This window comes from Streptomyces sp. NPDC030840, assembly GCF_055572015.1.
This window is the reverse complement of record NZ_JBVIEE010000015.1, coordinates 115343-173013: the sequence shown is the minus strand read 5'-3', so window position 1 is coordinate 173013 and position 57671 is coordinate 115343. Positions and strand designations below refer to the sequence as shown.

43 protein-coding genes and 3 pseudogenes (1 of these 46 cut by a window edge) are annotated in these 57671 nt (G+C 71.5%); 20 read left to right on the top strand and 26 right to left on the bottom strand.

All coding sequences use genetic code 11. The features are described from left to right. Positions 1-96 precede the first annotated feature (96 nt). Positions 97-765 (top strand): annotated as a pseudogene (locus ACZ49J_RS29125) (RICIN domain-containing protein); the annotation flags it as partial. 92 nt (positions 766-857) lie between these two features. Here ACZ49J_RS29125 and ACZ49J_RS29120 read toward each other — a convergent pair. From ACZ49J_RS29120 to ACZ49J_RS29095, 6 genes are all read right to left on the bottom strand, one after another. Then, complete coding sequence (locus tag ACZ49J_RS29120; protein WP_467452948.1) at positions 858-3734, bottom strand: glycosyl hydrolase family 95 catalytic domain-containing protein; 2877 nt, start codon at positions 3732-3734, stop codon at positions 858-860. Positions 3735-3926: 192 nt separating this feature from the next. Further along, entirely contained in the window at positions 3927-4994 is a 1068-nt protein-coding gene (locus tag ACZ49J_RS29115) for an ABC transporter permease (protein ID WP_467452947.1), read from the bottom strand. After that, positions 4987-6549 carry a sugar ABC transporter ATP-binding protein gene (locus tag ACZ49J_RS29110; RefSeq protein WP_467452946.1) on the bottom strand — a complete coding sequence of 521 codons (1563 nt, stop codon included), beginning with the start codon at positions 6547-6549 and terminating at the stop codon, positions 4987-4989. Before ACZ49J_RS29110 ends, ACZ49J_RS29115 begins: the two co-directional genes overlap by 8 nt. Positions 6550-6596: 47 nt before the next feature. Next, positions 6597-7682, bottom strand: coding sequence for a sugar ABC transporter substrate-binding protein (locus ACZ49J_RS29105; protein WP_467452945.1), 1086 nt, complete (start codon positions 7680-7682; stop codon positions 6597-6599). 44 nt (positions 7683-7726) lie between these two features. After that, positions 7727-8491: an SDR family NAD(P)-dependent oxidoreductase gene (locus ACZ49J_RS29100; protein ID WP_467452944.1), complete on the bottom strand. Its 765-nt coding sequence runs from the start codon at positions 8489-8491 to the stop codon at positions 7727-7729. Beyond that, positions 8488-9795, bottom strand: a complete 1308-nt coding sequence (locus tag ACZ49J_RS29095) for an enolase C-terminal domain-like protein (protein ID WP_467452943.1) — start codon at positions 9793-9795, stop codon at positions 8488-8490. Before ACZ49J_RS29095 ends, ACZ49J_RS29100 begins: the two co-directional genes overlap by 4 nt. 308 nt (positions 9796-10103) lie before the next feature. On the opposite strand from ACZ49J_RS29095, the gene ACZ49J_RS29090 reads away from it, so the two are divergent. The 7 genes from ACZ49J_RS29090 to larE all read left to right on the top strand — a co-directional run bounded on the left by ACZ49J_RS29090 (position 10104) and on the right by larE (position 16410). Continuing rightward, positions 10104-10826 (top strand): FadR/GntR family transcriptional regulator, encoded by a 723-nt coding sequence (locus tag ACZ49J_RS29090; protein ID WP_467452942.1) that lies wholly within the window; start codon positions 10104-10106, stop codon positions 10824-10826. A gap of 87 nt (positions 10827-10913) precedes the next feature. Next, positions 10914-11765: a fumarylacetoacetate hydrolase family protein gene (locus ACZ49J_RS29085; protein WP_467452941.1), complete on the top strand. Its 852-nt coding sequence runs from the start codon at positions 10914-10916 to the stop codon at positions 11763-11765. After that, positions 11765-12418: an amidohydrolase family protein gene (locus tag ACZ49J_RS29080; protein ID WP_467452940.1), complete on the top strand. Its 654-nt coding sequence runs from the start codon at positions 11765-11767 to the stop codon at positions 12416-12418. Before ACZ49J_RS29085 ends, ACZ49J_RS29080 begins: the two co-directional genes overlap by 1 nt. Further along, positions 12415-13704 carry a nickel-dependent lactate racemase gene (gene larA / locus ACZ49J_RS29075; protein WP_467452939.1) on the top strand — a complete coding sequence of 430 codons (1290 nt, stop codon included), beginning with the start codon at positions 12415-12417 and terminating at the stop codon, positions 13702-13704. The genes ACZ49J_RS29080 and larA overlap by 4 nt, the downstream gene beginning before the upstream one ends. Further along, positions 13701-14375 carry a nickel pincer cofactor biosynthesis protein LarB gene (larB, locus tag ACZ49J_RS29070; RefSeq protein ID WP_467452938.1) on the top strand — a complete coding sequence of 225 codons (675 nt, stop codon included), beginning with the start codon at positions 13701-13703 and terminating at the stop codon, positions 14373-14375. Before larA ends, larB begins: the two co-directional genes overlap by 4 nt. Further along, entirely contained in the window at positions 14372-15553 is a 1182-nt protein-coding gene (gene larC / locus ACZ49J_RS29065; RefSeq protein WP_467452937.1) for a nickel pincer cofactor biosynthesis protein LarC, read from the top strand. Before larB ends, larC begins: the two co-directional genes overlap by 4 nt. Then, the gene (gene larE / locus ACZ49J_RS29060) at positions 15550-16410 is read left to right on the top strand and encodes an ATP-dependent sacrificial sulfur transferase LarE (protein ID WP_467452936.1); all 861 of its coding nucleotides are present in this window, start codon (positions 15550-15552) and stop codon (positions 16408-16410) included. The genes larC and larE overlap by 4 nt, the downstream gene beginning before the upstream one ends. Positions 16411-16431: 21 nt before the next feature. Here the strand turns inward: larE and ACZ49J_RS29055 are convergent, their stop codons facing one another. Next, complete coding sequence (locus ACZ49J_RS29055; RefSeq protein ID WP_467452934.1) at positions 16432-18858, bottom strand: SpoIIE family protein phosphatase; 2427 nt, start codon at positions 18856-18858, stop codon at positions 16432-16434. Between the two features lie 624 nt (positions 18859-19482). Then, positions 19483-21930 carry a SpoIIE family protein phosphatase gene (locus tag ACZ49J_RS29050; RefSeq protein ID WP_467452933.1) on the bottom strand — a complete coding sequence of 816 codons (2448 nt, stop codon included), beginning with the start codon at positions 21928-21930 and terminating at the stop codon, positions 19483-19485. Between the two features lie 608 nt (positions 21931-22538). Here ACZ49J_RS29050 and ACZ49J_RS29045 point away from each other — a divergent pair. Then, positions 22539-24590 (top strand): phosphocholine-specific phospholipase C, encoded by a 2052-nt coding sequence (locus ACZ49J_RS29045; protein ID WP_467452932.1) that lies wholly within the window; start codon positions 22539-22541, stop codon positions 24588-24590. Between the two features lie 106 nt (positions 24591-24696). Continuing rightward, positions 24697-25359 (top strand): annotated as a pseudogene (locus ACZ49J_RS29040) (LURP-one-related/scramblase family protein); the annotation flags it as partial. Between the two features lie 85 nt (positions 25360-25444). Here ACZ49J_RS29040 and ACZ49J_RS29035 read toward each other — a convergent pair. Then, positions 25445-26410, bottom strand: coding sequence for a DMT family protein (locus ACZ49J_RS29035; protein ID WP_467452931.1), 966 nt, complete (start codon positions 26408-26410; stop codon positions 25445-25447). Continuing rightward, entirely contained in the window at positions 26407-27234 is an 828-nt protein-coding gene (locus tag ACZ49J_RS29030; RefSeq protein WP_467452930.1) for a phosphatase PAP2 family protein, read from the bottom strand. Before ACZ49J_RS29030 ends, ACZ49J_RS29035 begins: the two co-directional genes overlap by 4 nt. A gap of 234 nt (positions 27235-27468) precedes the next feature. Between ACZ49J_RS29030 and ACZ49J_RS29025 the strand changes: the two genes are divergently transcribed. After that, complete coding sequence (locus ACZ49J_RS29025) at positions 27469-28116, top strand: TetR/AcrR family transcriptional regulator (protein WP_467452929.1); 648 nt, start codon at positions 27469-27471, stop codon at positions 28114-28116. A gap of 302 nt (positions 28117-28418) precedes the next feature. On the opposite strand, the gene ACZ49J_RS29020 is transcribed toward ACZ49J_RS29025, so the two are convergent. Together ACZ49J_RS29020 and ACZ49J_RS29015 are read right to left on the bottom strand one after the other, a co-directional pair. Then, positions 28419-29402, bottom strand: a complete 984-nt coding sequence (locus ACZ49J_RS29020; protein ID WP_467452928.1) for a DUF2510 domain-containing protein — start codon at positions 29400-29402, stop codon at positions 28419-28421. A gap of 194 nt (positions 29403-29596) precedes the next feature. Continuing rightward, positions 29597-29971: pseudogene (locus tag ACZ49J_RS29015) on the bottom strand (MFS transporter); the annotation flags it as partial. Positions 29972-30124: 153 nt separating this feature from the next. Between ACZ49J_RS29015 and ACZ49J_RS29010 the strand changes: the two are divergent. Continuing rightward, positions 30125-32824 (top strand): ATP-binding protein, encoded by a 2700-nt coding sequence (locus ACZ49J_RS29010; protein ID WP_467452927.1) that lies wholly within the window; start codon positions 30125-30127, stop codon positions 32822-32824. 93 nt (positions 32825-32917) lie between these two features. On the opposite strand, the gene ACZ49J_RS29005 is transcribed toward ACZ49J_RS29010, so the two are convergent. The 5 genes from ACZ49J_RS29005 to pcaH all read right to left on the bottom strand — a co-directional run bounded on the left by ACZ49J_RS29005 (position 32918) and on the right by pcaH (position 37738). Beyond that, positions 32918-33712 (bottom strand): SDR family NAD(P)-dependent oxidoreductase, encoded by a 795-nt coding sequence (locus tag ACZ49J_RS29005; RefSeq protein ID WP_467452926.1) that lies wholly within the window; start codon positions 33710-33712, stop codon positions 32918-32920. 146 nt (positions 33713-33858) lie between these two features. Further along, complete coding sequence (pcaDC, locus tag ACZ49J_RS29000) at positions 33859-34992, bottom strand: bifunctional 3-oxoadipate enol-lactonase/4-carboxymuconolactone decarboxylase PcaDC (RefSeq protein ID WP_467452925.1); 1134 nt, start codon at positions 34990-34992, stop codon at positions 33859-33861. Beyond that, the gene (pcaB, locus tag ACZ49J_RS28995) at positions 34989-36356 is read right to left on the bottom strand and encodes a 3-carboxy-cis,cis-muconate cycloisomerase (RefSeq protein ID WP_467452924.1); all 1368 of its coding nucleotides are present in this window, start codon (positions 36354-36356) and stop codon (positions 34989-34991) included. The genes pcaDC and pcaB overlap by 4 nt, the downstream gene beginning before the upstream one ends. Then, entirely contained in the window at positions 36353-36958 is a 606-nt protein-coding gene (gene pcaG, locus ACZ49J_RS28990; RefSeq protein ID WP_467452923.1) for a protocatechuate 3,4-dioxygenase subunit alpha, read from the bottom strand. The genes pcaB and pcaG overlap by 4 nt, the downstream gene beginning before the upstream one ends. A 6-nt stretch (positions 36959-36964) precedes the next feature. Continuing rightward, complete coding sequence (gene pcaH, locus ACZ49J_RS28985; RefSeq protein ID WP_467452921.1) at positions 36965-37738, bottom strand: protocatechuate 3,4-dioxygenase subunit beta; 774 nt, start codon at positions 37736-37738, stop codon at positions 36965-36967. 431 nt (positions 37739-38169) lie between these two features. On the opposite strand from pcaH, the gene ACZ49J_RS28980 reads away from it, so the two are divergent. After that, a complete protein-coding gene (locus tag ACZ49J_RS28980; RefSeq protein ID WP_467452920.1) occupies positions 38170-38634 on the top strand; it encodes a MarR family winged helix-turn-helix transcriptional regulator in 465 nt (154 codons plus the stop codon). 33 nt (positions 38635-38667) lie between these two features. On the opposite strand, the gene ACZ49J_RS28975 is transcribed toward ACZ49J_RS28980, so the two are convergent. Beyond that, positions 38668-39648, bottom strand: a complete 981-nt coding sequence (locus ACZ49J_RS28975) for a DUF3048 domain-containing protein (RefSeq protein WP_467452919.1) — start codon at positions 39646-39648, stop codon at positions 38668-38670. Between the two features lie 203 nt (positions 39649-39851). On the opposite strand from ACZ49J_RS28975, the gene ACZ49J_RS28970 reads away from it, so the two are divergent. Beyond that, complete coding sequence (locus tag ACZ49J_RS28970; RefSeq protein WP_467452918.1) at positions 39852-41042, top strand: zinc-dependent alcohol dehydrogenase; 1191 nt, start codon at positions 39852-39854, stop codon at positions 41040-41042. A gap of 123 nt (positions 41043-41165) precedes the next feature. Here the strand turns inward: ACZ49J_RS28970 and ACZ49J_RS28965 are convergent, their stop codons facing one another. Further along, the gene (locus ACZ49J_RS28965) at positions 41166-42230 is read right to left on the bottom strand and encodes an ATP-dependent DNA ligase (protein WP_467452916.1); all 1065 of its coding nucleotides are present in this window, start codon (positions 42228-42230) and stop codon (positions 41166-41168) included. Positions 42231-42304: 74 nt separating this feature from the next. Between ACZ49J_RS28965 and ligD the strand changes: the two genes are divergently transcribed. Next, entirely contained in the window at positions 42305-43345 is a 1041-nt protein-coding gene (ligD, locus tag ACZ49J_RS28960; RefSeq protein ID WP_467452915.1) for a non-homologous end-joining DNA ligase, read from the top strand. Here ligD and ACZ49J_RS28955 read toward each other — a convergent pair. Further along, positions 43332-45578: an OmpL47-type beta-barrel domain-containing protein gene (locus ACZ49J_RS28955; protein ID WP_467452914.1), complete on the bottom strand. Its 2247-nt coding sequence runs from the start codon at positions 45576-45578 to the stop codon at positions 43332-43334. The two genes, ligD and ACZ49J_RS28955, sit on opposite strands and share 14 nt — an antisense overlap. Then, positions 45578-48055: a ThuA domain-containing protein gene (locus ACZ49J_RS28950; RefSeq protein WP_467452913.1), complete on the bottom strand. Its 2478-nt coding sequence runs from the start codon at positions 48053-48055 to the stop codon at positions 45578-45580. Before ACZ49J_RS28950 ends, ACZ49J_RS28955 begins: the two co-directional genes overlap by 1 nt. Positions 48056-48245: 190 nt before the next feature. Here ACZ49J_RS28950 and ACZ49J_RS28945 point away from each other — a divergent pair, with 190 nt between their 5' ends. Both ACZ49J_RS28945 and ACZ49J_RS28940 read left to right on the top strand, forming a co-directional pair. Next, positions 48246-49199, top strand: a complete 954-nt coding sequence (locus tag ACZ49J_RS28945; RefSeq protein WP_467452912.1) for a multicopper oxidase domain-containing protein — start codon at positions 48246-48248, stop codon at positions 49197-49199. Between the two features lie 65 nt (positions 49200-49264). Next, a complete protein-coding gene (locus ACZ49J_RS28940; protein WP_467452911.1) occupies positions 49265-50308 on the top strand; it encodes a LacI family DNA-binding transcriptional regulator in 1044 nt (347 codons plus the stop codon). A gap of 191 nt (positions 50309-50499) precedes the next feature. Here the strand turns inward: ACZ49J_RS28940 and ACZ49J_RS28935 are convergent, their stop codons facing one another. Beyond that, entirely contained in the window at positions 50500-51288 is a 789-nt protein-coding gene (locus ACZ49J_RS28935; RefSeq protein WP_467452909.1) for a VOC family protein, read from the bottom strand. 252 nt (positions 51289-51540) lie between these two features. On the opposite strand from ACZ49J_RS28935, the gene ACZ49J_RS28930 reads away from it, so the two are divergent. Beyond that, a complete protein-coding gene (locus tag ACZ49J_RS28930; RefSeq protein WP_467452907.1) occupies positions 51541-51789 on the top strand; it encodes a WhiB family transcriptional regulator in 249 nt (82 codons plus the stop codon). A 257-nt stretch (positions 51790-52046) separates the two neighbouring features. Here the strand turns inward: ACZ49J_RS28930 and ACZ49J_RS28925 are convergent, their stop codons facing one another. The 3 genes from ACZ49J_RS28925 to ACZ49J_RS28915 all read right to left on the bottom strand — a co-directional run bounded on the left by ACZ49J_RS28925 (position 52047) and on the right by ACZ49J_RS28915 (position 55858). Beyond that, the gene (locus ACZ49J_RS28925; RefSeq protein WP_467452905.1) at positions 52047-53021 is read right to left on the bottom strand and encodes an acyl-ACP desaturase; all 975 of its coding nucleotides are present in this window, start codon (positions 53019-53021) and stop codon (positions 52047-52049) included. 223 nt (positions 53022-53244) lie between these two features. Further along, positions 53245-54021 (bottom strand): dimethylargininase, encoded by a 777-nt coding sequence (gene ddaH / locus ACZ49J_RS28920; protein WP_467452904.1) that lies wholly within the window; start codon positions 54019-54021, stop codon positions 53245-53247. Positions 54022-54232: 211 nt separating this feature from the next. Beyond that, complete coding sequence (locus tag ACZ49J_RS28915; RefSeq protein ID WP_467452902.1) at positions 54233-55858, bottom strand: ABC-F family ATP-binding cassette domain-containing protein; 1626 nt, start codon at positions 55856-55858, stop codon at positions 54233-54235. 339 nt (positions 55859-56197) lie between these two features. Here ACZ49J_RS28915 and ACZ49J_RS28910 point away from each other — a divergent pair, with 339 nt between their 5' ends. Continuing rightward, on the top strand, positions 56198-56854 hold the full coding sequence (locus tag ACZ49J_RS28910; RefSeq protein ID WP_467452901.1) for a GOLPH3/VPS74 family protein: 657 nt from the start codon (positions 56198-56200) through the stop codon (positions 56852-56854). 11 nt (positions 56855-56865) lie between these two features. Here the strand turns inward: ACZ49J_RS28910 and ssgD are convergent, their stop codons facing one another. After that, positions 56866-57279 carry a spore wall synthesis regulator SsgD gene (gene ssgD / locus ACZ49J_RS28905; protein WP_467452900.1) on the bottom strand — a complete coding sequence of 138 codons (414 nt, stop codon included), beginning with the start codon at positions 57277-57279 and terminating at the stop codon, positions 56866-56868. A 259-nt stretch (positions 57280-57538) separates the two neighbouring features. On the opposite strand from ssgD, the gene ACZ49J_RS28900 reads away from it, so the two are divergent. Next, on the top strand, positions 57539-57671 hold the start of the coding sequence (locus ACZ49J_RS28900; RefSeq protein WP_467452899.1) for a WD40/YVTN/BNR-like repeat-containing protein. It continues 968 nt past the right edge of the window; 133 of the gene's 1101 nt are visible here — the first part of the coding sequence; the start codon lies at positions 57539-57541; its stop codon lies beyond the right edge, outside the window.

Genomic DNA, 57671 nt, shown 5'->3' with positions numbered 1-57671 from the left:
ACGAGCTGAGCGAGTCCGGCCATGCGCGCGGCAGGGTGCTCCTGCGCCCGTGGAGAAGCTCCGGCACTCATACCCCGACGGCTCGCCGTACAGCCCCCGGTCCTCATCCGGTTCCCCGACGGGCGCCTCGTCTACAACGCGGCGAACAGCGGCGACGTGTGGGTCAACGAGACCGGACGCGGCGACGGCGTGTGGACCGAGTACCAGACGACCTCGCCGGTCGGCTACAGCCGCAACCTCCAGTACGTCGACGGCAGCGGCCGCATCGCGATCCTCAACAACCAGGGCACGTCCACGATCGCCTACGCCGAGGTCGACCTCGGCGACTCGGCCGGCCCCTACTACCGGCTGGTCAACCGCAAGACCGGCCAGGTGATCGGCACCGGCAACAAGACCGACGACGCGAACCTCGGCAACGGGGACACGCCGGACGTGGTCCTGGAGGACGCCGGAGCGGCGGCCGACCCGGACACCCAGCAGTGGCACGTGGTGACCAGGCCGAACGGCCACACGACCCTGCTGAACAGGTCGGGCGGCCGTGCGGCGGCCATCTGGACGGGCAACGCCACGGTCGGCCGGCGCATCGGCCAGTGGGTCGACAACAGTTCCACGGGAAGCTGGAACCTCGTCAGGACGTCCGACGGCTACTACAGGCTCCAGACCGTCAAGAACACGAGCCTCTACCTGACCGGGGCGTCCGCGGGAGCGCCGCTGACCCTTCAGAACGCGGCCGACGACGGCTCGCAGGAGTGGAAGCTCGTCCGCCAGGCCCTCTGCCTTCCAGAACCTGACGGTGCGCCGGTTCACCTCTCACCGGAACACGCGTCTGCTGACGCGTGTTCCGGATCGTCATGTCGTCACACGCCGACGATCTGCCACTGCTGGCTCGTGCCGTTGCCGACGGGCCACTGGATGACGTGGGCGCCGTCGGCGGTCGAGCCGCCCTCGACGTCGGCGCACCAGGTGGCCTTGTGGACGTTGACGAGCCGGTAGTAGCCGCCGCCCGCGTCGACCAGCCTCCACCACTGGTTGTCGCCACCCGTGTCCTGCCACTGGATGAGCTGGGCGCCCTGGCCGGCCCCGCCCGGGCTGCCGAGGTTCCTGCCGCTGTGGCGGGCCCGCAGCCGGAAGGAGCCGTCGGCGTTGGGCAGGAACTGCCACTGTTGGTTGATCGCGCTGGACGAGGTGTACTGGATGATCTCCGCGCCGTTGGCGGTGTCGGCGCCGGCGACGTCGAGGGCCTTGCCGCTGAGCCGGTTGACCAGCTTGAACCAGCCGGTGAGCAGGGAGACGGTGATGTCGGTGCGCTGCCCGGCGGCCAGGGACACCCTGCGGGCGTGGGTGCCGAGGGGTGAGACGGCGACGGCCGCGGTCGTGGTCACCGCTGTCATGCCGCGTCGGCTGATGAGGGTGACGGTCTGGTTGACGGCGGAGGTGACGGAGAGGGTGGCGGTGCGGGCGGACAGGTCCCAGGTGAGGGTGTGGATCCGGATGCGGCCGCGTGCCCGTACGCCGGTGATGGAGCCCTTGGCGAGCTGGTCGGGCAGGGCGGGAAGGATTTCCAGGACGCCGGGACGGGAGTAGATCAGGGCCTCGGCCAGTACGCCGGGGAGGGCGTTGGCTGCGTCGGCGTTGTAGATGTCGAGGTTGGGGTTGTGGGAGGTCATCAGTGACTTGAAGACCATGTTGTTGCCGATGATCTTCTTCAGGTTGTCGTAGACCTTGGCGCCGTCCTTGAGCCGGGCACCGGCCAGGGCGCGGTGGAGGCTGCCGTGGGCGGAGATGTTCTGGTCGCCGCGCTTCTCGAGGGCTGTGAGGGCGGGGCGGACGAGGGCCGGTTCGTCCTCGGGGTTGATCTCGTGCAGCGGCCAGGCGCCGTACAGGTGCTGGATGTGCCGGTGGTTGTAGCGGTCGGTCAGGGTGGGCCAGGACCATTCGGCGAGCGCGCCGTCGCCGTTGATCCGGTAGTCGGGGATCTTCCGCAGCAGCGCGGTCCAGCGGGCCACGCCCTGGCCGCCGCCCTGCTCGACGCCCAGGGTGTTGGCGGCGTCGATGGCCGCCTGCAGGGCGTGCTTGCCGGCCATGATGTCGCCGGTGGCGTTGATCGACAGGCACACGCCGGTGTTGCCGGGGGAGTTCTCCATGGAGAAGGACGGCACGAAGACGGCCTTGCCGTTCGCGTCGGTGCGGGTGAGGAAGTCCTCGTAGAACAGGGCGAGTTCCATCAGGGCCGGGGCCAGCTTGGTGCGGTAGAAGTCGCTGTCCCCGGTGACCTCGTAGTACTCCAGCATGGGGTAGAGCAGCCAGTCGGCGCCGCCGGTCCAGGTGTGGCCCGGGAAGGGGCCGTTGTCGAAGTGGAGCATGTGGCCGTACTCGCCGTCGGTGCGGGACGGGGCGAGGAAGCCGCGGGCGCCGTAGAGGTTGGCGGCGTTGGTGCGCCAGTCGTCGAGCTGGTCGAGGATCAGGTCGAAGTAACCCCGCATGACGTCGGTGAGGTCGAGGATGTTGCTGCCCGCGACCTGGAGGTTGATGTTGGCGTCGGTGGTGAAGTCGTCGGCCCAGGCGCCGTTCCAGGAGCCCGTCCAGATACCGGTGAGCCTGGGCGGCAGGACGCCGCTGGAGCTGATGAGGAAGTAGCGGCCGGAGTCGTAGAGGCGCTCCAGCAGGGCGACGTCGATGACGCCGCGGTTCGCGTTCTGGCGGGCGATGAGCTCGCTGACGGAGAGCCCGCGGTCGGCGTCGGAGACGTTCAGGTCCAGGCGGGAGCGGTCGTACAGCTCGGTGTGGAGGGCGGTATGGGCCGAGCGCAGCGTGGCGTAGTCGGTCCCGAGCGTGGCCAGTTCGGCGTGCAGCGGCTCGGAGTTCCAGGCGGTGGAGGACTCGTAGCGGTCCAGCTTGGTCAGCAGGATCACCCTGGTCGCCCTGGCCACCACGACGGTGGAGCCGCTGACGCTGACGGAGGACCCCGTTCCCGTCGCGACGACACGGGTGACGCCCTCGTAGCCGAAGGCGCCCTGGCCGGAGGGGTAGGTTCCGCGCAGGTTCAGGTAGCCGTCGCCGTGGCTCGTGGTGGCGCGGGTGGTGAAGCTCAGGCCGGTGGGAAGTCCCTCGAGAGCGGTGTTGACGCTGAGGGTCGTGTCGACCGTGCGGCCGGTGGCGGGGATCAGCTCGTGGACGATCACGTGGTCGGCGCGGGAGACGAACGCCCGGCGCGTCCACGTGCCGTACTGGTCGGTCCAGCTGGAGCTGACCTCGCCGGTACGGAAGTCGGTGACCCGGCCGTAGTCGTTGACCGTGGTCATGCCGGGGGTGCTGATGCGCAGCTCGTACGCGGGGTGGTAGGTCTGCGTCCAGCGCAGCGACCATCCGGCGGCGAAGTCCCTGTTGGCGCCCGCGTAGTCCCCGGCGAGGGCCTTGTCACGCGCCCCCTCCAGGCGGCCCGAGATCACGGGCGGCTTCATGGCGCGGGTGCCGTTCGGCAGCACCAGACGGTGGTAGTTGAAGACCACCTTCTCCAGCGTGGCCGCCCCGTGGAGGACGGCGCCGTACTCGCCGTTGCCGGTGAGGAAGCCGTCGGTCCAGGACGAGGCGGGGGTGGTGTCGTGGATACCGCGGTCGGGGAGGGTGATCTGCGGCGGGACGGCCGCCGCGGCCTTCCCGGAGAGGAAACCGCCGGGGAGGGCGGCCGCCCCGGCGGTCAGTGCGGCGGCGGTCAGCAAGTGTCTGCGATCCATGGAGTGATCCATCACGCAAACTCCTTTGTCTGCTTGGGCCATGCGGGGCTGTGCGGGCGTGGACGAGCAGGCCCCGCCGTCGGCCGGACCGGCGTGAGACCAGGACGGGCGGCGGCGGGATCCAGGGGGAGGTGGGGGAGCGGGAGAAGCCAGGAGCCAGCGAGGCAGGGAGTTCTGAGCACCTGCCGCCGCCTATTCCTGGACCTTGCCTCCCGTGACCCGGGAGAGCGCCAGGGCGATGAGGATGATGGCGCCGTTGAGGGCGCCGATCCACTGCGCGGGGACGCCTCCGAGGGTGAGGACGTTCTGGATCATGAAGAGCAGCAGGATGCCGGTGAAGGCGCCGAACATGGTGCCCTTGCCGCCGTTGAGGCTGATGCCGCCGATGACGGCCGCGGCGAACACCGTGAAGATGTAGCCGTTGCCCTGCGCGGAGGCGACCGAGGCGAGCCGCCCGGAGAGCAGCAGGCCGCTGAGCGCCGCGAGCAGGCTCGCGCTGGTGATGACGATCCACAGCACCCGGTCGGTGCGGATGCCGGCCGCTTTCGCCGCGTCGACGTTGCCGCCGATCGCGTAGAGGGAACGGCCGAAGCTGGTGAAGCCGAGCACCACGATCCCGACGGCGAACAGCAGCAGGCAGATCCACACCGAGGCGGGCATGCCCAGCCACTGGGCCGTGCCCAGGTAGAGCATCGACTCGGGGAGCTGGAAGAACGTCTGGCCGCCGGAGATGCCGGTCAGGATGCCGCGGAGCACGATCAGCATGCCGAGCGTCACGATGAAGCCGTTGAGGCCGAACCGGATGATGAACAGGGCGTTCACCACGCCGATCAGCACTCCGACGGCCAGCGTGACGGGGACGGACCAGCCGCCCGGGAGCAGCCCGAGCCCGTGCGCCGCGCCCGCCGGGACCGTGAGCCAGGCGGCGACCCCGGGGGCGAGGCCGACGGTGGACTCCAGGGAGAGGTCCATCTTCTTGACGATCAGCACCAGGGTCTGCGCAAGGACCAGGACCGCGATCTCGGACATGGTCTGCAGCACGTTGATGAGGTTGTCCGCGCGCAGGAACACCGGGTTGACGATCTGGCCGACGACGGCGATCACCACGATCGCCGGGATGAGGGCCAGGTCGCGCAGCCGGGCGAAGGCGATACGGCGTTCGCCCGCCGCCTTTGGGGCCGCGTCCTTGCCTGTCGGGTCCGGCTGCCCGTCCGTGGGGTTGTTCGAGGCGGCCGAGGCCGCGGTCGCGGTCTCAGTCATCGAGGTCCACTCCTTCCATCGCGGCGACGAGTTCGTGGTCGTGCCAGCCGCTGGGCTTCTCGGCGACGATGCGGCCCTGGAACATCACCAGGACGCGGTCGCACCTGCGCAGGTCGTCGAGTTCGTCGGAGGCGATGAGGACGCCGGTTCCGGACTCGGCGGTCTCCTCGACCTTGCCGAGGAGGAACTCCTTGGACCGCACGTCGACGCCGGCGGTCGGGTTGATGAGCACCAGCAGCTTGGGGTCGTTGGCCAGCGCTCGGGCCATGACGACCTTCTGCTGGTTGCCCCCGGAGAGCCCGGAGACGGGCAGTTCGGGACCCGGTGTCTTGATCGCCAGGTTCTCGATCATGGACTTGGCGAAGGTGTCGCGGCGGCGGCCGTCGATGAACCCGGGCGGGCCGAGCCGTTCCGGGATGGTCAGGGTTCCGTTGTCCGCGATCGACATCTCCGGGACGAAGCCCTGGTGGTGGCGGTCCTGCGGGACGAACCCGGCGCCGGCCTTCAGTGCCGCGGGAACACTGCCCGGACGGGGCCGGGCGCCCGCGATCTCCACCGCGCCCGCTTCGGCGGCCCGCAGCCCTACGACGGTCTCGGCGACCTCGGTGCGCCCGCTGCCGGCGGCCCCCGCGAGGCCGACGATCTCACCGGCACCGACCTGGAAGCTGACGTCGCCGTACACGTCGCCGTGCAGATCGCGGACGCTCAGTGCGGCCGTGGCGCCGGAATCCAGGGTGGTCGTGCGGTCTTCGCGCCGGTCGGCGGCCGCCTCGCCCGTCATGGCGGCGACAAGGTCGGTGCGGGGGAGTTCCGTGACGGGCGCCGTGATGATGTGCCGGGCGTCGCGGAACACCGTCACCATGTCGCAGATCTCGTACACCTCCTGGAGGTGGTGGCTGATGAACAGGAACGTCACGCCCTGCTGCTGCAGATCGCGGATGCGACCGAAGAGCCGGTTGATCGCCGCCGCGTCGAGCTGCGCGGTCGGCTCGTCGAGGATGATGAACCGCGCCCCGAAGGACAGTGCCCGGGCGATCTCCACGAACTGCCGCTGCTCCACGCCGAGGTCGCCGGCCAGGGTCTGCGGGTCGACATCCACCGACCACGTGGACAGCAGGTCTCCGGCGCGGCGCCGCACACCCCGCCAACTGATCAGCCGGCCGCGGCCGTGACCGAGCCGGTTCAGGAAGAGGTTCTCGGCGACTGTCAGCGTGGGAATGATCGTCGACTTCTGGTAGACGCAGGCCACGTGTTCCCGCCAGCCGTCGCGGTCGGCGAGCCGGGGCGCCGGACGGCCACCGAAGGTGACCGTCCCCTCGTCCGGGGCCTGCAGCCCGGTGAGGACGGAGACCAGGGTCGACTTGCCCGCCCCGTTGCGGCCGACGAGCGCATGGGTCTCCCCGGGCCTGATGGTGATCCGGGCGCCGTCCAGCGCGACCGTCTGACCGAATCGTTTGACAATGCCCGTCGCCTCGACGACGGGCGGGTCCGCCGGGACCCGTCCGTCGTCCGCCGGGGCGGGCGCGGGGGTGACTGCTCGCTCCCCGTCGCTCATCTCCACCGCCTTGTACTCGATAGCCGTTGGGTTCCTGGCAGCGGCGTTCAGCCGAGGTTGTTGCCCCAGAGGGACGTGTCGTCGCTCTTGAGGCTGGGAACCCCGCCGTAGGTGCCGCCGTCCGCGGTCACCAGCGGTGCGGAGAGCTGGTCCTCCAGCAGACCGTCGCGGACCTGGATGATCGTGCTGTCGTGGTCGGTCCTGCCGGGCTTGAACGTCTTGCCCTCGATCGCCGCCTTCAGGTAGTAGAGGGCGTACTTGGCGTAGAGGTCGGCCGGCTGGGAGACGGTGGCGTCGATCTTGCCAGCGGCGATGTCCTTGAGCTCCTCGGGGATGCCGTCGTTGGAGACGATGAACACGTGCTTCTTGTCCTTGGGGCCGACGAGCAGGCCCTTCTGCTTGAGCACCTGGAGGGTGCCGGACAGGGCGAAGCTGGACTGCATGTAGACGCCCTTGATGTCCGGGTGGGCGGTCAGGTCGGTCTGCAGCTTCTGCGCGGCGACGGCCCCGTCCCAGTTGGTGGCCTCACCGAAGACCTTGATCCCCGGGTAGTTCTTCTTCATGCACTCGTTGAACGCCTCGGTGCGGTCGCGGCCGTTGATGGAGGCCAGGTCGCCCTGGAGCATGACGACCTTGCCCTTGCCGCCGAGCTTGGTGCCGAGGAACTGGCAGGCCTTCTCGCCGTACGCGCGGTTGTCGGCCCGTACGACCATGTAGACCTTGCCGGTGTCGGGGCGGGTGTCCACCGTCACGACGGGGATCTTCTTCGCCTCCATCTGCGCCAGCGTGGGCGCGATGGCGGCGGTGTCCTGCGGTGCCATCGCGACGCCCTTGACGCCCTGGCTGATGAACGTCTGCGCGTTCGCGGTGAGCTTGGCGACGTCGTTCTGCGAGTTGGTGGTCTTCAGGTCGAGGCCCAGCTCCTTGGCGAACCGGGGGGTGTACTTGATGTACGAGTTCCAGAAGTCGGTGTCGGAGCGGGGGTAGTCGACGCCCACCACCGGGGTGCCGCCGTCACCGGCCACGGCGCCAGAACCGCTCGACGAGCCGGAGCCTGAGCACGCGGTGAGGGCGGAGACGGCGAGAGCGGTGAGGGCAGCGAAGCAGGCGTGTCTGGTGTGTCTGAGCTTCATTGCTCATTACTCCTTGTCGGGGTGGGTCGAACGAACAGGGGTGTTCAGCCGCGCGGGCGGATCCGCAGGCCGTGCATGCCGCCGTCGACGGCGAGGTCGGTGCCGGTGGTGGAGCCGGAGAGCGGGCTCGCGAGGTGGGCGATGGCCGCCGCGACCTCCTCGGCGGTGACCAGACGTCCCATGGGCTGGCGGGCGTTGAGGGCGGCGCGTTCGGCCTCGGGGTCGGCGGCGCGGTCCAGCAGCCGCCCGACCCAGGGGGTGTCCACCGTGCCCGGGTTGACGCAGTTGACGCGGATCCCCGCGTGCACGAGGTCGGCGGCGGTCGCCCGGGTGAGGGAGAGGACGGCGCCCTTGGTCGCCGAGTACAGCGCGCGGTCGGGCAGCCCGGCGGTCGCGGCGATGGAACAGGTGTTGACGATGGCCGCACTGCCCGAGCGCCGCAGATGGGGCAGCGCGGCCCGGGTCACCCGGACGATGCCGAAGACGTTGACGTCGAAGACGGCGCGCCACTCGTCGTCGGGGTTGTCCTCGATGGTGCCCTGGGCGCCGATCCCGGCGTTGTTGACCAGGATGTCGATCCCGCCGAGCCGTCGCGCGGCCTCCTCGACGGCCGACCGTACGCTCGCGTCGTCGGTCACGTCCGCCGGGATGCCGGCGAGCGGTTCGGGTACGGCGTCCGGCTTCAGGTCGAGGCAGGCGACACGAGCTCCTCTGGCGGCGAGCAGCCGCGCCGTGGCCAGGCCGATGCCGGAGGCGCCACCGGTGACGACCGCCCTGAGGCCGGCCATCTCGGGTGTGTGCGTGCTCATGCGGTGACCGCTCCCTGCCACACGGGCCCGTCCGGGTAGCGGTGGGCGGCGATGGACTCCGGGCGCAGTTCGGCGCTGATACCGGGTGCGGTCGGCGCGAGGTAGTGGCCGTCCCGGATCCGCACGGGATCGGCGAAGTGCTCGTGCAGATGGTCGACGTACTCGATGACGCGGTCCTCGGTGCTGCCGCTGACGGCGACATAGTCGAACATCGCCAGGTGCTGGACCATCTCGCACAGGCCGACCCCGCCGGCGTGCGGGCAGACCGGGACGCCGAACCTGGCGGCCAGCAGCAGGATGGCGACGTTCTCGGTGACGCCCGCGGTGCGGCTGGCGTCCATCTGCAGGACGTCGAGCGCCCGGGCCTGGAGGAGTTGCTTGAACATCACCTGGTTGTGGGTGTGTTCGCCGGTGGCCACCTTGACCGGTGCCAGCGCCTCGCGGACGGCGGCATGGCCGAGGATGTCGTCGGGCGAGGTGGGCTCCTCGATCCAGTAAGGGTCGTAGGGGACCAGCGAGCGCATCCAGTCGATCGCCTGCCGAACTCCCCACGCCTGGTTGGCGTCGACGGCGATCCGGATGTCCGGACCGACCGCCTCACGGGCCAGCTTCAGGCGGCGGACGTCGTCGTCGCGGTCGGCACCCACCTTCAGCTTGATCTGTGAGAACCCGTCGGCGACCGCCTCCTTGGACAGCCGCACCAGCTTCTCGTCGTCGTAGCCGAGCCAGCCGGGTGTCGTGGTGTACGCCGGATAGCCGTGCTCCAGCAGGTGCGCGGTGCGTTCGGCGCGGCCGGGCTCGGCGCGGCGCAGGATGTCCAGGGCCTCGTCGCGGGTCAGCGCGTCCTCGAGGTAGCGGAAGTCGACCAGGTCGACGAGCTGTTCCGGGGACAGCTCGGACAGCAGGCGCCAGACCGGCTTTCCCGTGCGGCGCCCGTACAGGTCCCACACGGCGTTGACGATCGCCGCGGCGGCCATGTGGATGGCGCCCTTCTCCGGGCCCAGCCAGCGCAGTTGGCTGTCACCGGTCAACCGCCGGGAGAAGCCGCCGAGATCACCCAGTACCTCCTCCACCGGCAGCCCGACCACCAGGGGAGCCAGGGCCCGCACGGCGGCGACCTCGACGTCGTTGCCGCGTCCCACCGTGAAGGCCAGCCCGTGGCCCTCGCCACCGCCGCTCGTACGGATCGTCACATAGGCGGCCGAGTAGTCGGGTTCCGGGTTCATGGCATCGGAGCCGTCGAGTTCGAGCGAGGTCGGGAACCGTACGTCCACCGCTTCGAGTGAGCTGATCAGTTCAGTCATGGTGCCCGGCCAACCGGGCCCGGGGGCCGCGATGTCTGTTCGGGGTCATGGCAACCACCTGTCGTCATGTGTCAATGGCATGTCCCCTGTACGTCAACAGGTCTCGGACATGGGATGGATTTAAGAGCGGACTCGGCGGCCGTGTCCAGAGCTGATGCCGGACAAACTTCTTGATCTTTGTATCTGGGCTGGTCCTGGGGGGATCTCTGATGATGTTGACTGTGGGGCCAGCCATCCCATGTCTTCCGCATGCATGGGATGTATTGCTACGGTGCCGCTGCGCCCGCACTGGGAGGGGAAGGCGACGCATGTCACTGACCGACAAGGCCATCGACCGCATCCGGGAGCTGATCCAGTCCGGTGAGCTCCCGCCGGGAACCAAGCTGCCGCCCGAGCAGCAGCTCGCCGCTGAGCTGGGCCTGTCCCGCAACCTCACTCGGGAGGCCGTGAAGGCGCTGGTCGTCTCCCGGGTGCTGGAGATCCGGCGCGGCGACGGCACCTACGTGACGAGTCTGGAACCGGAGCTGCTGCTGAGCGGCGTCGGAACCGCGGTGGAACTCCTGCGCGGGGACACCCTGCTGGAGCTCACCGAGGTGCGCCGGCTCTTCGAGCCCGTCGCCACGGCGCTGGCCGCCACCCGCATCTCGGCCGCCGAGCTCGCCGAGGTGGAGCGGCACCTGGACGCGATGCGGGCGGCCCGTGACGACGTGGAACGGCTCAACGAGCACGACGCCGCCTTCCACCGGGCGGTCGTCGCGGCCACCGGCAACGCCACCCTCGCCACCCTGCTGGAGGGCATCTCCAGCCGCACCGTGCGTGCCCGCATCTGGCGCGGGCTGGTCGACGACAACGCGGCAGCCGGCACCGTCGCCGAACACGAGGCCATCTACCAGGCGCTGGTCGACGGGGACGCCGTACTGGCGCAGGCCACCGCACTCATGCACGTCACGACCACGGAGCGGTGGCTGCGCGAGCACTGGGACCGTGAGGGCGACGGCGCCCCGCACGGCCTCGCCGAGAGCGACGTCTGACCGCGCGGCGCCCCCCTACGTCTTGGGCCTCCCCTCTTGCTTGATCGATCCCCTTTTCTCCGCGTGCAAGCCGTTCAGGAGTACCCGATGAGATTTCTGCGCGTGGGCCCGCCGGGCCACGAACGCCCCGCCGTCCTGGACGCCGACGGCGCCGCCTACGACCTGACGCCCCTCACCGGCGACATCGACGGCGACTTCCTCGCGACCGGTGGCCTCGACCACGTCCGGAACGCCCTGGCACAGGGCGATCTGCCGCGCACCGAGACGTCCGGACAGAGGATCGGCGCACCCGTCGCGCGCCCCGGCAAGGTCGTCTGCGTCGGCCTCAACTACGTCGACCACGCCGCCGAGACCGCCACACCGCCCCCGTCCGAACCGGTGGTCTTCATGAAGGCCGCCAACACGGTGGTCGGCCCCGACGACACCGTGCTCATACCGCGCACCAGCGTCAAGACGGACTACGAGATCGAACTGGCGGTGGTCATCGGCCGCACCGCCCGCTATCTGGACTCGCCGGACGACGCCGACCAGGTCATCGCGGGCTATGCCATCGCCGACGACATCAGTGAGCGGGCCTTCCAGCACGAGCGGGGCGGTCAGTGGGACAAGGGCAAGTCCTGTGAGACGTTCAACCCGCTGGGCCCCTGGCTGGTGACCCCGGACGAGGTCGGGGACCCGCAGGGACTGGCGATGCGGCTGTGGGTCAACGGGGAGCCGCGTCAGAACGGCCACACCAAGAACATGATCTTCGGGGTGCACCACATCGTCTGGTACCTGAGCCAGTTCATGGTGCTGGACCCCGGTGACGTCATCAACACCGGCACCCCGGCCGGGGTCGCCTTCGGCGCCAACGACTTCCCGTATCTGCGCGCCGGTGACGTGGTCGAGGTGGAGATCGACCGGCTCGGCCGCCAGCGGCACGTCCTCGGACAGGCCTGATGACCACCGCGGGCATGCCCGGGTTCACCGAGCGCGTCCCGCTCGGCCGCTCCGGCGTCACCGTGAGCCGCCTCGGCCTGGGCACCGCCCCGCTGGCCGGTCTGTTCTCGGCGGTCGGCGCCGGGCAGGCCGCCGCCACGCTGGACCGGCCGGACGTCAGGCGGGGACTGGGAACCGTCGCGCGGGCGGGTCTGGCCTACGACCTGCTCACCCTCCCCCACCAGCTGCCCGCCGCCATCGCCACCGTACGGGCACTGCCCGAGCTGACCTTCGTGCTCGACCGCCTGTCCAAACCGCCCATCGCCAGGGGCGAGCGGGAGCCGTGGGCCACGCTGATCCGTGAACTGGCCGCCGAACCCAACGTGTTCTGCAAGCTGTCCGGCATGGTCACCGAGGCCCGCCGGGGCGACTGGACCGTGGCCGGCCCGCGTCCGTACGCCGACACCGTGCTGGACGCCTTCGGCCCGTCCCGGGTGACGTTCGGCTCCGACTGGCCGGTGTGCCTGCTGGCCTCCTCCTACCAGGACGTCGTCCGCACCGCCGAGGAACTGACTGCCGCGCTGAGTGCCGACGAGCGTGCCGAGGCGTTCGGCGGTACGGCGGCCCGCGCCTACCGACTGCCCGCCCACCGACTGCTGAAGGAAACCCTGTGAAAGTACGTCTGGCCTACGGGCAGTCCGGCCTCGACATCGATGTGGACCCGCGTGCGGCGACCGTCGTCGAGCCCGTCCACCACGAGGCCGCCGCGGACCAGTCGGCCGTCCTGCGCGCGGCCCTGCGTACCCCGGTCGCCGGGCCGCCCCTGCGCGAGCGGGTGCGCCCGGGGCAGACGGTCGCGATCTCGGCCTGCGACGGCACGCGCCCCCAGCCGCGCCATCTGATGATCCCGGCCGTTCTCGACGAGCTGGACGGGATCGTCCGCCCGGAGGACGTCGTCATCCTCGTCGCCACCGGCACGCACCGCGGCAACAGCGAGGCCGAACTGCGGCAGATGTTCGGCGACGAGGTCGTGGACCGTGTGCGGATCGTCAACCACGACGCCCGCGACCCCGGGCAACTGACCTGGATGGGGACCTACGGCAACGGCGTACCGGTGTGGCTGAACCACGAGTGGGCGGAGGCGGACGTCCGGATCACGACCGGCTTCGTGGAGCCGCATTTCTTCGCCGGCTTCTCCGGCGGCCCCAAACTCGTCGCCCCCGGCCTCGCCGCCCTGGAGACGGTGCTCGTCCTGCACGACGCGGCCCGCATCGGCGACCCGCGCGCCACCTGGGGCGTCACCCACGGCAACCCCGTCCACGACGACGTACGCGCCATCGCCGAAGCCACCGGCGTGACCTTCGCGCTGGACGTGGTGCTCAACCGGGACAAGGACATCGTGGCCGCCTTCGGCGGTGATCTGCTGCCCATGCACGCCGCCGCCACCGCGGCGGCCAAGCGCATGGCGATGCGACCGGTCGAGGCGCCGTTCGACGTCGTCGTCACCACCAACTCCGGCTTCCCCCTGGACCAGAACCTCTACCAGGCCGTCAAGGGCATGTCCGCCGCCTACCAGGTGGTACGCCCCGGCGGGACCATCGTGTGCGCGGCCGAGTGCCGCGACGGCTTCCCCGATCACGGTTCCTACCGGGAGGTCCTGGCCTCCGCCCCCTCGCCACGGGCACTGTTCGACGACATCAGCGCCCGTACCGAGACCGTGCCGGACCAGTGGCAGGTGCAGATCCAGGCGCGGATCCAGTCCGGCAGCCGGGTCGTCATGCACACCGGCTTCCTGAGCGACGCCGACCTGGCCACCGCCCACCTGGAACAGACGCGGGACATCTCGGCCACCGTCGCCGAGGCACTGGCCGCCGCGGGACCCGGCGCCCGGGTCTGCGTCCTGCCCGAAGGGCCCCAGACCATCCCCTACATCGACTCCAAGGACGGGGGCCGGTCATGAGCGGGGTGCTCAACCTGGGCTTCGCCCGGCTGGACCTGGCCCGCGAGGCACGGCAGGGACTGCCCGAGGTCGTCTACGGGCCAGGCAAGACGGTCGAGCAGGTCTGCGGCATCGTCACCGGGCTGCTCGAGCACAACACCGGGCCGGTCCTGGTCACGCGCATCGGGCCGGAAGCCGCCGAGGCCGTCCTCGCGCAGGTGGACGCCGGGACGTACGACGCCGAGGCACGGTTGCTGCTGTGGCGGCCCGCTGCCACGGGGGACTTCGCCGTCACGGTCGTGGCCGCCGGTACGTCGGACCGCCCGGTCGCCGCCGAGGCCGTCGCCGTGGCTTCGGCGGCTGGACTGCACACCACGGCCGTCCACGACGTCGGCGTGGCCGGCCTCGACCGCATCCTCCAGGTACGTGACCGACTCCAGTCCGCCGACGCAGTCGTCGTCGTGGCCGGCATGGAAGGCGCCCTCGCGAGTGTCGTCGGCGGACTCGTCCGCGCACCGGTCGTCGCCGTACCCGTCTCCACGGGCTACGGCGCCTCACTGGAGGGCGTCACCGCGCTGCTCGCCATGCACGCCTCCTGTGCCGCCGGGATCACCGTGGTCAACATCGACTCCGGGTTCTCCGCCGCCATGGCGGTCCACCGGATCGCCCAGATCCGGGGAGATGCCCGGTGATCTGCTGGATCAACCCCTTCACCGGGCTGGCCGGAGACATGCTGCTGGCCGCGCTCATCGACGCCGGAGCACCCCTCGACGAGATCCGCAGCGCGATCGCCGCCACCGGCCTGACCGGCTGGGAGCTGACCGCCGAGCGCGTCACCGACCACGGACTGGCCGCCACCCGGGTCCTTGTGCACGTCACCGACCCCTGCACGGAGCGGTCGGCCGCCGAAGTGACCGACCTGGCCTCCCGGGCCACTCCCGAACCCGTCGCGGCCCTCGCGGTGGCGGCCGTGACCGCGGTGGCCGAGGCGGAGGGCCGGCTGCACGACGCCGACGCCGCCACCGTCCACCTGCACGAACTGGGCGGCCACGACACCCTCGTCGACATCGTCGGCACCGCGGCCGCCTTGCACGCCCTCGGCGTCACCGAGGTCGTCAGCTCCCCCCTGCCCCTCGGCCGCGGCCGGGTGGACTCGGCGCACGGCGTACTGCCCTGTCCGGCACCGGCCACCCTCGCCCTGCTGGCCGGAGCGGCGGTCACCGGCAGCGATCTGCCGGGGGAGACGGTGACACCGACGGGCGCCGCGCTGCTGCGAGCCTGCGGGGCCCGGTACGGTCCGCCGCCCCCGATGACCCTGGGGCCCACCGGTTACGGCGCGGGCACCCGCCGACTGCCCGACCGGCCCAACGTCACCGCCGTCACTCTCGGGCACACCCTGAAGGCCGACACGGAGGAGGAGGTCGTCGTCCTGGAGACCAACCTCGACGACGTCACCGGGGAAACCCTCGGACACACCATCGCCCGGGCGATGGAGTCCGGAGCGCTCGACGCCTGGACCACCCCCGCGGTGATGAAGAAGGGCCGGCCCGCGCATGTCCTGCATGTGCTCACCACCCCCCACCACGAACAGCGGCTGCGGGACCTCGTCCTGGCCGAGACCGGCAGCCTCGGCGTCCGCCGTGTCGCCGCCACCCGCACCACGCTGCCGCGCACCTTCGTCACCGTCGACGTCGACGGACACCCCGTACGCGTCAAACACGGCCCCCACGGCGCCAAGCCCGAGCACGACGACGTGGCATCCGCCGCCGCGAGCCTCGGCCTGCCCCTGCGGGCCGTCGCCGCCCGCGCCCTGCGTGAGCGCCTGAGCGGAGACCACCGCCCCCACCGGCAGGAGGAGGAGACAGGGTGAAACCTGAGGAAACCGCGGAGCAGCGTCTCCTGGACCGGGTGCGCGCCATCGGCCCGGTCGCCGTGGCCTATTCGGGCGGCGTGGACTCCGCCCTCGTCCTCGCCGCCGCCGTACGCGCCCTCGGCCCGGACCGGGTCCTCGCCGTCACCGCCGTGTCGGAGAGCCTGGCCACAGGCGAACTCCCGCGCGCCCGCCGGCTCGCCCACGACCTCCGGGTCACGCATCTGACCCCCCGCACCAGCGAGCTGACCCGCCCCGGCTACCGGGCCAACGGCCCCGACCGCTGCTACTTCTGCAAGTCCGACGTCCTGGACACCATCGCGGCGCTCGCCCGGGACAACGGCTTCGACCACGTGGCCACCGGAACCAACGCGGACGACGCGCGGGACCCCCATCGCCCGGGCATCCGGGCGGGCCGGGAACGCGGCATCCACACCCCGCTCCTCGACACCGGCCTCGACAAGGCCGACGTACGCCACCTCAGCAGGACCTGGTCACTGCCGACGTGGGACAAGCCGGCGACTCCCTGCCTGGCCAGCCGGATCCGCTACGGCATCGAGGTCACCCCGCGCCGCCTGGCCCGCGTCGACCGCGCGGAGACCGCCGTACGCGCACTCCTGGCCGACGCCGGGGTGCACGTGACCGACCTCCGGGTCCGCGACCTCGGAGACGCCGCCCGGCTCGAAGTGGACCCTCCGCTCGTCGGCCGGATCGCGGCACTGCCGGAGATCGCCCGGGCACTGGCGGACGCGGGTTTCGCCGAACTGCCCCACAGCGTCGAGCCGTTCCGCTCGGGACGGCTCAACTCCGAGACAGCGTCCGCGAATTCCAGTGCAAGCAAGTCCGACACGCGTTGACCGGCGCACCCGCTGAGACGCTCAGCCCGGCAGGGACTGTTCCGCCCAGATCGTCTTGCCCACGGGGTTCTGGCGGCTGCCCCAACGCTCCGCCACCTGGGCGACGAGCAGCAGCCCGCGCCCGCCCTCGTCGAAGGTGCGGGCCCGCCGCAGGTGCGGGGCGGTACTGCTGCCGTCGGAAACCTCGCAGATGAGCGCGTCGCCGCGGACGAGGCGCAGCTGGATGGGCGCGTTGCCGTAACGGATGGCGTTGGTGACCAGTTCGCTGACGATCAGCTCGGTGGAGAAGGCCATGTCGGCCAGCCCCCAGGCCGCCAACTGGTCGTCCGCCATCCGGCGGGCCCCGGCGACGGCCACGGGATCCGAGGGCAGCTGCCACGTACGTACCTGGTCGGGGCCGAGCACGCGGGTGCGGGCCAGGACGAGGACGATGTCGTCGGCGGGGGCGCCTGGCACCACCTTGCGCACCACCCGGTCGCAGGTCTCCTCCAGGCCGGCGGCCGGGCTGCTCAGCGCGTCACGCAGCAGTCCGAGCCCGACGTCGATGTCCCGGTCGGCGCCCTCGATCAGGCCGTCGGTGTAGAGGGCGAGCACGCTGCCCTCGGCGACGTCCACCCCGACGGACTCGAACGGCAGGCCGCCCAGACCGAGCGGTGGCCCGGCGGGCAGCTCAAGGAACCGCACGGTGCCGTCCGGGGACACCAGGGCCGGCGGCGGATGCCCGGCCCGGGCCAGGTGACACACGCGGGAAACCGGGTCGTAGACGGCGTACAGGCACGTGGCGCCGACCTCCCCCGACGCCTCGTCAGCCTGGCTCCGTGCCTCCGGGCCCTCCTCGCGGTCCAGGCGGATGACGAGGTCGTCCAACTGGGTGAGGAGCTCGTCGGGGGCGAGATCGACGTCGGCGAGGGTGTGGACGGCCGCGCGCAGGCGGCCCATGGTGGCCGACGCGTGGATGCCATGGCCCACCACGTCACCCACCACCAGGGCGACCCGCCCACCGGACAGCGGGATGGCGTCGAACCAGTCCCCGCCGACGCCGGTCGCCGATCCGGCCGGCAGATACCGGTGTGCGAGGTCCGCTGCGGCCAGGACCGGCAGTCGCCCGGGCAGCAGGCTGCGCTGGAGGGCGAGCGCGGTCCGGCGCTCGTGGGTGTAGCGGCGGGCGTTGTCGACGCTCACGGCCGCCCTGGCGACGATCTCCTCGGCGAGCAGCAGATCGTCGTCGCCGAAGGCCTCCGGCGTTCGATGCCGCACCAGGTGCACCAGTCCCAGGGTGACCCCCCGAGCGCGCAGCGGCACCAGCAGCATCGAATGCATTCCGTGGCGCCGCGTGCTCTCGGCGCGGGCCGGGGAAGCCGTCAGCCACTGCCGCAGCAGCGGGTCGCCCATACGGTGCCGGGTGCCCCGCCCGGTGAGCAGCGCCCGAGCCGGCGGTGAGTTCGACGGATAGATGTCCGTTTCGCCCACAGAGATCACCGCCTCCGGGCAGCCAGGGAGCACCGAGTCCTGGGCGGAGCGGCGGAAGACGACCGGCCTGGTGGGCGATATCGGCTCCGGCTCGTCCCCTCGCACGACGGATTCCAGCAGGTCGACGGTGACGAAGTCGGCGAAGCCCGCCACCGCCACCTCGGCCAGTTCCTCCGTGGTGCGGGTCACGTCGAGGGTGCTGCCGATGCGCAGGCTGGCGTCGTTGAGCACCTCCAGGCGGCGCCGGGCCCAGTACTGCTCGGTCGTGTCGATCACCAGCGCCGAGAGCCCCTGCACCGTGCCGGCGCGGTCCTTCAACGGGGTGAGAAAGAGCGACCAGGCATGGTCGTGGATCTCACCGAGTGCCCGGCCAGGTCGCTCCTCGCGGTGGATCATCTCACCGGTGTGCAGAACCTGCCGCTGGAGGCGATCGATCTCCTCATGCGCCGGCTGGATCTCCCGCAGTGTCAGGCCTCTCATCTCCTCCTGCGTCAGGCCCATGGCCCGGCTCATCGTCTGGTTGCAGGTCACGAACCGCGCCTCGCGGTCGTAGACGGCGACAGGCAGCGGGAGCTGCGCGAGCGTCCGGTTCCACAGCTCCACCTCTTCGGCAGCGGTCGGCCCGGAGGGGTACGCCACCGCCGCGCTGGTGACGAGCCAGAGGGGCCCGACGTCCGCGTCCGCCAGCGGCGTACCCCGAAGCAGCGCGATGACACGGTCCCCGTGCCGGTGCCACAGCGCGACATCGCTCGTCCACGGTTCACCGGCGGACAGGTGACTCCGGGCGGAGAAGGGCAGGTCCGCGGCGAGCAGGTCGGCCGCGGGCCGGCCCACGACCTCCTTGGCCTCGTATCCCAGCAGGTCCCGGGCCCCGGCGCTCCACACCATGATCCTCGCCCGGGCGTCGATGACGACCGCGAAGCCCTCGGGCACTCTGGCGTCCTGTGCTGCTCCGGTGATGACGGACTCGTTGTTCATGGGGTCCCATCCCAGTCCCTGCTGTGATCCCGCACGCGCTTCGGCACACATCACGGGCACTGCCTCCAGCATCCCGCCCCAGTGCACCCGGCTCAACCGATCAGGAATCCCCGTGGCGCGGGGCTCACCGCGGGCTCCACCTCCGCGAGGCCGCCGTGACCGCCGACACCCCGTGCCCGCGTCGGCGGCGTCGCAGGGGCGCCGCCCCGCACGGGGTGGTACCCAGCGGTCGTCCGCACCACGGAGGCGGCGGCGCACGCCCCACTCCGCCGCCTCCTCGATCGGTGTCCGGGGTCAGGCGGACAGGCCCTGCCGGTCCAGCCCGAGCAGGCGCTCGTACTCCTCGCGCTGCGGGCGCTTGTGGAATCGGCCGCCCTCATGGCCGGCGTCGTGATCACAGGAGGCGGACATCCGCTGGTCATGGATTCGCCGCCGTGTTCGAGCGCATCAGGCGCGGCGTATATCAACCAAGATCGTCCCGCATGGGCGATTCTCCGCTCCTTGTGCGGGGAATTTCGGGCACCGCGGCCGGCGGCGCCCGGCACCTCGCCCTGGGAGAGGGCGGGTGGACCAAGCGTGGCCGGGGCCGCGCCGGATCATCGCCTCCGGCCGTGTCGCGCCGCGTCAGGGGTGTGCGGAGGCCTCGTCGGGCAGGGGCTGTTCGGCCCAGATGGTCTTTCCGGTGGGGGTCTGGCGGCTTCCCCAGCGCTCGGAGACCTGGGCGACGAGCAGGAGCCCTCGCCCGCCCTCGTCGAAGACGCGGGCCCGGCGCAGATGCGGGGCGGTACCGCTGCCGTCGGACACCTCGCAGATGAGCGCGGAGTCGCGGATCAGCCGCAGCTCGATGGGGGCGTCACCGTACCGGACGGCGTTGGTGACCAGTTCGCTGACGATCAGCTCGGTGGTGAACACCGCCTCCGGCAGCCCCCAGGCGGCCAGCTGTTCGCCCGCCGCCCTGCGGGCCCCGGCCACGGCCGCCGGATCCCTCGGCAGCCGCCAGGTCCGTACCCTCGCGGCGTCGAGCACGAAGGTGCGGGCGAGCATCAGGACGATGTCGTCGGCGGGACGGCCGGCCAGCACGGTGCGCAGTACCCGGTCGCAGGTGTCCTCCAGCGGCTCGGCCGGGTCGCTCAGCGCCTGGCCCAGCAGAGTGAGCCCGGCCTCGACGTCTCGGCCGGCGGTTCCGATCAGACCGTCGGTGTAGAGCGCGAGCAGGCTGCCCTCCTCCAGCTCGACCTCGGCGGCCTCGAACGGCAGGCCCCCGAGACCGAGCGGCGGCCCGGCCGGCAGGTCCAGGAACCGCACCCTGCCGTCGGGGGTGACCAGGGCGGGCGGCGGATGTCCGGCGCGGGCGATGACGCAGCGGCGGGACACCGGGTCGTACACGGCGTACAAACAGGTGGCCCCGACCTGCCCGGACGCCTCCTCCCGCCCGCGCACCTCCGGGCCCTCCTCACGGTCGAGCCTGATGACGAGGTCGTCCAGCTGGGTCAGCAGCTCGTCGGGGGCGAGGTCGACGTCGGCGAGGGTCCGTACGGCGGTCCGCAGGCGGCCCATGGTGGCCGACGCGTGGATGCCGTGGCCGACCACGTCGCCCACGACCAGGGCGACCCGGGCGCTGGACAGGGGGATCGCGTCGAACCAGTCCCCGCCGACGTCCGCACCGGAGCCGGCCGGCAGGTAGCGGTAGGCGACCTCCAGCGCCGCCAGGGCCGGCGGTCGCTCGGGAAGCAGGCTGCGCTGGAGCGCCAGCGCCGTGCGCCGCTCACGGGTGTAGCGGCGGGCGTTGTCCACACTGACCGCCGCCCTGGCGACGATCTCCTCCGCCAGCAGCAGATCGTCCTCGTCGAAGGAATCCTGCGTCCGGTGCCGCAGGAAGTGCACCAGCCCCAGGGTCACCCCACGGGCCCGCAGCGGCACCATCATCACCGAATGGATCATGTGCGTGGCCACGGACTCGGCACGGGCCGGTGACGCGCTGACCCACTCCCGCAGCTCCGGATCCCCCGGCCTGTGCCGTGCGCCCCGGCCGGTGAGCAGCGTCCGCACCGGCAGCGTGCCCACGGGGTAGACCGTCGGGGCGCCGGAGGCGACCACCGACTCCGGGCAGCCCTCCAGCACCGACCGCTGCGCCGTGCGGCGTGCGGTGACCGGCTCACCCGGCCGTACCGGTTCCGGCTCGTCACCCAGGACGACGGACTCCAGCAGGTCCACGGCGACGAAGTCGGCGAATCCGGTCACGGCCACCTCGGCCAGTTCCTCCGCCGTCCGGGTCACGTCCAGGGTGCTGCCGATACGGAGCCCGGCGTCGTTGAGCACCGCGAGCCGGCGGCGGGCCCAGTACTGCTCCGTGGTGTCGAACACGGCCGCCGACAGACCGTGGACGGTACCGGCCTCGTCCTTCAACGGCGAGAAGAACATCGACCAGGCGTGCGCCCGGGTCTCACCCGGGGCCTGGCCGTGCTCCTCGTGGAAGACCATCTCGCCGGTGCGCAGGACCTGGCGCTGGAGGCGGTCGAACTCGTCGACGGGCCGACGGGGCTCGATCTCCCACAGGGTCAGGCCACGCATCTCCTCCTCGGGCCTGCCCATGATCCGGGTCATGCTGTCGTTGGCGGCCACGAACCGGTTCTCGCGGTCGTAGACCGCCACCGGTACGGGCAGCTGCGCCAGTGTGAGGTCCCACAGGGCCGCCGCGCCCGCGTCCGTTCGTGGACCGGCCGTGCTCGCCGGTACGGCACGGGTGACGAGCCAGAACCTGTCGCTGCCCGCGTCCAGCAGCGGTGTCCCCTGCAGGTGCACCACGACACGGCCACCGTCCCGGTGCCGCAGCGCCATCTCGCCGGCCCACCGCCGGCCGTCGGCCAGGCGGCGCCGGACCGAGCTGGGCAGCTGGGCCGTGAGCAGTTCGGAGGCGGTCCGGCCCGCGACGTCGGCGGCCTCGTATCCGAGCAGCTGCCGAGCCCCGGCGCTCCACATCCTGATCGCCCCACCGGCGTCGACGACGACCGCGAAGTCCTCCGGTACGCGTCCCTCCACGGTGCCTCCGGATGTGACGTCCTTGCTGTTCATGGGCTCTCGCTTCCACGGTGCCGCTCCGGCCGGAGCCAGGCCGGAGCAGCCCGGGCCCGGTGGAGGTCCGGGTACCCACCTCCAGCGTCCCGCCGCGCCGTTTCCCCTTCAACCGAAGGTGCGCGAGGGTGCGCGAGGGTGCGCCACGAAGCGCCCGCGGTGCCTGCCCGGTGGTGCCCCTGCCGCGAGGCCGCGACGCCGCCGGCTCGCTGCCCGCGAGTCCGGCGCCCGCGAGTCCGGCACCGGCGAGTCCGGCGCCCGCGCCGTGCCCCGCCGCGGGAGGTGGGCGGTCGGGGCGGCCGCGGGTCCGTCGTGGCTGGTCGCGCAGTCCCCGCGCCCCTGCAAACCCGGGCGTGCGCCTGCTCGGGGTCCAGTGCCGCCGGTGCGCGCACGCGCGTGGACGGGCGCCCCCGCCGCGCGCCGGGAACGGGGACGCGGCCCGCGGCTTCCGCGTCCAGTAAGCCGCCCGAGTCGCGCTGTTCGCGTCGCGGACGACCAGCCGTCACATGTGCGCCACGCGCACTTCCCCGGCGTTCGCTGCGCTTGGCACACTCCCTGCGCGCAGGTCACATCCATCGCATCACGTCAGGACAAGAGGTCACCCACCCATGCCTGAGGTCAACCGGCGCCGATTCCTCCAACTCGCGGGCGCCACCACGGCGTTCACCGCGCTGTCCAGCAGTATCGAGCGGGCCGCGGCACTGCCCGCGCACCACCGGTCCGGCACCATCGAGGACGTCGAGCACATCGTCGTCCTGATGCAGGAGAACCGTTCCTTCGACCACTACTTCGGCTCGCTCAGAGGTGTCCGCGGGTTCGGCGATCCGCATCCGGTGACGCTCGACAACGGCAAGCCGGTGTGGCACCAGTCGGACGGCACGAAGGACGTGCTGCCCTTCCACCCGGACGCCGACGACCTCGGCATGCAGTTCCTGGAGGGCCTGCCCCACGGCTGGCCCGACGGGCACGCCGCCTACAACGGGGGCAAGTACGACAAGTGGGTCCCCGCCAAGGGCACAACGACCATGGCGTACCTGACGCGCGAGGACATCCCGTTCCACTACGCGCTCGCAGACACGTTCACCGTCTGCGACGCCTACCACTGCTCGTTCATCGGCTCGACCGACCCGAACCGCTACTACATGTGGACGGGTTACACGGGCAACGACGGCACCGGCGGCGGCCCGGTCCTCGGCAACGACGAGCTCGGGTACGGCTGGACGACGTACCCCGAGCGGCTCGAAGCGGCCGGCATCTCCTGGAAGATCTACCAGGACATCGGCGACGGCCTGGACGCGGCCGGCTCCTGGGGCTGGATCCAGGACGCCTACCGCGGCAACTACGGCGACAACTCGCTGCTGTACTTCAACAAGTACCGCAACGCCAAGCCCGGCGACCCGTGGTACGACAAGGCCCGCACCGGCACCGACGTCAGACACGGCGACGGCTACTTCGACGCGCTGAAGGCCGACGTCAAGGCGGGCAGGCTGCCGCAGATCTCCTGGATCGCGGCCCCCGAGGCCTTCTCCGAACACTCCAACTGGCCCTCGAACTACGGCGCCTGGTACATCGCCCAGGTCCTCGACGCCCTCACCGCCAATCCCGGGGTCTGGTCGAAGACCGCGCTGTTCATCACGTACGACGAGAACGACGGCTTCTTCGACCACCTCGTGCCGCCGCTGCCGCCGCGGTCCGCCGCGCAGGGCAAGTCCACCGTCGACGTCGGGCCCGACCTCTTCGCGGGCAGCTCCACCCATGTCGCCGGCCCGTACGGACTCGGCCCGCGCGTGCCCATGCTGGTCGTCTCGCCCTGGAGCAAGGGCGGTTTCGTCTGCTCCGAGACCTTCGACCACACCTCGATCCTCCGGTTCATGGAACGCCGGTTCGGGGTGCACGAGCCCAACATCTCGCCGTGGCGGCGGGCCATCTGCGGTGACCTCACCTCCGCCTTCGACTTCTCCCGCAAGGACAGCCGGCCGGCCGAACTGCCGGACACCGACGACTACGAGCCGGCGGACCGCGAACGCCACCCCGACTACAAGCCGACGGTTCCCGCCGATCCCAGCATGCCGAAGCAGGAGCGCGGCCTGCGCCCCGCCCGCGCCCTCAAGTACACGCCGTACGCGGACGGTTCGGTGGACGCGGCGGCCGGGAAGCTCACGCTGACCTTCGCCTCCGGCCCCAGGGCGGGCGCCGCCTTCCTCGTCACCTCCGGCAACCGCGCCGACGGCCCGTGGACGTACACCACCGAGGCGGGCAAGAAGATCTCGGACACCTGGAACACCTCCGCGTCCAACGGCTCGTACGACCTGACCGTGCACGGCCCGAACGGCTTCCTGCGCGTCTTCAAGGGCCCGGGCAAGGCGGCGGGCCCCGAGGTGACCGTCCGGCACGTCGGCGACGACGTGGAGCTGACCCTCACCAACAAGGGCTCCCGCACGGCCGACCTGACGCTCACGGACGGCTACGGCGGCCGGCCCCGCACGTTCCGGGTGCGGGCGGGGGCCACTGTGAAGCACAGGGTGGACCTGAGCCGCAGCAGGCGCTGGTACGACCTGACCGTCGTCTCCGGTACCGAGCCCGGCTTCCTGCGCCGGTTCGCGGGCCACGTCGAGAACGGGCGGGCGGGCGTGAGCGATCCGGCGATGGCCACGTCTTAGGAGAAGCAGGCAAACCCGCGGAGAAAAGCGGGGTCGATTCTCGGCCACCTCGCGGTAGGGTGCCGCGGTGACCACAGAATCGAACATTTCTGCAGGTGGATCGTCTGATCCGCGCGTGCAGCGACAGGTGCGGCAACAGGCCGGGGTCGCCCCGAGCGGCCCCGGCGGCGGCACCCTCTTCACCGAGCCCGTCCTGGTGGTGAACCAGAAGGCCAAGCTGATCGAGCTGACCAATGAGTACAAGGTCATGGACCAGCAGGGCAACCAACTCGGATCGGTCGTCCAGGTCGGGCAGAGCGCGCTGAAGAAGATCCTGCGCTTCGTCGCCAGCCTCGACCAGTACATGACCCACAAGCTGGAGATCCGCGACGCGCACGGGCAGCCGCAGTTGATGCTCACGCGGCCGCGGAAGATATTCAAGTCCCGGGTGATCGTGCGGCGCCCGGACGGCAGCCAGGTCGGCGAGATCGTCCAGCAGAACATGATCGGGAAGATCAACTTCGCGATCAACGCGGATGGTCAGCAGGTCGGCGCCGTCAAGGCGGAGAACTGGCGCGCCTGGAACTTCGCGATCGTCGACCACGCCGGCAACGAGGTCGCCCGGATCACCAAGACCTGGGAGGGCCTGGCCAAGACGATGTTCACGACCGCGGACAACTACGTCCTGCAGATCCACCACCAGCTGCCCGAGCCGCTGCTCAGCCTCGTCGTGGCGACGGCGCTGACGGTGGACACGGCGCTGAAGCAGGACGCGCGCGGGCTCGGCTGAACCCGGCCACGAGCAAGGGGTGGGTGGCACGCGCGACGCGTGCCACCCACCCCTCGCTCATGTTGTTCGTCCTGTTAGCCGGGGGTCACAACGGAGTCAGGTGCTCCGGCGAGGGAGGAGCCGGCCGGCGGGGCACAAGGGCGGGCTCGTACGGTGCCTGCCCGGGCTCCAGCGCGAGGACCGCCGCCACCGGGTGGTCGTCGTCCGGGGCCGGCAGGTCCACCGGGTGCGGTCCGGGCGCCGCCCGCGACAGCAGCACCACCCCCCAGGACGCCAGCGCCGCTCCCACCAGGGCCAGGGGCACGCCCACGAGGCCGGAGCGCACCTGCTCGCCCAGCAGGGACAGGCCGATCACCGAGGCGGCGACCGGATTGGCCAGGGTCACCACGGCGAGCGGGGCGCCGAGGCCGCCCTTGTAGGCGGTCTGGGAGAGCAGCAGCCCGCCCGCGGCGAAAGCCGCGACCAGCAGGGCCACCCCGATCACCTGGACGCTGAGCGGCGAGCCCGAGCGGTCCGTCGCGGCGACCGTCACGGTCTGCGTGAGCGCCGACGCGACGCCCGAGGTGATGCCGGACGCGGTCGCGTGCCGCAGTCCCGGCCGCGCTCCCGGCCGGGCCAGCAGGCCGATCAGGGCCGCCGTCACCCCGGACACCGCGAGGGCCTCCGGCACGCTCAGCACGTCGTCGGGCGCGGGGCCGGACGCGGCGACCAGGATCGCGGCGAGCCCGACGAGCGTGAACGCGGTGCCCCGCCACTCCACCGCGCTGACCCGCCGCCCGGCCATCCGCGCGCCCAGCGGCACGGCGGCCACCAGGGTGAGCGCGCCGAGCGGCTGCACCACGGTCAGCGGACCGTACTTGAGGGCCACGACGTGCAGCAGCGCGGCGGACGCGTTGAGCAGGACGGAGCCCCACCAGGCGCCACTGGCGAGCAGCCGGCCCACACCCGCGTCACCGCTCCGGGACGCGAGCCGCTCCTGGGCGACGGCCGCGGCGGCGTAGGCGACGGCCGAGAACAGGGAGAGGGCGACGGCGACGAGGGTGGCGCTCATCGGCCCGCTCCCACCAGGACGGGCTCGTCGGCCGTGACGAGCTGCGGGGCGCGCAGGGCGGTGGCCGTCGTGCGGTGCGGCAGGTGGATCGCGGCGAGGGCGAGGCCGAGCAGTCCGGCGGCACCGATCGCGTCGAGCCAGTAGTGGTTCGCCGTGCCGACGATCACCAGCAGGGTCACCAGCGGGTGCAGCAGCCACAGCCACCGCCGGCGGGAACGGGTGGCGGCGATCAGGCCGATGGCGACCATCAGCGCCCAGCCGAAGTGCAGGGAGGGCATCGCCGCGAACTGGTTCGCCAGCGAGTCGGTCGCCGGGGTCGCCGAGTACACCGAGGGCCCGTACACCTGGGCGGTGTCGACGAGGCCCGTGCCGTCGAGCATGCGCGGCGGAGCCAGCGGGAACGCCAGGTGCAGCAGCAGGGCGGCGGCGGTGACGGCGGCCAGGACCCGGCGGGCCCACACGTAGTGCGCCGGCCGTCGCAGATAGAGCCAGACCAGGAAGGCCGCGGTGGCCGGGAAGTGGACGACCGCGTAGTAGCTGTTCGCCAGCTGGGCGAGCCCGTCGCCGTGGAGGAGCACGGACTGCACGGTGGCCTCGTCGGGCAGGCGCAGCGCCCGCTCCCAGTCCCACACACGGTGGGCGTTGCGGAAGGCCTCGCCGGTGTGGTCGTTCGCCAGCAGCCGGCCGAACTTGTAGACGAGGAAGAGTCCCGCGACGAGCAGGAGTTCACGGACGAGGGGCGGCCGTGCGGCGCTGTCGGGCGCCGCCCGGCGCCGTATGGCCGCGTCGGACTCGGATCCTGCCGGCTCGGTTCGGGCTGTCATCCCCCGGCCCCTTTGCTGACGACTGCTGACGACTTCTGATGACTGCTGACGACGTGCGGATGACCGGTACGCGTGCGTACCGATACGGTGGTGTACCGATACGTCACTGTACCGATACGAAGGCGTTTCGGTACAGTGGCGTATCGCTATACACTGTGTGAGACAGCCCACCGATCAAGACCGCGGATCGCGGCCCCGAGTTGACAGGCCCCGAGTCGAGAAGAGGGAGAGTCCATGACGTCGCAGGCAGCGGACGGACCGGAGACGGTCGCAGCCTCGCGCCGCTCCAAGATCACGCCTGAGCGTGAGCGGGAGTTCTTCGACGCCGTGCTCGACCAGATCCGTGAGTGCGGTTACGACGCGGTGAGCATGGAGGGCGTCGCCGCGAGCACGCGGTGCAGCAAGTCGACGCTGTACCGGCAGTGGAAGACGAAGCCCCAGTTCGTTGCGGCCGCGCTGCGGGCCAGCCGCTGCCGGCGGTTCGCCGACATCGACACCGGCTCGCTCGCCGGGGACCTGCGGGAGGTGGCGGCACGGGCCGGCGCCGACTGGTTCGGCCCCGACGCCCGGCTGCTCCATGGGCTCGCCCACGCCATCACACAGGACGCGGACCTGCAGCGGGCTATGCGCGACGCGTTCGTCGAGCCGGAGATCGCAGGTCTGCGGGGGCTCCTCGACCGTGCGGTCGCCCGGGGCGAGATCGCCGCGGACAACCCGGCGCTGGAGTACGTGCCCGCGCAGATCCTCGGTGTGCTGCGGGCCCGCCCGCTCCTGGAGGGACGGGACGCCGACGAGGCGTATCTGGCCCGCTTCGTGGAGGCGGCCGTCCTCCCGGCGCTCGGGCTGGGTGAGAAGCGGCCGGGGGGCACGACGTTACGTTAGAACGCGGGTCGTCGTCAGAGCGCGGGCCGTCGTCCGGGGCATGACCCGTACGCCGGCCCGGCCGCGCCACTCCGTGGGGACGGGGGCGGCGCGCATCACCGGCCGGGTGGGGTTCCTCTTGAGCGGAGGGGAGCTCCACCCGGCCGACTTGTTCGCGGGCACGGTGTTCCGGATGCGCCGGACCGCGCCTTCCGCGTTCTGCGCGTTCTGCCCGACTCCGTGTTCTCCGCGTCTCCCGTGCCTTCCGGCCCGGCCTGTGCCTTCCGGTCCGGCCTGTGTCTTCCGGCCGGGATGCCCATGTGTCAGGCGTTCTGTCCGTTGCCGCCGCCCGACATCTCCTTGATGCCCTTGGTGATGTCGTCGATGACGGACTGTTCGGGCGCCTTGGAGCCGACGTCGATGCCGAAGCGGATCACGACGAGCCGGTCGGGGTCGGCGGGGGCCGGGAACGCGAGCGACTCCACGTAACCGTCGGCGCCCTCGCTCGTGACGACCTTCCAGCGGACCATGTAGCCCTTCTCGCCGGCCACCGTCACCGCCTTCGAGGCCAGTTCGTCGTGCGAGGTGATCTTCCCGTACGTGGTGCCGCCGTACGCCTCCTCGGCGTTCTTCTCGATGTCGGCCTTCGCGGCGGCCTCGGCCGTGGTGGCGTCCAGCTTCAGCACCTCGGAGGGCGCCGAGTACGCGCCGCCGCGGGTGCAGGTCTTGGACGGGTCGCCGGGGCATTCGTACGAATCCTTGCTCGTGACCTGCACGCCCACCGTGAGCGACTGGGCGCTCCAGTCGTCCGGCACCGGGATGCCGATGCCGTTGACCGGGTCGACGGCGTAACCGTCCACGATCCGCGGCTGTGCGGACTCGCCCGGTTCCGGGGTCCGGCCACCCGAGCCGCCGCCGGGCCCGCCCTGTCCTCCGCCGGGGCCGCCCTGGCCGTTCTGCCCGCCCGGGCCACGCGAACTGGCTTCCGATGCTCCTCCGTCGTCCTTGGTGAGGGCGTACACGCCCACGCCGATGCTCGCCAGAACGGCTGCGGCCACGGCGACGGCGATGCCGGTGCGCAGGCCGCGCCGCGGGGGTGCGGGCGGGTACGCCGGGTAGGGTCCCATGGCCGCCGGATACGCCGCCCCCGCGGGCGGCGACTGCGCAGGGGGACCCCATGCGGCGGCCGGTTCCGCGGGCCGGATCCGGTCCGTCCATGCCGTGCCGTCCCACCAGCGTTCGGTGGCGGGGCCGTCAGTTGTCTGCCCGGGGTCGGGGTACCAGCCGGGGGGAGTCTCCTGGGTCATGGGGCCACGGTATGAGGTGAGCGTGAAAGATGGATGAGAGGGGGCTTTCCGCCCCCGCCGCCCCTACCCGTCCCGTCCTCCGGGGGATCCGCCCCTTCGACCCCGCTCGGGGCTCGGCGGCGGGGCGAAAATCCCCGGCGCCCCGCACCCCGGTCACCCGGCCCCCTTCACACACCAACCGCTCCGGCCCCCGCTCAGCACTCCCCACCGACGGCAACCCGCCCTGCCCCGGCGTCACCGACCCCAGCACGCTCGCGTGCCGTGCCCCCGTACTCGCCGGACACGTCCCCGGCAGCCCGTGCTCGGTCAATGTCGGCGCTTCCCGTCCTCTCGATCGTCTCCGTGATGATCAGCCCCGCGCAGCCCGAGAAGACGGCGTTGGACAGGGCGTAGGCGAGCCCCAGGCCCGTGCAGCGGACGTTCGCCGGGAAGAGCTCGGCCGGCATCGCCGGGCCGGGGCCCGCCATCAGGCCCACCACCGCTCCCGCCGCGAACACCGCCGTGCCCTTCAGCACGTGTGACGTCCCCGGGCTCTGCAGGAGGTCGAGCAGCGGCAGAGCCAGCATCAGTTTCACCGGTGTGGTGACGGGGGTGGCGTGTCGACCTCGCGCACCGGCTGTCACTCGTGTCAGCTCCTCCTGCCCGGACCGCCCTCCCTCTGGCTCCCGGACGACTACGCTCGATCCCCGTACGTCGTTTGGGCCACCTGGGGAGGTACCGGGATGACGGAGGAACGGCCGGGAGCGGCCGCCTCGGCCTCCCTGTGGGAGCGCGACGCGGAACTCGCCGCCATCGAGGAGGCGATCGACGACCTGCGCGAGGACCGGACGTCACGGGGCGCCCTCCTCGTGTTCGAGGGCGAGGCGGGCATCGGCAAGACCGCGCTCCTCGCCGAGGCCCGTCGCCTGGCGGAGGAGCGCGGCTGCACGGTGTGGTCTGCGCGCGGCGGCGAGACCGTCACCTCCGTCCCCTTCAACGTCGTACGGCAGCTGATGCAGCCCGCGTTCTGGTCGCTGATGCCGGACGAGGCGCGGGAGTACCTCGGTGACTGGTACGACGTCGCCGCCCCCGCGCTCGGGATAGCGGCCCCCGGAGACCGGCTCGCCGATCCGCGGGGCGTGTGCGACGGTCTGATCGCGGCCGCCGGCCGGCTCGCCCGGCGGGACCGGCCGCTCGTCCTGCTGATCGACGACGCCCACTGGGCCGACCAGGAGACCCTGCACTGGCTCGCCGCGCTGGCCCAGCGCCTCGACGAACTGGCCGTCCTCGTCGTGGTCGCCCGCCGCCCGGGCGACGTCACCGGGGAGCGCGCCGGCCTCCTCGACGTGGTCGCCGCCACGGCCCGCCCCACCGCCCCACTGAGCGCGCTGACCCCCGAGGCGACCGCGGGCCTCACCCGGACCACGGTCGGCGAGCACGCCGACGCGCCGTTCTGCCGCGAGGTCTGGGCGGTCACCGGCGGCAACCCCTACGAGACCGTGGAACTCCTCGCCAAGGTCCAGGACAGCCAGCTGGAACCGGTCGAGTCGTCGGCCGCCGAACTGCGCGCCCTGAACCGCACGGCCCGCGGCCGCGGCCTGGTCGCCCGCCTCGAAGGGCTCGGCACCGACGCCACCCGTTTCGCGTGGGCCGCAGCCGTCCTCGGCACCGGCATCACCGTGGAACTCGTCGCCACGCTCGCCACCATGCGCCCCGAGGAGGCCATGAGCTGCGCCCGGCTGCTCAGCGCGGCCCGCATCCTCACCGAGACCGACCGGACGTCCCGTCAGGTCGGCGACGGCGACCTGGAGTTCGTGCACCCGCTGATCGCCACCGCCGTGTACCACTCCATCCCGCCCGCCATGCGCACCGCCCTGCACGGTGTGGCCGCCGAGGTCGTCACCGCCTCCGGGCTCGGAGCCGCCGCGGCCTCGCGCCACCTGCTCAAGGTCCACCCGGACGACGACCCCGAGGTGGTCGAGCAGCTGCGTGAGGCCGCGCGCGAGCACCTCGCCATCGGGGCACCCGACGCGGCCCGCCGCTGCCTGGAGCGCGCCCTGCTGGAACCGCCCGAGCCCGGCGTCCACGCCGAGGTGCTCTACGAGCTGGGCTGTGCCACGCTCCTGACCTCGCCGTCCACGACCATCGACTACCTCCGGTCGGCCCTCGCCACGCCGGGTCTCGACGGTGACACCCGTGTGGACGCCGTGGTCCGGCTCTCCCAGGCGCTCCTCCACAACGACCAGCTGGAGGACGCCGTCCGCACGGTCGACACGGAGGCCGCCCGGCTCGGCCCCGGCCCCGCCCGGCTGCGGCTGAAGGCGGTGAGCTCCATGTGGCAGTGCCTGCACCCGGGCGAGGAGCACTTACCGGAGCGCTCCGAGGAGCTCGCCGCCCTCGCGGCCACCTGCACGGGCCGCGACAACTCGGAGCGCGCACTGCTCATCCTCCGCGGCTTCGACCTGATGACGCGCGGGGACAACGCCGAGGAGGTCGTCGAGCACTGCGACCGCGCCCTCGTCGACGGCCGCCTCGCCCCCGGACTCGGCTGGACGGACACCGAGTGGGGCATCGAACCACTGCTGATGCTGGCGACCGCGTACGCCTACGCGGATCGGCTCGACCAGGCCCAGAGACTGTACGCCGAAGCCCTGCGCGCCTACGAGTCGGCCGGCTGGAGCGGGGGCCACCTCGCCCTGGCCCACGCCTATGTCGGTCTCGGACAGCGCAGGAGGGGCCGCCTGAAGGACGCGGAGGCCTCCCTGCGCGAGTCGCTGCGCATCGCCGAACGGGTGGGCCGAGGGCTGCCGCTGTACTGGACGGCGACCTGCAACCTCGTCGACACCCTGCTCGCCCGCGGACATGTCGACGCGGCCTGGGAGATCGCGGAGCGGTACGGCTTCGCCCCGCCGTACCCCTCCACCATCGTCCTGCCCGACACCCGCTCCTTACGCGGCCGGCTTCTCCTCGCCACCGGCCGCAGGGACGAGGGCATCAACGAACTTCAGGCCGCGGAGAAGGCCGCCGACGCCCGCGGCCACCACAACCCCGTGGCGGCGCCCTGGGCCGGCGACCTCGCCCGTGCCCTCGCCCACGAGGACCCGCGCCGCGCGGCCGAACTCGCGCTCACCGTCCGCCGCCGGGCCGAACGCTTCGGCACCGCCACGGCCCTGGGAGAGGCCCTGCGCCTGGCCGCGGCCCTGGAGACCGGCCGGCGCGCCACCGATCTGTACGCCCGGGCCGTCACCCACCTGGAGGCGTCCCCCTGCGCCTACGAACACGCCGTCGCGCGCGTGGAGTACGGCATCGCCTGCCGCTCCACCACGGAACTCCACAAGGGCCTGGCCCTGGCGCGCTCCTGCGGCGCGGACGGACTGGCGGCCCGGGCACGGCGGGCGCTGGACGTGGGCGGGGACTTCGGTAGCCGGGGCCGGTCCGGGTGACCGCGCCGCTCTCACCCTGCGGACGCCTCCCAGACGCCGCGCGGACGCCTCCCAGACGCATCTCAGATGCCCCGCGGACGCCCCGCGGAGTCTCTAGAGAGCGAGCAACTGCTCCGTGATCGCCTCCAGGCGCTTGCGAACGTCAGGGTCGTACGCCTGCTCGTGGGCCCGGGACGGCGACGTGCCGTCGAAGTAGCCCCCCGACCCCACGTCATCCCGGGTGATCAGCGCGAGCACGGCCTGTGCTCCCTCGGCGACCGTGGACCACGGGGAGACACCGGCCTCGCGGACCATCGCGGTGTCCATGAAGGTGGCCGGATGCAGCACGTTCACCGAGACACCGGTCGCCGCCGGCTCGTCGGCCAGCGTGAACGTGTGGGCGGCGAGCGCGAACTTGGCGCGGCAGTACGCCGACATGCCGTGGTAGCCGCGGGTGAACTCGGGATCACCGAAGTCGACGGGCTCCTGACCGGCGGAACCGACGTTCACGACACGGGCGGGCGCGTTCGCGCGGAGCACGGGCAGCAGGGCGCGGGTGAGGGCCACCGGCGCCAGGTAGTTCACGGCGAGCCGCAGTTCGTGGCCGTCGTGGCTCAGCTCCCTGACCGCGTCGCGCGGGCCGCTGCCCACGCCCGCGTTGTTGACGAGCACGTCGAGCCCGGGGTGGTCGGCGGCGACCCGGGCGCCCAGGTCGCGGACCTGCGCCAGGGAGGCCAGATCGGCGACGTACGCGTGCGCCTCGCCCAGGGCGCGCAGGTCCTCGGCGAGCCGCTCCGTACGGCCGGGGTCGCGGCCGTGAGCGAGGACGACGTGCCCCGCCCGGACCAGCTCGAAGGCGACGTGGCGGCCGAGTCCGGAGGTGGCACCGGTGAGCAGAACAGTGGACATGCCTCCACCGTAGGCGGACGGGGAGGCACGGAAGAGGCGCGGAGGAGGTGGTGCTGGGGCTACGACCAGCGGGATCACCCAGCAGGATCACCCAGCGGGGGTTCAGGCCCGGGAGTCGTTCCCCTCCGGCGGAGACCGTCCGCCGGCTACCCCTCCGCCGGCTGCCCGTCCGCCGGATCCTCCTCCGCGAGCACCCGCTGGGCCGTCGCGAACGCCGAGTTCGCCGCCGGGACACCGCAGTACACCGCCGTCTGCAGCAGCACCGCCCCGATCTCCTCCGGCGTGAGCCCGTTGCGGCGGGCCGCGCGCACGTGCATCGCCAGCTCGTCGTAGTGGCCGTGCGCCACCAGCGCGGTCAGCGTGATCATGCTGCGCTCGCGGCGCGTGAGCGTCGGGTCCGTCCAGATCTCGCCCCAGGCATAGCGGGAGATGAAGTCCTGGAAGCGGGCGGTGAACGGGGTCTGCCGGGACTGTGCGCGGTCCACGTGCGCGTCGCCGAGGACCTCGCGGCGCACCTCCATGCCGCGCTTCGGACTTCCCAGGAGATGGGACCGCAGCGCGGTCAGGACCGCCTCAGGGCACTGCGCCGGCGCCAGGTGCGAGGCACCGGGGAGCTCGACGAGGGCCGCGCCCGGCACCGCGTCCGCGATCTCGCGCAGATGCGCCGGAGGCGTCGCCGGGTCCTGGCGTCCCGCGACGAGCAGGGTGGGCACGGTGATCTCCTGAAGCCGGTCCCGCAGGTCGAACGCGGCCAGCGCGTCACAGCAGGCGGCATACGCCTCCGGGTCCGCGTTCCGGTGGTCGGCCACCAGCTCGGGCACCGTGAAACCGGGCGTGAACCAGCGGGAGTCGGCCGACTCCGCGAGCCGCGCCAGGCCCTCGCGGCGCACCGAAGCGGCCCGCTCCTCCCAGGCCGTGGAGCCGCCGAAGTGCGCGGAGGAACAGATCACGGCGAGCGCCGACACCCGCTCCGGGTGGTGGACCGCCAGATGCAGGCCCACCGCTCCGCCCAGCGAGACACCCGCGTACGCGAACCGCTCGATGCCGAGGGAGTCGGCGAGCGCGAGCACCAGGCCTGCCAGGTCGGCGACGGTGGCCCCCGGCCCTATGAGCGCGGCCGGCGAGCCTCCATGCCCCGGCAGGTCCCAGCGCACCACCCGGTGCGTGGCGGACAGTTCGGGCGCCACCTTGTCCCAGAGCGCGGTGGACGTGCCGAGCGAGGGGCCCAGCAGCAGCGGGGGAGCGGTGGATGGGCCCTCGGCACGGTGGTTGAGTGTCAACGTCGCTCCAGAGCACGGTCGGTGAGGGCTCCGGCGGAGCCGGTGTAACGGGTGGGGTCAGTGAGCTCGGCGAGGTCGATGTCCTTCAACTCCGGTTCCTCGGCGAGCAGTTCGGCGAGAGAGCGGCCCTCGGTGTAGGTGCGCTTCGCCGTCTCGGTCAGCAGTTCCTTGGCGCGGGCACGCCCCAGTACGGGCGCCAGCTCGGCGGCCAGCCGCTCCGAGACGATCAGTCCGTGGGTGAGGTCGAGGTGCCGTCGCATCGTGCCGGTGTGCACCCGGAGCCCCTCCGTCAGCTCCACGGCGTTCCCGGCCGCTCCCGCGACCAGCCGCAGCAGATCCCGCAGCGGCTCCCACTCGGCGTGCCAGGCCCCGGCGGGCCGCTCGTCCTCGGCCGACAGCGAGCCGTACAGCGTGGCCGCGAGCTGCGGTGCGCGCCGGGCGGCCGCGGCGATCAGCGTGGACCGCACGGGATTCGCCTTGTGCGGCATGGCGGACGAGCCACCGCCGCTGCCCTCGGAGACCTCCGCGATCTCCGTGCGGGCGAGGGTGAGCACGTCGACGGCCATCTTGCCGAGGGCCCCCGCGGCGAAGGCGAGTGCGCCGGCGAGGTCGGCGACCGGAGTGCGCAGGGTGTGCCAGGGCAACAGCGGCTCCGCCAGCCCGAGTTCGCGAGCGTACGCGGCGGTCAGCGCCCGCGCGTCCGAGGCGCCGAACACGCCGAACGCGGCCAACGTGCCCGCCGCACCGCCCAGTTGCACGGGAAGACCGTCCCGTACGGCCCTGAGGCGGTCCCTCGCGTCCAGCACCAGCGACCGCCACCCCGCCGCCTTCAGCCCGAACGTCGTCGGCACCGCGTGCTGGGCGAGCGTCCGCCCGGGCATGGGCGTGTCACGGTGCGCGGAGGCCAGCCGGGCGAGCGCCCCCTGGGCCCGCTCCAGATCGGCCAGCACCGGGTCCAGCGTCCGCACCGCGACCAGCATCGTCGCCGTGTCCATGATGTCCTGGCTGGTCGCGCCCCGATGGACGTACGGGCCGTACTCCGCGCCGACCGCCTTCGTCAGATCCGCGACGAGGGGGATGACGGGGTTCCCGCCGGCCCGCGCACGGGCCGCGAGGTCCCGCGGGTCGAAACCCTCGGGCACGGCCGCCGAGGCCACCGCCGTCACCGCTTGCTCCGGGGCGAGCCCCAGCGAGGCCTGGGCGCGGGTCAGCGCCACCTCCGCGTCGAGCAGCGCCCGCAGATACGCGGTGTCGCTCGTCGAGACGGACGCGGGCGAGCCGGCCGACCCCGGGGCGAGCAGACCGGCAGGGGAACCTTCGAAGCTGTCCGAGCCGCCGAAGCCGTCGGAACCGGCAGAAGTCACTGGAACTCCAGGAAGACCGTCTCGCCCTCGCCCTGAAGGCGGATGTCGAAACGGTACGTGCCGTTGCCCTCGTCCCCGGCGATCAGCGTGCCGCGCCGCTCCTCGTCGAGCCGGGCGAGCAACGGGTCCGTGGCGTGCGCCGCCTCGTCACCCGGCAGGTAGATCCGCGTGAACAGGTGCACCAGCAGCCCGCGCGCGAAGACGCACACGCTGATGTACGGAGCGCTCCGCCCCCGGACACCCGGTCGCAGCGTCCGCGCGTACCAGTGCCCGTTGGCGTCGGTCTGGATGCGACCCCAGCCGGTGAACTCCACACCGTTGCGGCCCAGATAGTCACCGGACGCCGGGTCGCGCCGGAGTGATCCGTCGGTGGTGGACACGTTCCCGTCGGGGTCCGCCCCCCACAGCTCCACGAACGCGTCGGGCAGCGGCTCGCCCGCGCCGTCGAGGATGTACCCGTGGACGGTGATCGTGTCCGGGTGCCGGAGGGGCGCGATGTCCTCGCCGCCGCGGAACGGCAGCGCGTAGCCGTAGAAGGGACCCACCGTGTGCGAGGGGGTGGGCAGCACGCTCTCGGGGCTGCTCGTGTCGATCTTCGTCATGGCAGGTCAGCGCCCTTCTTCGATCCAGGTGGCGTTCGGGCCGTCCAGCACGATGTCCCAGTGGTAACCCATCGAGAACTCCGGCACGGACAGGCTGTGGTCATAGGTGGCGACCAGCCGCTGCCGCGCCGCGTCGTCGGTCACCGACTGGATGATCGGGTCGTACGGGAACAGCGGGTCGCTCGGGAAGTACATCTGCGTCACCAGCCGCTGCGTGAACGCCGTGCCGAACATCGAGAAGTGGATGTGGGCCGGCCGCCAGGCGTTGAGGTGGTTGCGCCAGGGGTAGGGGCCCGGCTGGATGGTCGTGAAGTGGTAGCGGCCCTCCGCGTCGGTGAGCGTGCGGCCGACGCCGGTGAAGTTGGGGTCCAGCGGCGCGTCGTGCTGCTCCCGCTGGTGCGCGTACCGGCCCGCCGAGTTCGCCTGCCAGATCTCGACGAGCTGACCGCGGACCGGCCGCCCGTCACGGTCCAGCAGCCGCCCGGAGACGGTGATGCGCTCGCCGATCGGCTCGCCGTTGTGCTGGCGGGTGAGGTCGTTGTCGATCTCGGTGATGTCACGCTCGCCGAAGGCGGGGGAGGACAGCTCCACCAGCTCCGGGTCCTTGGTGACGTCGATGGCGACCGGCGGCTGCTTCGGGTGACGGAGCATCGAGGAACGGTACGGCGCGTAGTCGCGGCGCGGCTGGTGCTCGACGGGGGCGCCGTCGGCGATCCGCTTCTCGTACGCGGCGTGCTCGGCCGCGATCTCCTGGTCGATGTCGTGCTGGGTGAGAGTCATGGGAGTTCCTGGAAGGAAGGTCGGTTGGGGGCAGGCGCCCCTTCAGGGGCGCGGGGAACGGCGCGACCAGCCACAGACGGCCCGCGGTGGCGAACGGCGCCGCCCGGCGGAGCGTCCGGCGTTCGAGGACGAGCGCGAGCCCCCGGCGGACGCCGACGCCGACGCACAAAGCGGCGACGCCGACGCCGCCGCCTCCAGGGCTGTGGCGACCACCTTGTCCATCCGTGAAGCCCCTCCGTCCGAGTACCCGGGCCAGCAATTAGTCAGGGCACTGATTATTTCAGCGAGGTGTCCCTCACGCTGCCACTGGTGCGGCGGGGCGTCAAGACCTCGAAGAACACCGAGGTCATGTGTATGCGCCAGCCGGGGACAGGGGCGGTGCTCTGCCGGTATTGTTCAGTGCACCAACGAATACGACCTGGGGAGTGCACATGGCCGCGGTGGATCTGACCACCCACCCCGGGCACCTGGCCCGGAGGCTCCAGCAGGCCCACTACCTGCTGTGGAACGCGATGGTCTCGGAGGAGATCACCTCGCCGCAGTTCGCGGTCCTCAACACGCTCGTCGCCGAGCCGGGACTGGACCAGCGCACGGTGGGGGAGCGGGTCGGTCTCGATCGCTCCACCGTCGCCGAGGTGATCAGCCGGCTGACGCGGCGCGCGCTCCTCGACAAGGTGCGCGATCCGCAGGACGGCCGCCGCTTCCTGCTGCGCCTCACCGAGGAGGGCGACCGTACCCACCGCAAGCTCACCGTGCGCGCGGCCCGGATGAACCAGGTCTTCCTGGCCCCGCTGTCCGCCGAGGAGCAGACCGTCTTCTTCGACCTCCTCCGACGGGTCTCGGACGCCGCCGAAGGGCTCCGCAACCCGGGGGAACCCCTCGCGACCCGCACCTGACCGGGCAGGCCCCATCCTGGTCGGCGATCCCGCTCAGCGGGCCTTCGCGAACACCACCCACACCGGCCCCTCGGCGAAGTTCACCTGCTCGCCGTCCGCCGTGGTGAAGTCCGTACCGTCCGTGGCCTTCTCCCGCTCCCAGTTCACGTCGTACGCCCGCCCGTCCCGCAGTACCTCGGCCTTGCCCGATCCCACGGTCTCGGTGAACGGCGTGTTGTTGCCGAGGAAGTCCTTGAACTGCGACGGCCGCACCTTCACGTACTGCACGACCACGGTCGCGGCGGTCACCCGCTTGCCGTCGGTCGTCACCGTCGGCGTGCCGTCCATGGTCACCAGCCAGTGCTGCCGGCTCCCGGACCAGGTGAAGGTGAAGCGGGCCGCCGCGTAGCTCACCGTGCGCGACTCCTTGGGAGTGCCGCCGTCGGGGGCCTCGCCGTAGTGGTAGCCCGTCGTGAGGGCGTCGGCGCCGGGCGCGGAGTCCAACAGCTTCCCGGGGCGCAGATAGAGGTTGTGCGGCGCGGGCTTGCCGGAGCCGCGGAAGAACGCGTCGGCCGCGTTCCCGGGGGTCTTCGCGTGCAGCGGTGCCTGGTCGATCAGGGGCAGCAGCCTGCTCTGGGCCCCCGAGAAGGCCAGCGTCGGCTCGTCGAACTGGCGCAACAGCTCCAGGTCGGACTCCCGTGCGCTGCGCACGGGCCCCACGGTGCCCGGCAGCTTGGTCGCGTACACCGCCATCAGCCGGCTCAGACCGCCCTCGACCTCCTCCGCGTACACGACGTCCGCCGCGTCGAGCCCGGTGTGAGGACGGGCCGTCGCGCTGTTGTCGATCTTGACGGTGAGTACGGAGCCCGGGGGCGCCGTGCTCGTCCGGTCGTCGCCCAGCCGGCCCTGGCCCTTTCCCTGCCCGTCGTCGCTCCCCGAGCCGTTGCCGCAGCCCGCCATGAGGGAACCCGCCACCGCCGCGGCCAGCAGCGCCGCCGTCATCCTGCCGCGTCGCGCCTGCGTTCTCTGTCTCATGCCCACTGTGGCCACCTTGTCCGTTTGTCGTCGATTGTGCGCTTATAGGGCCACGGATGGCCATACCCGCCGTCTTCTGCCCGGGTTTGCTCCGGTAGGCCAGTCGGCCCACCGGCCCGCCCGGCGGTTCGCGGGAGGGCCCCCGGGTACCCGGGCGTGACCCGAGACCCCGTGTCAGAACCCGAGGGACGGAGCGCGACGCGATGAAGGCAGTGACATGGCAGGGCAGGCGGGACGTGCGCGTGGAGACCGTGCCCGATCCGGTGATCCAGGAGCCGACGGACGCCGTCGTCCGCGTCACCTCCTCCGGACTGTGCGGCTCCGACCTGCATCTCTACGAGGTGCTCACCCCGTTCATGACACCCGGCGACATCCTGGGCCACGAACCCATCGGCATCGTCGAGGAGGTCGGAGCCGAGGTGCCGGACCTCAGCCCCGGCGACCGGGTCGTGGTGCCCTTCCAGATCGCCTGCGGGCACTGCTGGATGTGCGTCGAGGGCCTGCCGACCCAGTGCGAGACCACCCAGTGCACCGGCGAGGGCATGGGCGCCGCCCTCTTCGGTTACACACGCCTGTACGGATCGGTTCCGGGCGCCCAGGCCGAGTACCTGCGCGTTCCGCAGGCACAGTACGGGCCCATCAAGGTGCCCGAGGGCCCGCCCGACGACCGGTTCGTCTACCTCTCCGACGTGCTGCCGACCGCCTGGCAGGCCGTCCAGTACGCGCACATCCCGCCCGGCGGCAGCGTGGCCGTCCTCGGCCTCGGCCCGATCGGCGACATGGCCTGCCGGGTCGCCCAGGTCCAGGGCGCGGAACAGGTGTTCGGTGTGGACCTGGTCCCCGAGCGGCTGCGCCGGGCGCGCGAGCGGGGCGTGGAGACGTACGACCTCCGCGATTTCGACGGCGAGAAGGAACTCGTCGCGGCGATCCACGAGCAGACCCAGGGCCGCGGACCCGACTCCGTCATCGACGCCGTCGGCACCGAGGCCCACGGCAGCGCCGCAGCCCGCCTCGCCCAGACCGCGACCGGGCTGCTCCCCAGGGCCATCGGCGCACGCTTCGCGGAACGCGTCAGTGTGGACCGGCTGGCCGCCCTGTACACGGCCATCGACCTCGTACGGCGCGGCGGCACCATCTCGCTCTCCGGCGTGTACGGCGGCATGGCCGACCCGCTGCCCCTGCTCACCCTGTTCGACAAGCAGATCCGGCTCCGCATGGGCCAGGCCAACGTCCGCACCTGGGTCGACGACATCATCCCGCTGCTCACGGACGACGACCCCCTGGGCGTCGACGGCTTCGCCACCCACCGCATCCCCCTCACGGAGGCCCCGCACGCCTACGGGGCGTTCCAGCGGAAGGAGGAGGGCACGGTGAAGGTGCTCATGCAGCCGTGAGAGGGGGCGCGCCCCGCTAGGGGCGCGGGGCTGTGCTCGATATGCGGCTCCGCCGCGTGGGCGCGACAAGCCACAACGCACCCGCAGCGACACGACCACATCAGCACGGCAGACGCTCGACGGCTACGGCCCCAGGATCTCGGTCAAGTCATACCGCACGGGTTCCTCGAGCTGCCCATACGTACAGCTCCCCGCCGCCCGATCCGGCCGCCACCGCCGAAACCGCGCCGTATGACGGAACCGCACCCCGTTCTCCATATGGTCGTACGCCACCTCGGCCACCCGCTCGGGCCGCAACGGCACCCACGAGAGGTCCTTCTTCGCCGACCACCGGCTCGGCGCCCCCGGCAGCCGGGCCGTCTCGTGCGCCGCCTCGTCCGACCAGGCCGCCCACGGATGCTCGGCGACGTCGTCCATCCGCAGCGGCTCCAACTCCTCCACCAGTTCGGCGCGCCGCTTCATGGGGAACGCGGCCGAGACCCCCACGTGCTGGAGGGTGCCCCCCTCGTCGTACAGCCCCAGCAGCAGCGAACCGACGACCGGCCCGCTCTTGTGGAGGCGGTAGCCCGCGACGACCACATCCGCCGTGCGCTCGTGCTTGATCTTGAACATCGCGCGCTCGTCCTGCCGGTACGCCAGCGTGAGCGGCTTCGCGATCACCCCGTCGAGGCCCGCCCCCTCGTACTGCTCGAACCAGTGCTCGGCCACCCCGATGTCCGTGGTGGCCGGGGCGACATGGACGGGCGCCGAGGCCCTGGCGAGGGCCGCCACCAGCAGGTCGCGCCGGTCGGCGAGTGCCACGTCGAGCAGCGACTCGTCCCCCAGGGCGAGCAGGTCGAAGGCGACGAACGACGCGGGCGTCCTCTCGGCGAGCATGCGGACACGCGACTCGGCGGGATGGATGCGCTCGGTCAGCGCGTCGAAGTCGAGCCGCCCCTCCCGGGCGATCACGATCTCGCCGTCGAGGACGCAACGCTCCGGCACACGCCCCTTGAGTGCTTCCACCAGCTCGGGGAAGTACCTGGTCAGCGGCTTGCCGGTACGGCTGCCCAGCTCCATCTCGTCCCCGTCGCGGAACACGATCGCCCGGAAACCGTCCCACTTCGCCTCGTAGTGCATGCCCGGCGGGATCCTCGCCACGGACTTGGCGAGCATCGGCATCACGGGTGGCATCACAGGGAGGTCCATGCTCCGATTCTCGGGGCATTCCTTGCGTTCCGCCCGGTGTGCGGGGGATGTGCTCTGCGCCTACCGTGGCTCGCATGGGCGATGCGGTGGAGCTGGAGGCGGCGGGCCGGACGGTACGGCTGTCCAGCCCCGACAAGGTCTTCTTCCCGGAGCGCGGTTTCACGAAGCTGGACCTCGCCCGCTACTACCTCGCCGTCGGCCCCGGCATCCTGCGCGCCCTGCGGAACCGCCCGACCACCCTGGAGCGCTACCCGGAGGGCGTGACCGGTGAGTCGTTCTTCCAGAAACGGGCGCCCAAGAACATGCCCGACTGGATCCCCACCGCCCACATCACCTTCCCCAGCGGTCGCAGCGCCGACGAGATGTGCCCCACCGAGGTCGGCGCCGTGGTGTGGGCGGCCCAGTTCGGCACCCTCACCTTCCACCCCTGGCCGGTGCGCCGCGTCGACGTCGACCGCCCCGACGAACTCCGCATCGACCTCGACCCGCAGCCCGGCACCGACTACGCCGACGCCGTCCGCGCCGCCCACGAACTCCGCGAGGTCCTCCACGAGTACGGCGGCCTGACGGGCTGGCCCAAGACGTCCGGCGGGCGCGGCCTGCACGTCTTCGTGCCGATCCAGCCCCGCTGGACGTTCACCCAGGTGCGCCGGGCGGCCATCGCGGTCGCCCGCGAGGTGGAGCGCAGGATGCCCGAGCACGTCACCACGGCCTGGTGGAAGGAGGAACGCGGGAGCAAGATCTTCGTCGACTACAACCAGACCGCCCGCGACCGCACGATCGCCTCCGCCTATTCCGTACGTCCCCGCCCGCACGCCCCGGTCTCCGCGCCCCTGCGCTGGGACGAGGTCGGCGACGCCCACCCCCGGGACTTCGACCTCGCGACCATGCCCGCGCGCTTCGCCGAACACGGCGACGTGCACGCGGACATGGACGATCACGCCTTCTCGCTGGAGGCCCTGCTGGAGCTGGCCTCCCGCGACGAGCACGACCACGGCCTCGGCGACCTGCCGTACCCGCCCGAGTACCCGAAGATGCCGGGGGAACCCAAGCGGGTACAGCCGAGCCGCGCGAAGAAGGCCCCGGCCGAGAAGGAACCTCCTACAGCTCCTTGACCCGGATGTCCCGGTACGACACCACGTCCGTGGTCCCGTGCACCTGGAGCCCGATGTAGCCGGAGGCGAACCGCCGGCCGTCCGTGCCCGGGTCGTCGGCGCGCGGCGGGGTGAAGGCCTGCCCGCCGATGTTGTCGAACTGGTTGATCAGCACGCCGTTGCGGTACACCGAGTAGTGCTGGTCGACCACGCGGATCTCGTAGTCGTTCCAGGTGCCCTTCTGGGTGACGCCCGCACCGGCGAGGCCCACGCGGTCGAAGCCGTAGACCGAGCCGGTCTTGTACATGTCGCCGTCGGGCCGGTCGAGCACCTGCACCTCGTGCCCGTACTTGATGGCGACCCACTCCGGGCGGGACTCCTCGGCGTGGTCGTGGACCCACGGGAACCGTACGAACACACCCGAGTTGGCGTTGCCCGTGCCCGGCGCGTCGTCACGCCACTGCAGGCGCAGCGAGAAGTCGCCGTACTTCCGCTCGGGGAACCACAGCATGCCGAGCCCGTCCTTCGTCGTCCCCGAGGTGATCGACCCGTCGGAGTTCAGAGCGAACGAACCGCCGCCCACCTGCTGCCACTTGGCGAAGGACTCCTGCGTCCCGTCGAGGATCGTGCGGTAGCCCTCGGTCTGGCCGGGCTTGCCGATGCCGGACTGACGGGCGGCCTTCTGGATGGCGTCGTACTCGCGCTGGTCGATGACGCCATCCTTCAGGAGCTGGTCCAGGACCGTCTTCACGTGCTTCAGGAACAGCGCGTGGGAGGTCCACTCCTTCTCGTCCTCGATCAACTCGTTGACGCGGCACCGGTTGTTGGTGATCCGGTTCGGCACGCCCGAGTCGACCGTGCCGACGATGACGGTCAGCCGCTCGTCCCACTCGGCGCAGTTGGGCGCCGGGACACCGCCACCGGAGACCACGGTGAAGGTCACCGTGCGCGGCTGGGAGGTGTTGCCCGCCTTGTCGCTCGCCCGGTACGCGACCGTGTGCGTGCCCGCGCGGTCCACCACGACCGGCGCGGTGTACGCGAGGTAGGGCCCGCCGTCGAGCGAGTACTCGACGGCCGCCACGCCCGAGCCGCCGTGCTCGTCGGTCGCGCTCACCGTGACCCTGGCGCTCTTGAGGTACGCGCCCGCAGAGTTCCGGTCGCCCTCGACGGTCACCCCGGTCACCGGGGGCGTCTTGTCCTCCACAGGCGGGGTGACCACCGTGAACGTGACGTTCTTCTCGGCGGACACGTTGCCCGCCTTGTCGGTGGCGCGGTAGCGCACCTTGTGCGCGCCGACCTCGTGCACCATCACCGGAGCCGTGTACGGCTGCCAGGCGCCCGAGTCGCCGAGCGCGTACTCGATGGTGTTGACGCCCGAGCCGGTGTCGGACGCGGACACGGTGACCGTCGCCATGGAGAGGTACTCGCCCTGCGGGTTCCGCTCACCGGTCACCGTCGCCGACGTCTCCGGTGCCGTGGTGTCGTCGGTCGGTGGGGGGACGACGGTGAAGTCGGCGTTCTTCTCGGCGGACACATTGCCCGCCTTGTCGAACGCCCGGTAACGGACGTGATGGTCACCGACCGTGTTGATAACGACCGGCGTGGTGTACGGCTGCCAGGCACCTGAGTGCCCCAGCGCGTACTCCACGCGGTCGACGCCCGAGCCGCCGCTCTCGTCGGTCGCGCTCACCGTCACGGTCGCCGAACCCACGTACGCGCCCTGCGCGTTCCGCGTCCCCGTTACCTCGGCCGAGGTCGCGGGCGGGGTCGTGTCCTCGCCGGTGCCCTCGGTGACGACGAGGATGCCCTGCATCTGGCCGTGGCCCGGGATCGTGCAGTAGTAGCGGTAGCGGCCGGGGGAGAGGTTCACCTCGGCGGTGTACTTGCCGCCCTGGGCGTCGTTCGGGTTGGCCAGGATGTTCAGCGGGACGTCGTTGTTGTACTCGGGGTCGGAGACGTCGAACGTCAGCGTGTGCGGCATGCCCGTGGTGTTGCCGGTCGCCACGCTGTTCTCGAAGACGATCGTCGTCGGTCCCGCGACCGCCGTCCGCGGGGCGGTCGTGTACTTGGTGATGTCGTCGCCGGCGGTCCAGGTCAACGTCTGGGCGGCGGCCTGGGCGCCCTCGGGCTGCGAACGGCCCGAGGCCGACGTCGAGGTGAGCCCGAGCAGCATCAGCAGGGCCGCCAACAGGGCCGTCAACCACTGCCCTTGGCGTATCAGGTGTCTGGTGTGTCGGGTGTGTCTCTCGCGCATCACTCCGCCTTCCTCGCCAGCTGGTCGGCTGCCGGGGTCGGGCCACCGCCGGTGTAGGTCACCCGCCACAGCGCCGACCTGGCGTCCGAGGTGAAGAAGCCGCGGCCGTAGTCGAGGACGTACAGCGACCCGTCGGGGCCGAACTTCCAGTCCATGAGGTTCTTGATGCCGTCGTTGCCGATCGGCACGATCTTCTTCAGCGACTCCGAGTGGACCGGCAGCCCGCCGTCGCCGTGCGTCTTCGGGTCGGTGATGACCGCGTTGCGCGGCTGGTCGGCGTCGTAGAAGTCGCCCACGAACCACTTGCCGTCCCAGTAGGCGGGCCACTGGCCGCTGTCGGTGACGGAGGCGTCGTAGCGGTAGACCGGCCCGTTCATCGCGGCCTGCCCGCCGCCCTTGAGCCACGGCAGCCCGTACGTGGCTTCCGCGGTCTTGTACGAGGGGACGCCGTTCGCGTCGCGCGGGTAGTCCGGGGCGCCGCCCTGGGGCGAGTACCAGATGTTGTTGCCGGTCACCGGGGGCAGGTTGACCAGGCCGTCGTTGTTCGGGGACTCGTTCTTCGGGGCGTCGCAGTCGTACCAGCCCAGCGGTTTCGTCGGGTCGGGGAGGTTGCGGTCGCGGTAGGGCTGTTTGTTGCCCATGCAGTACGGCCAGCCCCGGTTGCTCGCCTTGGTGATGACGGCGAACGTGTCGTACTTCGCCGGGCCCCAGGTCGTGGACGGCTGGCTCGCGTCCGGGCCGACCCAGCCCGCGTACAGGATGTCGGTCGACTTGTCGACGAAGATACGGGCGGGGTTCCTGACCCCCATCACGTAGATCTCACCGCGCGTCTTGCCGCCGCCCTCGTCGGTCTCCTTGCCCGTGAAGAGGTTGCCCTCGGGCAGCGTGTACGTGCCGTCGGGCTCCGGGTGGATGCGCAGGATCTTGCCGTTGAGGTTGTTGGTGTTGCCGGCGGTGCGGCGCGCGTCCGCGAACGACACGCCCTTGTAGTTGGGCTGCGGGTTGTTGCCGGAGTAACCATCGCTGAATCCGCTGGAGTTGTTGTCACCGGTCGCGATGTACAGGTTGCCCTTGGAGTCCCACGCCATCCCACCGCCCGAGTGGCAGCAGCTGTGGATCTGCACCGGCCACTTCAGCAGCACCTTCTCGCTGCTCAGGTCCAGCTTGTTCGTGGCGAGGTCGAGGGTGAAGCGCGAGACGTAGCGCTCGGCCATCCGCGTGTCGCGGTTGATCCGTGAGTGCGGGGTGTAGTGCAGGTACACCCAGCCGTTCTGCTCGAAGCGCGGGTCCAGCTCGATGCCGAGCAGCCCTTCCTCGACCTTGGTGAGCTCATCCCCACCGCCCTTGTTGCCGAAGACCGACAGAGCGCCCGCCAGGGTCACCTTCCTCGTCTTCGGGTCGTAGACGTGGATCTCGCCCCTGCCCTTGCCGATGTCCGGGTTGTTCCAGTCGGTGATCACCGGCTGGGAGGAGTCGGCGCCTCCCCGTCCGATGTACAGGACGCGTCCGTCGGGCGCGGTCACCAGGCCGTGCGGCTCGCCGATCTGGTCGTTCTGCCCCGGCTGGTTGGGCTGGGTGAGGCGCTCCGCCTTGTAGTTGGCGTTGATCGTCGCCTTGCAGTCCGCCTGGGCCAGGCGGCTCGTCCAGAGCAGGGCACCGCGCAGGTGCGAACGGAACTCGGTCTCGTCGTAGGAGGAGGCGGTGCCGCCCATGGCCGTGTAGAAGGAGCGGCCGCCGTCGTAGTCGCGGCACCAGCTCACCGGGTGGTCCCAGCCGTTCTTGCTCTCTCCCGGCTGGTACGTCGACTCGCGCACCCGTGCCACCGTGTGCACGTTGCCCGAGGGGTTCTTGACCCAGTTGAACCACTGGTCCGGCCGCTTCCACTGCACCGGCAGGTCCCTGGTCGCCGGATGCCGCCGGTCGCCGACCTCGACGGTCGCCCGCTGTACGGCCGTTGGGCTCGACGCGGCGGGGCGGGCGCCGACGAGACCGGTGAACCAGTCCGAGTACGGCTCGGCGCGGGCCGCGTCATGGACGCCGACGAAACCGCCGCCCGCCTCCATGTAGGCCTCCAGTCCCGCCTCCTGCTCCGGGTCGAGGACGTCCCCGCCGCCGGTGAGGAACACCACGGCGTTGAAGCGGCTCAGCCGGGTGTCGTCGGTGAAGACGGACGCGTCGTCGGTGGCGACGACGCCGAAGCGCTGATCGGCCGGTCCGGTGAGGCCGATCCTCTCGATGGTCTCGATGCCGGCGTTGACGACGGGCGACTCCTCGCCGGCCGCGGCGGACCCGTAGAAGATCAGCACTCTCGCGTTCGCGCCGCCCGGCGGCGACTTGATGGACATCGTTGTCAGGGGTGGTTCGGGAGCGGGGCGCGCGCTGGCGGCCGGTCCCGACAGCAGCCCGGCGGCGACGACCCCGGCGGTCACGCCCGCCACACAGGCCCGTCTTCTCGTGCTCAACCCTCGTAAGTGCATGGGCACCTCCACGGTCACAGCAACAGCGCCAAGGAAGCTAGACCCCTTTGCACGGTTCGCCAATACCTATGACCGCAATGGCACGAACTTTGTCCTGACTGTGGATAAACGCGGGCGTGGCCGGTACCGTCGCACCCGTTCATCACAGGTACGTCTGTCGTCAATTCCGTTGCAGGTTGGGGAGTTCCGCATGGACAGACGCGGGTTCAACCGGCGGGTGCTGCTGGGCGGCGCGGCCGTCGCGACATCGTTGTCCCTGGGTCCGGACGCCGTGAGTGCGGAGCAACCGGTGAAGACCGCGCCCGCCGGCGGCGAGGTCAGACGCATCAAGCTGTACGCCGAGAGGCTCCCGGGCGGGCAGATGGGGTACGGCCTGGAGAAGGGCCGGGCAACGGTCCCCGGCCCGCTGATCGAGCTCAACGAGGGGGACACCCTGCACATCGAGTTCGAGAACACCATGGACGTGGCGGCGAGCCTGCACGTCCACGGGCTGGACTACGAGATCACCAGCGACGGCACCAGGCAGAACAAGAGCGACGTCGAGCCGGGCGGCACCCGCACCTACACCTGGCGCACGCACGCCCCGGGCCGCCGCAAGGACGGCACCTGGCGGGCGGGCAGCGCGGGGTACTGGCACTACCACGACCACGTGGTGGGCACGGAACATGGCACGGGCGGCATCCGTAACGGCCTCTACGGCCCGGTGATCGTCCGCAGGAAGGGCGACGTGCTGCCCGACAAGACGGTCACGGTCGTCTTCAACGACATGCTGATCAACAACAAGCCGGCCCACTCCGGCCCCGACTTCGAGGCGACGGTGGGCGATCGGGTCGAGTGGGTGATGATCACCCACGGCGAGTACTACCACACGTTCCATCTGCACGGTCACCGCTGGGCGGACAACCGCACGGGCATGCTGACCGGCCCCGACGACCCCAGCCAGGTCATCGACAACAAGATCGTGGGCCCGGCCGACTCCTTCGGCTTCCAGGTGATCGCCGGCGAGGGCGTCGGCGCCGGCGCCTGGATGTACCACTGCCACGTCCAGAGCCACTCCGACATGGGAATGGTGGGGCTGTTCCTGGTGAAGAAGCCGGACGGCACGATTCCGGGGTACGAGCCGCATCACGCTCCGCGGGACTGAGCTCTCAAGCGGTGACTTCTCCAGAGCTATCCTGAGCGGCAGCCGCTCTGGAGGAGAGTCCCGAAGTGACCGAGACAGCGTCGCGTCCCACGCTGGAGGCCGTGGCCGCGCGGGCGGGGGTGTCGCGGGCGACCGTGTCGCGGGTGGTGAACGGGGGCGAGGGCGTGCGGGAGCCGCTCGCCGAGCGGGTGCGCAAGGCCGTCGAGGAACTCGGGTACGTGCCGAACCAGGCGGCCCGGAGTCTGGTCACCCGGCGGCACGACGCCGTCGCCGTCGTGATCGCCGAACCCGAGACCAGGGTGTTCGCCGACCCCTTCTTCGCCCTGCAACTGCGCGGCATCAGCAAGGAGCTGACCGCGCACGACTCCCAGCTCGTGCTGCTGCTCACCGAAGGGCGCGATGATCACGCGAGGGTGGGGCGGTATCTCGCCGGCGGGCATGTCGACGGGGCACTCGTCTTCTCGCTGCACCTCGACGACCCGCTGCCCGGGCTGATCCACGGGGCCGGCGTGCCGACCGTGTTCGGCGGACGGCCGGGCTGGGGTGGCGGCTCACGGGACATCGTCTACGTCGACAGCGACAACCGGGGCGGCGCGCGGGACGCCGTACGGCATCTCGCCGGGCTCGGCCGAACCCGTATCGGGCACATCACGGGGCCACTCGACCAGACCTCCGCCGTCGACCGGCTCGAAGGGTTCCGGGACGTCATGGTGGACGCCGATCCGCGGCTGACCGTGGAGGGTGACTTCACGCCCGCGGGCGGGGAGCGCGCCATGCGGGAGCTCCTGGACCGCTGTCCGGACCTGGACGCCGTCTTCGCCGCCAACGACCTCTCCGCCTCGGGTGCCCTGCGCGCCCTGCGCGAGCGCGGGCTCCGGGTACCCGACGACGTCGCCGTGGTCGGCTTCGACGACATGCTGCCGGTCGCCGAGCAGGCCGACCCACCGCTCACGACGGTCCGTCAGGACATCGAGCAGATGGGCCGGCTGATGGCTCGGCTGCTGCTGGGTGGCCTGGAGGCGAGAGGCACGGGTGCCGCGCGGGGGACCGTAAGCGCGCCCTCCAGCGTGGTCCTGCCGACCACGCTGGTGAGACGCGCCTCCGCCTGAGCGCTCGGCTGGGACCACGCTGACTCGGCAGCCGGACCGCCGGGCCTCAGCTGTGCGGTGCCGTGGCCGGTCATTCCCGCTCAGGCGCGGTGGGGAAGGCGTGCCGTATGCCGGGGTCCTGCCGGTGGGCGGCTGCGGGGCCGTTGTGGCTGGTCGTGCCCGCGCGGCGGAGCGGCGAAAGGTCCCAGCGCTCAGCTCTGCGGCGTCACACTCCTGATCACCGCGAAGCGTGCCCCGTACGGGTCGGCGAGCTCCGCGATGCGGCCGACGTCCTGGAGGTCGGTCGCCGGGAGACGGACCGTACCGCCCAGCTCCTGCGCCCTCGCGACCGTGGCGTCCGTGTCCGGGACCTCGAAGTACGGCAGCCAGGCTCCCGTCTCCGCCTTGGTCGGGTCGTCCTCCAGCGGGACGATGCCGCCGAACATGGCGTCCGTCTCGGTGCCCGCGGGGTGGACCGTGGTGTACGTACCCCCGGGGAACGTGACCGCCGAGGTCTCCCAACCCAGCACGGCGTTGTAGAACCCGGCGGCCGCGGGGAGGTCCGGCGTGTACAGCTCCAGCCAGCACAGCGAGCCCTGCTCCTGCACGACGTCGAGGCCCTTGTTGGCGGCGGGCTGCCAGATACCGAAGGACACGCCCGCCCGGTCGGCGAGGATCGCCATGCGGCCCTGGTCCAGCACGTCCATGGGCTGCATGAGCACGGTGCCGTGCGCCTGCTCGGCCGCCTTCACCGTGGCGTCCGCGTCCGGCGTCTGGAAGTACACCGTCCAGGACGGCGGTCCCTGCTCCGGGGTGGTCCGCATACCGCCCGCCGCGGTCCTCCCGTCGAGCTGGAAGAAGCCGTAGCCGCCGGTCTCGGGCGGGCCCGGCCGGAACTGCCAGCCGAACAGGCCGCCGTAGAAGGACGAGGCGCCGTCGATGTCGGGAGTGCCGAGATCGAGCCAGTTCGGGGCGCCGGTGACATAGCGCGTGGTGAGCATCCGAGCTCTCCTTCGAGGGGTCCCGTTGCCTGCACTGCCGAGTCTCGCACCACCCACTGACAATCGCCGCCGGGACGCTTCCTCCGCGCGGAACGCGTGCACGGCGGCCCGCGTGCCGCCGTGCGTCCGGCCGGCCCGCGGGTCCACCATCGGCTGTCGGCGGTGGCGGCACGGGACCGGTCACCTCGCGTGGAACGTGTCGTTGATCCGGCGTTGATCGAACGTTTTTCGCCGCCCGGCACCATCTCGACCATGCACACCGACACACCGACCCCTCCGGACCTGAACTGGCAGGAGCAGGCGCTGTGCGCGCAGACGGGGGCCGACTTCTTCTTTCCCGAGCCGGGCAGCTCGGTCCGGGAGGCGAAACTCATCTGTGGCATGTGCGAGATGCGCTCCGCCTGCCTCGACTACGCGCTGGCCAACGACGAGCGCTTCGGCGTCTGGGGCGGCCTCTCCGAGCGGGAGCGGCTCCATCTCAGGCGCACCGATCCCCGCTGACGGCCCACGGTCTGCTGAGTGAAGTCGCCGTGCGGGTGCGGGACATCCCGCGTCCGCTTCGGCCTCTGCCGCAGAGCCCGAAGCACGTGACCCCTACGGGCGGGGGATTTCAGTGCCGGCCGCCACCGTTGTCCAGCACCCGGAGTGGATGTCCGCGCGCATCGCCGACCCCGACCGACCGTAGCCCGCCCGAGAAACGCGGGTGCCCCGCCTCGGCCGAGGCGGGGCACCCGCGCACCGTACGGTCCGGACCGGCGCTATGCGCCAGCGCGCGCCGCCATCCGCGCCTTGCGCGCCGCGAGCTTCTCGTCGAACTTCAGGGCCTCCGCGTCCAGTCCGCCCATGTAGAGACCCAGCTCCTCCTGCGCCTTCTGGCCCTCCGGGCCCAGCCCGTCGATCTCCATGATCTTCAGGAAGCGCAGCACGGGCTGGAGCACGTCGTCGTGGTGGATCCGCAGGTTGTAGACCTCGCCGATGGCCATCTGGGCGGCCGCGCGCTCGAACCCGGGGATGCCGTGGCCGGGCATGCGGAAGTTGACGACGACGTCACGGACCGCCTGCATCGTCAGGTCGGGAGCGAGCTCGAACGCCGCCTTCAGCAGGTTCCGGTAGAACACCATGTGCAGGTTCTCGTCGGTCGCGATGCGCGCCAGCATGCGGTCACAGACCGGGTCGCCGGACTGGTGGCCGGTGTTGCGGTGCGAGATTCGGGTGGCCAGCTCCTGGAAGGCGACGTACGCGACCGAGTGCAGCATCGAGTGCCGGTGGTCGTGCTCGAAGCCCTCGCTCATGTGCGCCATGCGGAACTGCTCCAGCTTGTCCGGGTCCACGGCGCGCGACGCGAGCAGGTAGTCGCGCATCACGATGCCGTGCCGGCCCTCCTCGGCGGTCCAGCGGTGCACCCAGGTGCCCCATGCTCCGTCACGGCCGAAGAGAGTGGCGATCTCGTGGTGGTAGCTGGGCAGGTTGTCCTCCGTCAGCAGGTTCACCACCAGCGCGATCCGGCCGATCTCGGTGACCTTGGACTGCTCCTTCTCCCAGGCCTCACCGTCCTCGAAGAAGCCGGGGAAGTTACGGGCGTCGCTCCACGGCACGTACTCGTGCGGCATCCAGTCCTTGGCGATCTTCAAATGCCGGTTGAGTTCGTTCTCGACCACTTCCTCCAGGGCGTACAGCAGCCGTGCGTCGGTCCAGGTGGACGAGCTGCCAAGGTGGGGAGAAGCGATCGACACGGTGGCTCCAGGGGGACGACGACATCATGCGCGGTCACGAGTGAGTGACCCAACCTACGGAATCGTAGGCTACGAATCCGTAGGTTACGAAGCCGTAGGTTAAGAGCGCTGTAAAGGCCCCTGTTCAGAGGGTGTTCCCGCAGGGCCCCAGGCGTTCACCGGGCATGCCGACGTCCCCGCAGACCCGCAGGTCCCGGGGCCGGGAGGGCGATGTGTCGACCCGTCAGGCGTACAGCTCCCGCAGCCGCACCGAGAGACACGTCACACAGCCCTCGAGCTTCTCGAACTCGCTGATGTCCACGACGACGGGCTCGTACCCGAGATCCTCGTACAGGGCCGCCGTCTTCGGCGCGCTCGCCGCCATGAGCAGTTTGTCGCCGCCGAGCAGCACCACATGGGCGCCGGACTCCTCCGGCACGTGCAGGAAGCTCGGGAACAGCGAGGGGCTGTCCATCTTGGGGATGTGCCCGACGACCGTGCCGTCTGGCAGCGCGGTCACCGCCGACTTCAGGTGCAGCACCTTGCTCACGGGTACGGCCACCACCCGCGCCCCGAGCGGCTCGAAGGCGGCCCTGACCTGCTGGACCCCGGCCGCGTTGGTGCGTCCGCCACGGCCCACGAAAACCGTGTCACCGATCTTCAGGACGTCACCGCCGTCGAGGGTGCCCGGCGCCCAGATCCAGTTCACCGAGCAGCCGAGGCCGGCCACGGCCTCCTCCACGCCGATGGTCTCGCCGCGCCGTGACTCGGCTCCGGGCCGGGCGATGAGCGCGACGTTGCGGAACATCACGACCGTGTCCTCGACGAACACCGAGTCCGGGCAGTCGTCGGCGGGCTCCACCTCGACGGTCTCCCAGTCGTGCGCGCGCAGCGCCTCCGCGTACGCCTCCCACTGCTCGACCGCCAGGTCGACGTCGACCTTCTCGCGTTCGATGTGGGTGACCAGTCCGTCGGCCAGCTTGGGGCTGGGGCGGCGGATGAGGGCCTTCTTGCTGGGCACGGCGGATCTCCGTCTCGGGCGTTCTCGGGCAGGGCGTTCTTGGGGATGAGGCCCATCGGGATGCCGTCCATCATGCAGCCCCGTTCCGCACGAACAAAACCCTCCGGTAACAAGCGGGTATCCGCCGAGGTCACCGCACTCGGGCGGTGGCCCGCCGCCCCTGCCTCCGCCGAGCTCACAACGAGGGGAGGCAGGGGGTGCACGCCCGAAGCTACGCGGGGTACCCGACAGCTTCCGGCGTGGTCTGCCTCAGTTCTCCCTCCTCCAGCAGCAGCCAGCGGGTGATCCCGATCGACTCCAGGAACGGCAGGTCGTGACTGGCCACGACCAGAGCGCCCTCGTACGACTCCAGAGCCGTGGTGAGCTGCCGCACGCTCGCCATGTCCAGGTTGTTCGTCGGCTCGTCCAGCATCAGCAGTTGCGGCGCGGGCTCGGCCAGCATCAGCGCGGCCAGGGCCGCCCGGAAGCGTTCCCCGCCGGACAGTGTGGCCGCCGGCTGGTCGGCCCGCGCTCCCTTGAACAGGAAGCGGGCCAGGCGCGCCCGGATCCTGTTGTTGGTGGCGCCCGGCGCGAACCGGGCCACGTTCTCCACGACCGTCAGCTCGTCGTCGAGCACGTCGAGCCGCTGCGGCAGGAAGCGCAGCGGCACGTGCGCCGTCGACTCCCCGGCCACCGGCTCGAGCTCGCCCGCGATGGTGCGCAGCAGCGTGGTCTTTCCCGCGCCGTTGCGCCCGATGAGCGCGATCCGCTCGGGCCCGCGCAGATCCAGGACCCCGCCGACGCGCCCGCCGTACCTGAGCTCCAGGTCCAGGAGCGTGAGGACGTTACGGCCCGGGGGCACGGCCGTGTACGGCAGGTCGACGCGGATCTCGTCGACGTCCCGTACGGCCTCCACCGCGTCGTCGAGCCGCTCCTTGGCCTCGGCGAGCTTCTCCTCGTGCATGATGCGGTGCTTGCCGGCGGAGACCTGTGCCGAGCGCTTCCTCAGCTTCATCACGGCCCGGGGCTCGCGCTTGTTCTCGTACATCTTGTTGGCGTAGCGCGTCCGCTTGGCCAGCTTCGTGTGCGCCTCGACCAGTTCCCGCTTCTGCTTCTTCAGATCGGCCTCGGCGACCCGCAGCATCCGCTCCGCGGCCTCCTGTTCCGTTTCCAGTGCCTCCTCGTACGCCGAGTAGTTGCCGCCGTACCAGGTGACCTCTCCGGAGTGGAGGTCCGCGATCTGGTCGACGAGTTCGAGGAGTTCGCGGTCGTGGCTGACCACCACCATGACCCCGGGCCAGGACGCCACCGCGTCGTACAGGCGGCGGCGCGCGTACACGTCGAGGTTGTTGGTCGGCTCGTCCAGCAGGAGTACGTCCGGCCGGCGCAGCAGCAGCGCGGCCAGGCGCAGGAGCACCGACTCGCCGCCCGAGACCTCGCCGATCGTGCGGTCCAGGTCGATGTGGCCGAGTCCGAGTTCGCCGAGGGTGGCGAGCGCGCGCTCCTCCACGTCCCAGTCGTCGCCGACGGTCGCGAAGTGCTCCTCCGCCACGTCGCCCGCCTCGATGGCGTGCAGCGCGGCGCGGACGGCGGCGATGCCGAGCGCCTCGTCGACTCGGAGGCCGGTGTCGAGCGTGACGTTCTGCGGCAGGTAGCCGACCTCGCCGGCCACACGAACGGTGCCGTCGGCCGGGGTGAGCTCCCCGGCGATCAGCTTCAACAGGGTGGATTTTCCTGACCCGTTGACGCCGACGAGTCCGCTCCGGCCGGGGCCGAACGCGATCTGCAGGTCGTCGAAGACGGGGGTGCCGTCGGGCCAGGCGAAGGAGAGGGCGGTGCAGGTGATGGAAGCTGACATGGTGGCCTCGCGGATGCTGGGGGGTGGTCGGGGGCAAACGCGTGAGAGACACCGCGAGGCGGGAGCGGGCGGGGCACGACAGCCGGGGAGGCAGGGGATGCGGGAGGAAGCCGCAGGAGAAAAGCTCCCGTGCCGGAGGACGGCTCGTACGCCGAGGTCGCACGCGACGCACACACACTCGACCACTCGGCGGTGTGTGACGCGGTGTCTCAGGACCTCAGACGAGCAACGTCCTTCTCCAATCGACGGCAACAGGACCGTGCATGACGGTACGGAGGGGATTCGAGGGCTGTCAACGGATTAACGTGGGCCCCGGCCCACCTCCGAGGAGGACACCCCGTGCCCAACGGCTCGCTGTCGCTGCCCGACCGGCTCTACCTGCTGGCCTGGGACACCAGGAGGACGCTGCTCGCCGGTGAGTCCCGCCTCCCGCACCTGGTCCGCGCCGGTGCCCTCACCGAACTGGCCCAGCGCGGGCTGCTCATCGACGACGGCGGCATCGCCACGCCCGTCGACCCCGACGCCCGCACCTCGGACCCGGTGCTCGACGGTCTGCTGGAACTCGTCGAGGAGTCCCGGCCGCGCACCTGGCAGACCTGGGTCACGCTGCGGGCACGCGTCACCCTCGACGCCGTGCGTGCCCGGCTCGCCGCCGACGGCTGTCTGCGTGCTGTGAAGCGGCGGGCGCTCGGCGTCTTCCCCACCGTGGAGTACGAACTGGAGCGCGTGTCCCTGGTGGACGCCCTGCACCAGGAGGCCCGGCGGACTCTGGAGGGGCCGCTCCCGGTGGCGGAGGTGCCCGGGCACGACGCGGCCCTGGTCGCGCTCGCCGCCTCGGCCGCGCTGCCCACCCTGTTCACCGGCGAGGACCCGGACCGTCACAAGGAGCGGATCGAAGCTCTGTCGGAGCGCGCCGCGACGGCGGCCCCGGCCCTGCGGAACGTCCTCCCGGAACTGCGCGCGGCGCTGCTCACGACAGCCGCCGCCGTCACCTGAGGCCGTTTCGCTCAGGCGTCGCGCATCAGCTGGGCGAGGTCGTGGTCCAGGTCGACCTGGAGGTGTTCGAGGCCGAGGGGCACCTCGTCGGTCGTCCGGCCCAGGAAGCGCCGCACCTCGGCCGACCGGATGTGCACCACCGCCGTGCCCTCGGGGGCGTGGAACTCCATGACCAGCCGCTCGTAGCCGTACGGCCGCACCCGGACGTCGCCGTGGCCGACCGACTCCTCCAGGCCGGACACGAGCAGTTCGCGGGCGAAGGTCCAGCACACCTCCACACCCTCCAGGGTGGCGGGGGCCGGGAAGGTCATACGGACGGCGAAGGGATCCCGCCGGTCGTAGTGGAGCGTGGCGGGAATGCTCGGCATCCGCGGCGCGGCGGCGACGAGACGGGCCTCAACGGGCTGCTCGATGACGGTGGACAACGCCTTGCTCCCTCGTGACGGGCGGACGGACTCCGGGTGTATGTGGCAGGGCACTTGAAGAGACGCTGGATTGAGCCAATCCGTGCACATGAAAGTCGAGTGACCTCTGTCACCGAGAACATTCACTGTGGTGTGCGTTGGTGATCCATTTCTCATCCCGTGGTCCCCGGGACACCGGTGAGGACACTCGTACACGCCGCACGGTTCCCGCCGGAGGGCATCTGGACGCCACTGGGACGGTGGGCTAGCTTCGCCCGCCATGAGACTCGTGGGGAACAAGAGGTTGTCGGGCAGGCGGGCCGGCCGGCGGACGCTCGTGGGGCTGTGCGCGGTGGGACTCGCCGCCGCGCTGACGGCACCCGCGCAGGCCCACGCCACACCCCGGCCCCCGC

Bases quoted from the DNA above. Each gene is read 5' to 3' on its own strand.
- ACZ49J_RS29120 (WP_467452948.1), bottom strand. From the start codon at position 3,734: ATGGATCGCAGACACTTGCTGACCGCCGCCGCACTGACCGCCGGGGCG.
- ACZ49J_RS29115 (WP_467452947.1), bottom strand. From the start codon at position 4,994: ATGACTGAGACCGCGACCGCGGCCTCGGCCGCCTCGAACAACCCCACG.
- ACZ49J_RS29110 (WP_467452946.1), bottom strand. From the start codon at position 6,549: ATGAGCGACGGGGAGCGAGCAGTCACCCCCGCGCCCGCCCCGGCGGAC.
- ACZ49J_RS29105 (WP_467452945.1), bottom strand. From the start codon at position 7,682: ATGAAGCTCAGACACACCAGACACGCCTGCTTCGCTGCCCTCACCGCT.
- ACZ49J_RS29100 (WP_467452944.1), bottom strand. From the start codon at position 8,491: ATGAGCACGCACACACCCGAGATGGCCGGCCTCAGGGCGGTCGTCACC.
- ACZ49J_RS29095 (WP_467452943.1), bottom strand. From the start codon at position 9,795: ATGACTGAACTGATCAGCTCACTCGAAGCGGTGGACGTACGGTTCCCG.
- ACZ49J_RS29090 (WP_467452942.1), top strand. From the start codon at position 10,104: ATGTCACTGACCGACAAGGCCATCGACCGCATCCGGGAGCTGATCCAG.
- ACZ49J_RS29085 (WP_467452941.1), top strand. From the start codon at position 10,914: ATGAGATTTCTGCGCGTGGGCCCGCCGGGCCACGAACGCCCCGCCGTC.
- ACZ49J_RS29080 (WP_467452940.1), top strand. From the start codon at position 11,765: ATGACCACCGCGGGCATGCCCGGGTTCACCGAGCGCGTCCCGCTCGGC.
- larB (WP_467452938.1), top strand. From the start codon at position 13,701: ATGAGCGGGGTGCTCAACCTGGGCTTCGCCCGGCTGGACCTGGCCCGC.
- ACZ49J_RS29055 (WP_467452934.1), bottom strand. From the start codon at position 18,858: ATGAACAACGAGTCCGTCATCACCGGAGCAGCACAGGACGCCAGAGTG.
- ACZ49J_RS29050 (WP_467452933.1), bottom strand. From the start codon at position 21,930: ATGAACAGCAAGGACGTCACATCCGGAGGCACCGTGGAGGGACGCGTA.
- ACZ49J_RS29045 (WP_467452932.1), top strand. From the start codon at position 22,539: ATGCCTGAGGTCAACCGGCGCCGATTCCTCCAACTCGCGGGCGCCACC.
- ACZ49J_RS29035 (WP_467452931.1), bottom strand. From the start codon at position 26,410: ATGAGCGCCACCCTCGTCGCCGTCGCCCTCTCCCTGTTCTCGGCCGTC.
- ACZ49J_RS29030 (WP_467452930.1), bottom strand. From the start codon at position 27,234: ATGACAGCCCGAACCGAGCCGGCAGGATCCGAGTCCGACGCGGCCATA.
- ACZ49J_RS29025 (WP_467452929.1), top strand. From the start codon at position 27,469: ATGACGTCGCAGGCAGCGGACGGACCGGAGACGGTCGCAGCCTCGCGC.
- ACZ49J_RS29020 (WP_467452928.1), bottom strand. From the start codon at position 29,402: ATGACCCAGGAGACTCCCCCCGGCTGGTACCCCGACCCCGGGCAGACA.
- ACZ49J_RS29010 (WP_467452927.1), top strand. From the start codon at position 30,125: ATGACGGAGGAACGGCCGGGAGCGGCCGCCTCGGCCTCCCTGTGGGAG.
- ACZ49J_RS29005 (WP_467452926.1), bottom strand. From the start codon at position 33,712: ATGTCCACTGTTCTGCTCACCGGTGCCACCTCCGGACTCGGCCGCCAC.
- pcaG (WP_467452923.1), bottom strand. From the start codon at position 36,958: ATGACGAAGATCGACACGAGCAGCCCCGAGAGCGTGCTGCCCACCCCC.
- pcaH (WP_467452921.1), bottom strand. From the start codon at position 37,738: ATGACTCTCACCCAGCACGACATCGACCAGGAGATCGCGGCCGAGCAC.
- ACZ49J_RS28980 (WP_467452920.1), top strand. From the start codon at position 38,170: ATGGCCGCGGTGGATCTGACCACCCACCCCGGGCACCTGGCCCGGAGG.
- ACZ49J_RS28975 (WP_467452919.1), bottom strand. From the start codon at position 39,648: ATGAGACAGAGAACGCAGGCGCGACGCGGCAGGATGACGGCGGCGCTG.
- ACZ49J_RS28970 (WP_467452918.1), top strand. From the start codon at position 39,852: ATGAAGGCAGTGACATGGCAGGGCAGGCGGGACGTGCGCGTGGAGACC.
- ACZ49J_RS28965 (WP_467452916.1), bottom strand. From the start codon at position 42,230: ATGGACCTCCCTGTGATGCCACCCGTGATGCCGATGCTCGCCAAGTCC.
- ligD (WP_467452915.1), top strand. From the start codon at position 42,305: ATGGGCGATGCGGTGGAGCTGGAGGCGGCGGGCCGGACGGTACGGCTG.
- ACZ49J_RS28955 (WP_467452914.1), bottom strand. From the start codon at position 45,578: ATGCGCGAGAGACACACCCGACACACCAGACACCTGATACGCCAAGGG.
- ACZ49J_RS28950 (WP_467452913.1), bottom strand. From the start codon at position 48,055: ATGCACTTACGAGGGTTGAGCACGAGAAGACGGGCCTGTGTGGCGGGC.
- ACZ49J_RS28945 (WP_467452912.1), top strand. From the start codon at position 48,246: ATGGACAGACGCGGGTTCAACCGGCGGGTGCTGCTGGGCGGCGCGGCC.
- ACZ49J_RS28935 (WP_467452909.1), bottom strand. From the start codon at position 51,288: ATGCTCACCACGCGCTATGTCACCGGCGCCCCGAACTGGCTCGATCTC.
- ACZ49J_RS28930 (WP_467452907.1), top strand. From the start codon at position 51,541: ATGCACACCGACACACCGACCCCTCCGGACCTGAACTGGCAGGAGCAG.
- ACZ49J_RS28915 (WP_467452902.1), bottom strand. From the start codon at position 55,858: ATGTCAGCTTCCATCACCTGCACCGCCCTCTCCTTCGCCTGGCCCGAC.